General features: G+C 64.3%; 63 protein-coding genes and 3 tRNA genes (1 of these 66 only partly in view). 19 read left to right on the top strand and 47 right to left on the bottom strand.

The window, feature by feature from the left end:
• The 19 genes from secY to rplC form a co-directional block, all read right to left on the bottom strand.
• Positions 1-899, bottom strand: the 5' portion of a protein-coding gene (gene secY, locus AC01FP_RS02270; RefSeq protein WP_474477650.1) for a preprotein translocase subunit SecY. It extends 421 nt beyond the left edge of the window; the window shows 899 of its 1,320 coding nt (coding positions 1-899); the start codon lies at positions 897-899; its stop codon lies off the left edge, out of view.
• A gap of 102 nt (positions 900-1,001) precedes the next feature.
• The gene (rplO, locus tag AC01FP_RS02265; protein WP_322764222.1) at positions 1,002-1,451 is read right to left on the bottom strand and encodes a 50S ribosomal protein L15; all 450 of its coding nucleotides are present in this window, start codon (positions 1,449-1,451) and stop codon (positions 1,002-1,004) included.
• A 9-nt stretch (positions 1,452-1,460) separates the two neighbouring features.
• Complete coding sequence (gene rpsE / locus AC01FP_RS02260) at positions 1,461-2,114, bottom strand: 30S ribosomal protein S5 (protein ID WP_254937632.1); 654 nt, start codon at positions 2,112-2,114, stop codon at positions 1,461-1,463.
• A 14-nt stretch (positions 2,115-2,128) separates the two neighbouring features.
• A complete protein-coding gene (rplR, locus tag AC01FP_RS02255) occupies positions 2,129-2,494 on the bottom strand; it encodes a 50S ribosomal protein L18 (protein WP_254937631.1) in 366 nt (121 codons plus the stop codon).
• A gap of 32 nt (positions 2,495-2,526) precedes the next feature.
• Positions 2,527-3,066, bottom strand: a complete 540-nt coding sequence (rplF, locus tag AC01FP_RS02250; protein WP_254960503.1) for a 50S ribosomal protein L6 — start codon at positions 3,064-3,066, stop codon at positions 2,527-2,529.
• Between the two features lie 17 nt (positions 3,067-3,083).
• Positions 3,084-3,485 (bottom strand): 30S ribosomal protein S8, encoded by a 402-nt coding sequence (gene rpsH, locus AC01FP_RS02245; RefSeq protein WP_474477645.1) that lies wholly within the window; start codon positions 3,483-3,485, stop codon positions 3,084-3,086.
• 19 nt (positions 3,486-3,504) lie between these two features.
• Positions 3,505-4,044, bottom strand: a complete 540-nt coding sequence (gene rplE / locus AC01FP_RS02240; RefSeq protein ID WP_474477642.1) for a 50S ribosomal protein L5 — start codon at positions 4,042-4,044, stop codon at positions 3,505-3,507.
• A gap of 107 nt (positions 4,045-4,151) precedes the next feature.
• Positions 4,152-4,508, bottom strand: coding sequence for a 50S ribosomal protein L24 (rplX, locus tag AC01FP_RS02235; RefSeq protein ID WP_254941847.1), 357 nt, complete (start codon positions 4,506-4,508; stop codon positions 4,152-4,154).
• A gap of 1 nt (position 4,509) precedes the next feature.
• The gene (gene rplN, locus AC01FP_RS02230; RefSeq protein WP_106632388.1) at positions 4,510-4,875 is read right to left on the bottom strand and encodes a 50S ribosomal protein L14; all 366 of its coding nucleotides are present in this window, start codon (positions 4,873-4,875) and stop codon (positions 4,510-4,512) included.
• Between the two features lie 12 nt (positions 4,876-4,887).
• A complete protein-coding gene (rpsQ, locus tag AC01FP_RS02225) occupies positions 4,888-5,139 on the bottom strand; it encodes a 30S ribosomal protein S17 (protein ID WP_094560052.1) in 252 nt (83 codons plus the stop codon).
• 16 nt (positions 5,140-5,155) lie between these two features.
• Complete coding sequence (rpmC, locus tag AC01FP_RS02220) at positions 5,156-5,380, bottom strand: 50S ribosomal protein L29 (RefSeq protein ID WP_474477638.1); 225 nt, start codon at positions 5,378-5,380, stop codon at positions 5,156-5,158.
• Between the two features lie 3 nt (positions 5,381-5,383).
• On the bottom strand, positions 5,384-5,827 hold the full coding sequence (gene rplP, locus AC01FP_RS02215) for a 50S ribosomal protein L16 (protein ID WP_322764219.1): 444 nt from the start codon (positions 5,825-5,827) through the stop codon (positions 5,384-5,386).
• A 16-nt stretch (positions 5,828-5,843) separates the two neighbouring features.
• On the bottom strand, positions 5,844-6,572 hold the full coding sequence (gene rpsC, locus AC01FP_RS02210) for a 30S ribosomal protein S3 (protein WP_106632385.1): 729 nt from the start codon (positions 6,570-6,572) through the stop codon (positions 5,844-5,846).
• Positions 6,573-6,591: 19 nt separating this feature from the next.
• Positions 6,592-6,945, bottom strand: a complete 354-nt coding sequence (gene rplV / locus AC01FP_RS02205; RefSeq protein WP_474477634.1) for a 50S ribosomal protein L22 — start codon at positions 6,943-6,945, stop codon at positions 6,592-6,594.
• Positions 6,946-6,949: 4 nt separating this feature from the next.
• Positions 6,950-7,225: a 30S ribosomal protein S19 gene (gene rpsS / locus AC01FP_RS02200; RefSeq protein ID WP_106632383.1), complete on the bottom strand. Its 276-nt coding sequence runs from the start codon at positions 7,223-7,225 to the stop codon at positions 6,950-6,952.
• A 35-nt stretch (positions 7,226-7,260) separates the two neighbouring features.
• On the bottom strand, positions 7,261-8,124 hold the full coding sequence (gene rplB, locus AC01FP_RS02195) for a 50S ribosomal protein L2 (RefSeq protein ID WP_474477632.1): 864 nt from the start codon (positions 8,122-8,124) through the stop codon (positions 7,261-7,263).
• 15 nt (positions 8,125-8,139) lie between these two features.
• Positions 8,140-8,442: a 50S ribosomal protein L23 gene (locus AC01FP_RS02190; RefSeq protein ID WP_094560045.1), complete on the bottom strand. Its 303-nt coding sequence runs from the start codon at positions 8,440-8,442 to the stop codon at positions 8,140-8,142.
• On the bottom strand, positions 8,435-9,070 hold the full coding sequence (gene rplD, locus AC01FP_RS02185; RefSeq protein ID WP_474477629.1) for a 50S ribosomal protein L4: 636 nt from the start codon (positions 9,068-9,070) through the stop codon (positions 8,435-8,437). Before rplD ends, AC01FP_RS02190 begins: the two co-directional genes overlap by 8 nt.
• 11 nt (positions 9,071-9,081) lie before the next feature.
• Positions 9,082-9,729: a 50S ribosomal protein L3 gene (rplC, locus tag AC01FP_RS02180; RefSeq protein ID WP_106632380.1), complete on the bottom strand. Its 648-nt coding sequence runs from the start codon at positions 9,727-9,729 to the stop codon at positions 9,082-9,084.
• Between the two features lie 454 nt (positions 9,730-10,183).
• Between rplC and AC01FP_RS02175 the strand changes: the two genes are divergently transcribed.
• The 5 genes from AC01FP_RS02175 to AC01FP_RS02155 all read left to right on the top strand — a co-directional run bounded on the left by AC01FP_RS02175 (position 10,184) and on the right by AC01FP_RS02155 (position 14,346).
• The gene (locus tag AC01FP_RS02175; RefSeq protein ID WP_474477627.1) at positions 10,184-10,645 is read left to right on the top strand and encodes an NAD(P)H-quinone oxidoreductase subunit N; all 462 of its coding nucleotides are present in this window, start codon (positions 10,184-10,186) and stop codon (positions 10,643-10,645) included.
• Positions 10,623-11,654, top strand: coding sequence for a Light dependent period protein LdpA domain-containing protein (locus tag AC01FP_RS02170; RefSeq protein ID WP_474477623.1), 1,032 nt, complete (start codon positions 10,623-10,625; stop codon positions 11,652-11,654). Before AC01FP_RS02175 ends, AC01FP_RS02170 begins: the two co-directional genes overlap by 23 nt.
• 32 nt (positions 11,655-11,686) lie before the next feature.
• A complete protein-coding gene (locus AC01FP_RS02165) occupies positions 11,687-13,354 on the top strand; it encodes an AAA family ATPase (RefSeq protein ID WP_474477621.1) in 1,668 nt (555 codons plus the stop codon).
• A gap of 122 nt (positions 13,355-13,476) precedes the next feature.
• A tRNA-Gln gene (locus tag AC01FP_RS02160) sits at positions 13,477-13,548 on the top strand.
• Positions 13,549-13,557: 9 nt separating this feature from the next.
• Entirely contained in the window at positions 13,558-14,346 is a 789-nt protein-coding gene (locus AC01FP_RS02155) for an HAD family hydrolase (protein ID WP_474477619.1), read from the top strand.
• 109 nt (positions 14,347-14,455) lie between these two features.
• On the opposite strand, the gene AC01FP_RS02150 is transcribed toward AC01FP_RS02155, so the two are convergent.
• Complete coding sequence (locus AC01FP_RS02150) at positions 14,456-14,707, bottom strand: hypothetical protein (protein ID WP_474477617.1); 252 nt, start codon at positions 14,705-14,707, stop codon at positions 14,456-14,458.
• A 4-nt stretch (positions 14,708-14,711) separates the two neighbouring features.
• Here AC01FP_RS02150 and recA point away from each other — a divergent pair, with 4 nt between their 5' ends.
• A complete protein-coding gene (gene recA / locus AC01FP_RS02145) occupies positions 14,712-15,788 on the top strand; it encodes a recombinase RecA (protein WP_474477615.1) in 1,077 nt (358 codons plus the stop codon).
• Here recA and AC01FP_RS02140 read toward each other — a convergent pair.
• The 3 genes from AC01FP_RS02140 to AC01FP_RS02130 are packed head-to-tail and all read right to left on the bottom strand — an operon-like array spanning position 15,781 to position 17,914.
• Positions 15,781-16,137: a DUF1815 family protein gene (locus AC01FP_RS02140; protein ID WP_474477613.1), complete on the bottom strand. Its 357-nt coding sequence runs from the start codon at positions 16,135-16,137 to the stop codon at positions 15,781-15,783. The genes recA and AC01FP_RS02140 overlap by 8 nt on opposite strands.
• 53 nt (positions 16,138-16,190) lie before the next feature.
• Positions 16,191-16,439, bottom strand: a complete 249-nt coding sequence (locus tag AC01FP_RS02135) for a DUF2839 domain-containing protein (RefSeq protein ID WP_474477611.1) — start codon at positions 16,437-16,439, stop codon at positions 16,191-16,193.
• 38 nt (positions 16,440-16,477) lie between these two features.
• Entirely contained in the window at positions 16,478-17,914 is a 1,437-nt protein-coding gene (locus AC01FP_RS02130) for an ATP-dependent DNA helicase (protein ID WP_474477608.1), read from the bottom strand.
• Between the two features lie 59 nt (positions 17,915-17,973).
• Here AC01FP_RS02130 and AC01FP_RS02125 point away from each other — a divergent pair, with 59 nt between their 5' ends.
• Positions 17,974-18,885 carry a prephenate/arogenate dehydrogenase gene (locus tag AC01FP_RS02125; protein WP_474477606.1) on the top strand — a complete coding sequence of 304 codons (912 nt, stop codon included), beginning with the start codon at positions 17,974-17,976 and terminating at the stop codon, positions 18,883-18,885.
• Positions 18,886-18,899: 14 nt separating this feature from the next.
• On the opposite strand, the gene crtD is transcribed toward AC01FP_RS02125, so the two are convergent.
• A complete protein-coding gene (gene crtD, locus AC01FP_RS02120) occupies positions 18,900-20,411 on the bottom strand; it encodes a C-3',4' desaturase CrtD (RefSeq protein WP_474477604.1) in 1,512 nt (503 codons plus the stop codon).
• A gap of 20 nt (positions 20,412-20,431) precedes the next feature.
• Here crtD and AC01FP_RS02115 point away from each other — a divergent pair, with 20 nt between their 5' ends.
• The gene (locus AC01FP_RS02115; RefSeq protein ID WP_474477601.1) at positions 20,432-21,331 is read left to right on the top strand and encodes a fructosamine kinase family protein; all 900 of its coding nucleotides are present in this window, start codon (positions 20,432-20,434) and stop codon (positions 21,329-21,331) included.
• Positions 21,332-21,349: 18 nt separating this feature from the next.
• Here AC01FP_RS02115 and AC01FP_RS02110 read toward each other — a convergent pair whose 3' ends face one another.
• Positions 21,350-21,736: a CAAD domain-containing protein gene (locus AC01FP_RS02110; protein ID WP_474477599.1), complete on the bottom strand. Its 387-nt coding sequence runs from the start codon at positions 21,734-21,736 to the stop codon at positions 21,350-21,352.
• Between the two features lie 47 nt (positions 21,737-21,783).
• Between AC01FP_RS02110 and AC01FP_RS02105 the strand changes: the two genes are divergently transcribed.
• The gene (locus AC01FP_RS02105; RefSeq protein ID WP_474477596.1) at positions 21,784-22,230 is read left to right on the top strand and encodes a M67 family metallopeptidase; all 447 of its coding nucleotides are present in this window, start codon (positions 21,784-21,786) and stop codon (positions 22,228-22,230) included.
• An 11-nt stretch (positions 22,231-22,241) separates the two neighbouring features.
• The gene (gene moeB, locus AC01FP_RS02100) at positions 22,242-23,414 is read left to right on the top strand and encodes a molybdopterin-synthase adenylyltransferase MoeB (RefSeq protein WP_474477750.1); all 1,173 of its coding nucleotides are present in this window, start codon (positions 22,242-22,244) and stop codon (positions 23,412-23,414) included.
• A gap of 27 nt (positions 23,415-23,441) precedes the next feature.
• On the opposite strand, the gene AC01FP_RS02095 is transcribed toward moeB, so the two are convergent.
• Positions 23,442-24,590 (bottom strand): cob(I)yrinic acid a,c-diamide adenosyltransferase, encoded by a 1,149-nt coding sequence (locus AC01FP_RS02095; protein ID WP_474477594.1) that lies wholly within the window; start codon positions 24,588-24,590, stop codon positions 23,442-23,444.
• 64 nt (positions 24,591-24,654) lie between these two features.
• Here AC01FP_RS02095 and larE point away from each other — a divergent pair, with 64 nt between their 5' ends.
• On the top strand, positions 24,655-25,509 hold the full coding sequence (larE, locus tag AC01FP_RS02090; protein ID WP_474477591.1) for an ATP-dependent sacrificial sulfur transferase LarE: 855 nt from the start codon (positions 24,655-24,657) through the stop codon (positions 25,507-25,509).
• Positions 25,510-25,530: 21 nt separating this feature from the next.
• Here the strand turns inward: larE and speD are convergent, their stop codons facing one another.
• Complete coding sequence (gene speD, locus AC01FP_RS02085; RefSeq protein WP_474477589.1) at positions 25,531-26,037, bottom strand: adenosylmethionine decarboxylase; 507 nt, start codon at positions 26,035-26,037, stop codon at positions 25,531-25,533.
• Between the two features lie 53 nt (positions 26,038-26,090).
• On the bottom strand, positions 26,091-27,203 hold the full coding sequence (gene recF, locus AC01FP_RS02080; protein ID WP_474477747.1) for a DNA replication/repair protein RecF: 1,113 nt from the start codon (positions 27,201-27,203) through the stop codon (positions 26,091-26,093).
• 64 nt (positions 27,204-27,267) lie between these two features.
• Here recF and AC01FP_RS02075 point away from each other — a divergent pair.
• A tRNA-Arg gene (locus AC01FP_RS02075) sits at positions 27,268-27,341 on the top strand.
• Positions 27,342-27,380: 39 nt separating this feature from the next.
• On the opposite strand, the gene AC01FP_RS02070 is transcribed toward AC01FP_RS02075, so the two are convergent.
• The 8 genes from AC01FP_RS02070 to AC01FP_RS02035 all read right to left on the bottom strand — a co-directional run bounded on the left by AC01FP_RS02070 (position 27,381) and on the right by AC01FP_RS02035 (position 37,938).
• On the bottom strand, positions 27,381-27,842 hold the full coding sequence (locus AC01FP_RS02070; protein WP_474477587.1) for an N-acetyltransferase: 462 nt from the start codon (positions 27,840-27,842) through the stop codon (positions 27,381-27,383).
• Between the two features lie 20 nt (positions 27,843-27,862).
• Complete coding sequence (gene ppc, locus AC01FP_RS02065) at positions 27,863-30,826, bottom strand: phosphoenolpyruvate carboxylase (RefSeq protein ID WP_474477584.1); 2,964 nt, start codon at positions 30,824-30,826, stop codon at positions 27,863-27,865.
• A gap of 32 nt (positions 30,827-30,858) precedes the next feature.
• Entirely contained in the window at positions 30,859-32,037 is a 1,179-nt protein-coding gene (gshA, locus tag AC01FP_RS02060; protein ID WP_474477581.1) for a glutamate--cysteine ligase, read from the bottom strand.
• The gene (locus tag AC01FP_RS02055) at positions 32,034-33,587 is read right to left on the bottom strand and encodes an anthranilate synthase component I family protein (protein WP_474477578.1); all 1,554 of its coding nucleotides are present in this window, start codon (positions 33,585-33,587) and stop codon (positions 32,034-32,036) included. Before AC01FP_RS02055 ends, gshA begins: the two co-directional genes overlap by 4 nt.
• Positions 33,588-33,655: 68 nt before the next feature.
• A complete protein-coding gene (gene psaD, locus AC01FP_RS02050; RefSeq protein ID WP_474477575.1) occupies positions 33,656-34,087 on the bottom strand; it encodes a photosystem I reaction center subunit II in 432 nt (143 codons plus the stop codon).
• A gap of 94 nt (positions 34,088-34,181) precedes the next feature.
• Positions 34,182-35,564, bottom strand: a complete 1,383-nt coding sequence (locus AC01FP_RS02045) for a sensor histidine kinase (protein WP_474477573.1) — start codon at positions 35,562-35,564, stop codon at positions 34,182-34,184.
• The gene (gene rodA / locus AC01FP_RS02040) at positions 35,561-36,838 is read right to left on the bottom strand and encodes a rod shape-determining protein RodA (RefSeq protein WP_474477571.1); all 1,278 of its coding nucleotides are present in this window, start codon (positions 36,836-36,838) and stop codon (positions 35,561-35,563) included. The genes AC01FP_RS02045 and rodA overlap by 4 nt, the downstream gene beginning before the upstream one ends.
• Before the next feature lie 5 nt (positions 36,839-36,843).
• Positions 36,844-37,938, bottom strand: coding sequence for an Mrp/NBP35 family ATP-binding protein (locus tag AC01FP_RS02035; RefSeq protein ID WP_474477568.1), 1,095 nt, complete (start codon positions 37,936-37,938; stop codon positions 36,844-36,846).
• Between the two features lie 111 nt (positions 37,939-38,049).
• Here AC01FP_RS02035 and hemF point away from each other — a divergent pair, with 111 nt between their 5' ends.
• Positions 38,050-39,129 carry an oxygen-dependent coproporphyrinogen oxidase gene (hemF, locus tag AC01FP_RS02030; protein ID WP_474477566.1) on the top strand — a complete coding sequence of 360 codons (1,080 nt, stop codon included), beginning with the start codon at positions 38,050-38,052 and terminating at the stop codon, positions 39,127-39,129.
• Here hemF and AC01FP_RS02025 read toward each other — a convergent pair.
• Both AC01FP_RS02025 and AC01FP_RS02020 read right to left on the bottom strand, forming a co-directional pair.
• On the bottom strand, positions 39,056-39,934 hold the full coding sequence (locus tag AC01FP_RS02025) for a dehydrogenase (protein WP_474477563.1): 879 nt from the start codon (positions 39,932-39,934) through the stop codon (positions 39,056-39,058). The two genes, hemF and AC01FP_RS02025, sit on opposite strands and share 74 nt — an antisense overlap.
• 16 nt (positions 39,935-39,950) lie before the next feature.
• The gene (locus AC01FP_RS02020; RefSeq protein WP_254937671.1) at positions 39,951-40,502 is read right to left on the bottom strand and encodes a cofactor assembly of complex C subunit B; all 552 of its coding nucleotides are present in this window, start codon (positions 40,500-40,502) and stop codon (positions 39,951-39,953) included.
• Between the two features lie 69 nt (positions 40,503-40,571).
• Between AC01FP_RS02020 and AC01FP_RS02015 the strand changes: the two genes are divergently transcribed.
• On the top strand, positions 40,572-41,249 hold the full coding sequence (locus tag AC01FP_RS02015; RefSeq protein ID WP_322764193.1) for a ribonuclease D: 678 nt from the start codon (positions 40,572-40,574) through the stop codon (positions 41,247-41,249).
• 15 nt (positions 41,250-41,264) lie between these two features.
• Here the strand turns inward: AC01FP_RS02015 and AC01FP_RS02010 are convergent, their stop codons facing one another.
• Together AC01FP_RS02010 and AC01FP_RS02005 are read right to left on the bottom strand one after the other, a co-directional pair.
• Positions 41,265-41,522: a hypothetical protein gene (locus AC01FP_RS02010; protein ID WP_106632351.1), complete on the bottom strand. Its 258-nt coding sequence runs from the start codon at positions 41,520-41,522 to the stop codon at positions 41,265-41,267.
• A gap of 28 nt (positions 41,523-41,550) precedes the next feature.
• Entirely contained in the window at positions 41,551-42,801 is a 1,251-nt protein-coding gene (locus AC01FP_RS02005; protein ID WP_474477557.1) for a lipid-A-disaccharide synthase-related protein, read from the bottom strand.
• A 44-nt stretch (positions 42,802-42,845) separates the two neighbouring features.
• Between AC01FP_RS02005 and AC01FP_RS02000 the strand changes: the two genes are divergently transcribed.
• A tRNA-Cys gene (locus AC01FP_RS02000) sits at positions 42,846-42,916 on the top strand.
• Positions 42,917-42,951: 35 nt separating this feature from the next.
• On the opposite strand, the gene AC01FP_RS01995 is transcribed toward AC01FP_RS02000, so the two are convergent.
• On the bottom strand, positions 42,952-43,455 hold the full coding sequence (locus tag AC01FP_RS01995; RefSeq protein ID WP_474477554.1) for a hypothetical protein: 504 nt from the start codon (positions 43,453-43,455) through the stop codon (positions 42,952-42,954).
• An 8-nt stretch (positions 43,456-43,463) separates the two neighbouring features.
• The gene (locus tag AC01FP_RS01990) at positions 43,464-43,637 is read right to left on the bottom strand and encodes a hypothetical protein (RefSeq protein ID WP_474477551.1); all 174 of its coding nucleotides are present in this window, start codon (positions 43,635-43,637) and stop codon (positions 43,464-43,466) included.
• Positions 43,638-43,672: 35 nt separating this feature from the next.
• Here AC01FP_RS01990 and AC01FP_RS01985 point away from each other — a divergent pair, with 35 nt between their 5' ends.
• Positions 43,673-44,644 (top strand): aldo/keto reductase, encoded by a 972-nt coding sequence (locus AC01FP_RS01985; RefSeq protein ID WP_474477548.1) that lies wholly within the window; start codon positions 43,673-43,675, stop codon positions 44,642-44,644.
• Here the strand turns inward: AC01FP_RS01985 and AC01FP_RS01980 are convergent.
• Positions 44,641-45,282, bottom strand: a complete 642-nt coding sequence (locus AC01FP_RS01980; RefSeq protein WP_474477545.1) for a hypothetical protein — start codon at positions 45,280-45,282, stop codon at positions 44,641-44,643. The two genes, AC01FP_RS01985 and AC01FP_RS01980, sit on opposite strands and share 4 nt — an antisense overlap.
• A 214-nt stretch (positions 45,283-45,496) precedes the next feature.
• On the bottom strand, positions 45,497-46,537 hold the full coding sequence (purM, locus tag AC01FP_RS01975; protein ID WP_474477542.1) for a phosphoribosylformylglycinamidine cyclo-ligase: 1,041 nt from the start codon (positions 46,535-46,537) through the stop codon (positions 45,497-45,499).
• A gap of 389 nt (positions 46,538-46,926) precedes the next feature.
• On the opposite strand from purM, the gene AC01FP_RS01970 reads away from it, so the two are divergent.
• The gene (locus AC01FP_RS01970) at positions 46,927-47,478 is read left to right on the top strand and encodes a septal ring lytic transglycosylase RlpA family protein (RefSeq protein ID WP_474477539.1); all 552 of its coding nucleotides are present in this window, start codon (positions 46,927-46,929) and stop codon (positions 47,476-47,478) included.
• Positions 47,479-47,535: 57 nt separating this feature from the next.
• The gene (locus AC01FP_RS01965; RefSeq protein ID WP_474477744.1) at positions 47,536-49,122 is read left to right on the top strand and encodes a bifunctional pantoate--beta-alanine ligase/(d)CMP kinase; all 1,587 of its coding nucleotides are present in this window, start codon (positions 47,536-47,538) and stop codon (positions 49,120-49,122) included.
• Here AC01FP_RS01965 and AC01FP_RS01960 read toward each other — a convergent pair.
• Genes AC01FP_RS01960 through AC01FP_RS01950 form a run of 3 tightly spaced genes read right to left on the bottom strand, consistent with a single transcriptional unit; the run spans position 49,119 to position 51,057 of the window.
• Positions 49,119-49,592 carry a low molecular weight protein-tyrosine-phosphatase gene (locus tag AC01FP_RS01960; protein ID WP_474477536.1) on the bottom strand — a complete coding sequence of 158 codons (474 nt, stop codon included), beginning with the start codon at positions 49,590-49,592 and terminating at the stop codon, positions 49,119-49,121. The genes AC01FP_RS01965 and AC01FP_RS01960 overlap by 4 nt on opposite strands.
• Complete coding sequence (locus AC01FP_RS01955) at positions 49,589-50,233, bottom strand: HEAT repeat domain-containing protein (protein ID WP_474477533.1); 645 nt, start codon at positions 50,231-50,233, stop codon at positions 49,589-49,591. The genes AC01FP_RS01960 and AC01FP_RS01955 overlap by 4 nt, the downstream gene beginning before the upstream one ends.
• Entirely contained in the window at positions 50,230-51,057 is an 828-nt protein-coding gene (locus AC01FP_RS01950; RefSeq protein ID WP_474477531.1) for a HEAT repeat domain-containing protein, read from the bottom strand. Before AC01FP_RS01950 ends, AC01FP_RS01955 begins: the two co-directional genes overlap by 4 nt.
• Positions 51,058-51,250: 193 nt before the next feature.
• Between AC01FP_RS01950 and AC01FP_RS01945 the strand changes: the two genes are divergently transcribed.
• On the top strand, positions 51,251-51,414 hold a 164-nt coding region (locus tag AC01FP_RS01945), incomplete at its 3' end, for a biliverdin-producing heme oxygenase (RefSeq protein ID WP_474477741.1).

The following is a 51,414-nucleotide window of genomic DNA, read 5'->3' as shown; positions in this document are numbered from 1 at the left end:
GGGTTGCGGGTGAGGTTGGCAATGGTGAGCGGCAGAAACACCACGGCCGAGGCAAAAATGATCGGCATCACGCCGCCGGCGTTGAGCTTCAGTGGCAGGTAGCTCTGCCGTGCCGCAAGCACCCCAGCGCCTCCCACTTGGCGCTTGGCGCTCACAATTGGGATACGGCGGTTGCCCTCCTGCACAAAGATGATCCCCACGATCGTCAGCAAGAAAACCAACACCAGCACGACGATGCCGCCAACTGTGCTGCGGTCCCCACTCTGGGCAAGCTCGATCGTTGATCCCAGGGCCTTGGGCAGGGTGGCCACGATGTTGACGAAGATCACCAAGGACGCGCCTTGACCGATGCCCCGCTCGGTGATCACCTCGCTGATCCACATCACCACCATGGAGCCGGTTACCAGGGCAAGGGCCGTCTGGATTACAAACACCGGCTCCGAAAGGCCCTCTGTGGCGTATTGCCGCAGGATCAGGGCAAAGACCAGGCTCTGCAGAATGCCCCAGCCCAGAGCCACGTAGCGGGTGATCTGGGCGATCTTGCGCCGGCCTGCCTCGCCCTCATTCTTCTGGAGGTCTTCCAGTTGGGGCAGGGCTGCGGTTAGCAGCTGAATGATGATCGAGGCGTTGATGAACGGCAGGATGCCCAGAGCAAAAACGCCGAGGGTGGACAGGCCGCCCCCGGTGAAGATGTCCAGGAACCCGATCAGCTGACCGCCCTGGGAGAGGAACTGCTGAAAGGCCACCCGGTCGATGCCTGGCATCGGGATGTAGATGCCCAGCCGGACCAGCAGCAGCAGGCCGAGGGTGGTTAGCACCCGGTCGCGCAGTCCCTTCGACTGGATCAGTTGGCTGAGGATTTCCCCGGCACTTGGGTTGCGACCCCGGCTAACAAGCATGGCGGCGTGTGATGGACATGAAAAAACCGCCAATCAAGACCCGTGGCATGCCCGGGGCTCGACTAGACGGCTCAGACCTTAGGGCGGAGGCCCGCAAGGCGATCAGATGACTTCGCAGCTGCCACCGGCAGCTTCGATCTTGGTGCGGGCGCTGGCAGTAAACGCGGCGGCCTGCACGGTCAGCTTGACGGAGAGTTCACCGTTGCCAAGCACCTTGAGGGGATGCTTGGGGCTGGTCACGAGACCTTCCTTCACCAGGGAATCGAGGCTGATAGTGCTGCCGGCTTTGCAGTCGGCGAGCTTGGCCACGTTGATGATCGTGAACTCCTTCTGGTTGACCAGCTCAAAGTGCTTGAGCTTGGGGATGCGGCGGTAGAGAGGCATTTGGCCACCCTCGAAGCCAGGACGGGTCGGGCGACCCGAGCGGGACTTCTGGCCGCGCATGCCGAAACCGCAGCTGGCACCCTGGCCTGCAGCAATGCCGCGACCCTTGCGGAGCTTGCGGCGCCGGGCGCCAGGGTTGGGTTTGAGGGACTGGAGATTGAACGTCATGGCGAGGCCTTAGGAGTAGATCTGCTCTAGGGAGATGCCCCGCTCCTTGGCGGTCTCCTTGTGGGTGCGAAGGCCGGCCAAAGCCTCCATCGCAGCGCGGGCGTTGTTGAGGGGGGTCTTGGACCCAAGGCGCTTGGCCAGCACATTTTTGATGCCGGCCAGTTCGAGCACCGTGCGGATCGAGCCGCCCGCAATCACCCCGGTTCCGGGCGCTGCCGGCCGGATCAGCACGCTGGCGGCACCGTCGCGGCCGTTGCTGAGGGTAGGGATGGAGCTGTGACGGGTGAGGGGCACCTTGACCAGGTGCTTCTTGCCATCGGCTACGCCCTTGCGGACTGCGCCGATGACATCGCCGGCCTTGCCGACGCCCACACCTACTTGGCCCTTCTCGTTGCCAACGACAACGATGGCTCGGAAGCTCATCTTCTTGCCGCCCTTAACGGTCTTGGAGACGCGGCGGATTTGTACCACCCGCTCCTGCCATTCGGAGTCGCGCTCCTGGCCGCGACGGTTGTCGCGCCCGCGGCCGCCACCGCGACGGCTATCGCCGCCTCGGCCTTCAGCCCGACCACCGCGGCGATCTTGCTGGCCTTCGGCAGCAGCAGGTACATCCGAAGCGGCCGGGATGTCGTTGGACTGAACTTGATCGTTGGTTTCGGTCATGGTGAGAGCAGGGATCAGAACTGAAGGCCCGCTTCCCGGGCGGCGTCAGCCAGGGCCTTGACCCGGCCGTGGTACAGGTTGCCGCCTCGATCGAAGACCACCTGCTGGATGCCCTGGGCGAGCGCCCGTTTGGCTACCAGCTCGCCTACAGCCACAGAAGCATCACAGGTAGAGCTGGCGTCGAGGTTGGTGCGCAGGTCCTTGTCGAGGGTCGAAGCCGCACAGAGGGTGTTCTGGGCGTCGTCGTCGATGACCTGGGCGTAGATGTGGTTGTTGGAGCGGAACACGGCCAACCGGGGACGGGAGGACGTGCCAGTGAGCTGACGACGCAGGCGGCGGTGACGCTTCTGGGTCTGCTGTTTGCGGGAGATGGATGACATTGGGATACAGGGTAACGACGCTCAGGCAGACCTCATTTCTTACCGGTCTTACCGGCCTTGCGCAGGATGCGCTCACCCTCGTACTTGATGCCCTTGCCCTTGTAAGGCTCAGGCGGACGAATGGCACGCACCTTGGCAGCTTCGTTGCCCACCAATTCCTTGTTGGCACCGGAGACAAACACGGTGGTGTTTCCCTCTACGGCGAAGGTGACGCCCTCTGGGGGCACCATCTCCACCTGGTGGCTGTAGCCAGCTGAGACCACAAGCTTTGTGCCTTGGACGGCGGCGCGGTAGCCCACGCCAATGATTTCCAGCTTGCGGGTGTAGCCCTGGCTGACGCCTTCCACCATGTTGGCGACAAGCGTGCGGCAGAGACCGTGGCGCTCGCGGGAGCGACGGTTTTCGCTGCTGGGGCTAACCACCAGGGTGTTGCCGTCCTGGGAGATCTGCACTCCTTCGGGGAGGGTGCGGCTGAGTTCGCCCTTAGGACCCTTCACGGTGACCGCCAAGCCATTGAGGCTGACACTCACCTTGTCGGGGAGGGGAATCGGCGCTTTACCAATACGAGACATGGATCAATCTCCCAGATTCAGTAGACGTAGCAAAGCACTTCGCCACCGACGCCCTGCTTACGGGCATCGCGGTCGCTCATCACCCCTTTCGACGTGGAGATGATGGCCACTCCCAGGCCGCCCAAAACTTTGGGCAGCTGGCGGTTGTTCTTGTAAATGCGCAGGCCCGGCTTGCTGACCCGCTGGACGGAGCGAATCGTTGGCTGGCGATGCTTGCCGCTGTATTTGAGCTCAAGCACCAAGTGCTTCAGGACGCCCTCACCTTCTTCGGTGATTGCGGCGATGAAGCCTTCCTGCTGCAGCACGTTGGCGACATTGCGCACCAGTCGGGAAGCAGGAATCTTGGTGGTCTCGTGACGCTTCTCACTCGCATTGCGAATGCGGGTGAGCATGTCTGAAATTGGGTCGTGATTGGCCATAGTCGGGTCCGAAGAGGGCTCAGTTGCTGCGGAACGGCATTCCCATCTCGCGGAGGAGGGCCCTGCCCTCTTCGTCGTTACGGGCGTTGGTCACAATCGTGACGTCCATCCCCCGGATCGCATCGATTTTGTCGAAGGAGATCTCAGGGAAAATGATTTGTTCGCGAATCCCCAGGGTGTAATTCCCCCGGCCGTCAAAGCTCTTGGGGCTCACGCCGCGGAAGTCGCGGATGCGAGGCAGAGCAAGATTGATCAGGCGCTCCAGGAAGGCGTACATCCGTTCACCACGCAGGGTGACGACAACACCGATTGGCATCCCCTGGCGAATTTTGAAACCGGCGATGGCCTTTTTGGCCCGAGTCACTACCACCTTTTGACCAGTGATTGTGGCCAGTTCGGTGATGGAGGCCTCGAGGGCTTTGGCATTCTGGGCGGCTTCACCGAGGCCCCGGTTGATGGTGACTTTGACCACCTTGGGAACTTCGTGAATATTGGAGAGATTCAGGTCCTTGAGGAGTTTGGGCTGAATCGACTCCCGGTAGCGCTGTTTCAGTGACATGACGGGGAGAGGGGGGTGCGCTTCTGGTCTGGGTCAGAAGGCTGACAGGGACTGGAGTTGAAGTTGGCGGGGCCTATGCGAGCGATCGCGAGGCACGCTGCTGGAGCTCAATCGAGGATTTCTCCTGTCTTCTTGAGGCGACGCTTTTTAGTGCCGTCTTTCTCCACCACGATTTCGACGCGGCTTGCCACCTGTTTTGAGCTGGAGTAGAGCATCACATTCGAGGCATGCACAGAGGCTTCCTCGGTGACGATGCGGCCACTTTCGCCTTCCTGGGTTGGCTTGACGTGGCGGGTGCGCAGGTTGATTCCCTGCACTACGACACGATTTTCATAGGGAAGAGTGCGTAGCACCTCTCCGGTTTTGCCCTTGTCCTTGCCGGAGATCAGCTGGACGGTGTCACCCTTTTTGAGGCGCATCTTGATGCGCTCAGCGGGTTTTGCCTTGGGAGTTGCGGTCGCCATTTCAGATGACCTCCGGAGCGAGGGACACGATCTTGGTGAAGTTGCGCTCGCGCAGTTCACGGGCAACTGGCCCGAAGACTCGGGTCCCCTTGGGGTTGTTGTCGTTACCCAAGATCACGGCTGCGTTGTCGTCAAACCGGATTGAGTTGCCGGTGTCACGGCGCAGGGTGGCTTTGGTGCGCACCACTACGGCCTTGACCACATCAGATTTCTTGACACCCATGTTGGGCATGGCGTCCTTGACGGCTGCCACGATCACGTCGCCCACGTGGGCGTAGCGACGGTTGGTGCCGAGCACCCGGATGCATTGGATGCGCTTGGCGCCGCTGTTGTCAGCGACGTTTAGATAGGTTTCTTGTTGGATCATTTGGAGTTCTCCTCAACCGGCGGTGCTGTTGGTGAGAACTTCGGCCACGGTCCAGCGCTTGGTGCGGCTGAGCGGGCGGGTCTCGGTGATGCGAACCCGGTCGCCCACTTTGCAGCTGTTGGCTTCATCGTGGGCTTTGTATCGGGTGGTGCGGCTGACCGTCTTTTGATAGATGGGATGGGGGAAGCGGTTTTCCACCGCCACCACCACCGTTTTGTCCATCTTGTCGCTGACGACGGTGCCGACCCTTTCCTTGAGTGCCATGGGGATCGAGGGGGTATCAGGAGGCTGAAGCAGCCGTGGCGGCGGAGCGTTGCTGCTCCTTTTGCACCGTCATCAGGTGAGCCAGCTTGATGCGAGCCTCCTTGAAGCGGTGAGTATTTTCCAGCCGGCGGGTGGCTTGCTGGAAGCGCAACTCAAACAGTTCACGCCGGGTGGCGTTGACCTGTTCGTTGATCTGTTCACCGGTGAGCTTGCGCACATCGGCGATGTTTGGTCTTGCCATCGGTCAGGCCTCCACTGGGGCTGCAGTTTCCTGATCCGCCAGGCTCAGGAATTTGGTCTTGAGGGGAAGCTTGAACTGCGCCAAGCGCATTGCTTCTTTGGCGATCTCGGGGGTGATTTCGGCACCACCCATCTCAAACAAAATGCGCCCCGGTTTGATCACGGCCACCCAGAACTCCGGGTTGCCCTTACCAGAACCCATACGGGTTTCGGCGGCGCGCATTGTCACTGGTTTATCAGGGAAAATCCGGATCCAGATCTTGCCGCCGCGTTTGACGTGGCGGGTCATGGCTCGGCGGCTGGCTTCAATCTGGCGGGAGGTGATCCAGCCACATTCCTGGGCCTGCAGTGCAAACTCCCCGAAGGCAATCGTGTTGCCCCGGGTAGCGACACCGCGCATGCGGCCTCGTTGTTGTTTGCGGAATTTGACGCGTCTTGGACTCAGCATGGTTCAGGGCTCCGGATCACTCTTTGTTAGAGCGGTCTTCAAACTGTTGCGGCTGCCGGCTAGTCCGGCGGCGGGGAGCAGCTCCCACGGGCAGCTGCTCTTTCTGGCCAGGCAGCACCTCGCCTTTGAAAATCCACACCTTGATGCCCAGCACTCCGTAGGTGGTGCTTGCCAACTTGGTTGCGTAGTCGATGTCGGCACGCAGGGTGTGAAGGGGCACGCGACCTTCCCGGGTCCATTCGGTCCGGGCGATTTCGGCTCCGTTGAGGCGTCCAGCCACCATGATTTTCAGGCCGAGCACGCCGGCCCTCTGGGCCCGTTGCACGGCCATGCGGATAACGCGGCGGAAGGCAACTCGCTTTTCCAGTTGCTGGGCGATGTATTCAGCCAGCAAGAACGAGTCGGCATCGACCCGCTCGACTTCCACCACGTTGATGCGCACCTGACGGTTTGCATCACCGAGGGTTTTCTGAATGCCGGTGCGCAGCTCCTCAATGCCGCTGCCCTGACGGCCAACAAGCACGCCTGGACGGGCGGTCTTTAGTTCAACTTCCAGTTGATCGGCCTTGCGGGCAATCAGCACATCGCTGATGCCTGCGGCGCCGTACTTCTTGTGGACGAACTTGCGAATGCGGTCGTCCTCCTGAAGCAGGATTGGATAGGTCTTGCTGGGGGCGTACCAACGCGAGCGGTGATCCTGGGTAATCCCCAGGCGCAGGCCGGTTGGATGGATCTTGTGTCCCATCGTTCGGTGTCCTCGGGGGTTAGGTGGAAGGAGCCACAGCAATGCTGATGTGGCAGGTTTGTTTTTTGATCGCGTAGGCACGACCCTGGGCGCGCGGGCGGAAGCGCTTCAGGCAGGGTCCCATGTCGGCGATCGCCGAAGCGATCACCAAAGTGGAGGGATCCAGGCCCAGGTTGTTTTCGGCGTTCGCTACCGCCGAACGCAACACCTTGGTGATGGGGCCGGTGGAGCGGTAAGGCATGAACTCGAGCAGAATCAGGGCTTCGCGGTAGCTGCGGCCACGGATCTGGTCGAGAACTCTGCGCACCTTGGATACGGAACCGCGGATGAAGCGGCCGTGGGCGAGAGCCTGGTTGGAAGATGTGTTTGCCATAGCGTCAGCGGCCTCCTTTCTTATCCTTGATGTGGCCCCGGAAGGTGCGGGTGGGGGCAAATTCCCCGAGTTTGTGGCCCACCATCTGTTCCGTCACGTAGACGGGAACATGGGATTTGCCGTTGTGAACGGCAATGGTGTGGCCGATCATCATCGGCAGGATGGTAGAAGCACGTGACCAGGTTTTGATCACGGACTTGTCATCTGCGCCGTTTTGCTTTTCAACCTTGCGAAGCAGGCTGTCGGCAACAAACGGTCCTTTTTTGAGTGAACGTCCCATGGCGGATTAAGCGAACAGCAAAGCGGTGTTAATCATCAGGAATCGCGTCCGCCACGGCTCCGTTTGGAGGTACGGCGACGTTTCCGGAGCACAAACCGATTGCTGGGTTTGTTCCGCTTACGGGTTTTGTAGCCAAGGGCAGGCTTGCCCCAGGGTGTGACCGGACCGGAGCGGCCGATCGGGGCGCGGCCTTCACCACCACCGTGAGGGTGGTCGCAGGGGTTCATCACCGACCCGCGCACCTCAGGCCGGCGACCAAGCCAGCGCTTGCGACCAGCCTTACCCAGGCTGGTGTTGCGCACTTCGGAGTTGCCAACTTCACCGAGGGTGGCGTAGCACTCGCGGCGCACAAGGCGCACCTCGGTGGAAGGCAGCTTGAGGGCTACGTAGTCGCCTTCTTTTGCAACCACTTGGGCACTGGCACCAGCGGTGCGGACCATCTGGCCGCCCCGCCCGGCATAGAGCTCAACGTTGTGGACGCTGGAGCCGAGGGGAATGGCAGATAGAGGCAGGGCATTGCCCGTTTCAATCGGCGACTCGGGTCCGGAGACCACCTGTTGTCCGATCTCAATGCCAGCCGGAGCAAGGATGTAGCGCTTCTCGCCATCGGCGTAGAAGAGAAGAGCTAGGCGGGCGTTGCGGTGCGGGTCGTAGTGGATGGCCGCCACTTTGGCGACGACTCCGAGCTTGTCGCGGCGGAAGTCGACGATGCGGTATAGGCGCTTGTGACCACCGCCGCGGTGGCGGCAGGTGATCACGCCCCGGTTGTTGCGGCCTTTGCGGCGGTGTTTGGCGACCACCAGGCCTCGCTCCCGTTCGCGGCCAGTTACTTCGGAGAAGTCACTGGCGACACGGGTACGGGTGCCGGGGGTGATGGGTCGGTATTTACGGATAGCCATTACTTTTCAGACCCCTCAGGACTCAGGGAACAGCTGGATGGCATTGCCTTCGGCGAGGCGCACCACTGCTTTCTTCACTTGGGCACGTTTGCCGGCGAAGCGGCCCACCCGCCTGGAGCGGCGAGGGGGATTCATGGTGCTGATGCCGATGACTTTGACGTCGAACAGCTGTTCAACGGCAGCCTTGATGTCGGGTTTTGCAGCCCGATGGTCCACCTCAAAGGTGTACTGGTTCTGCTCGAGGGCCCGGGTGGCCTTCTCGGTGATTAGCGGCCGACGGATCACATCCGCAAGCCGGCTCGAAAAACGTTCAGCCATCGCCGTAGACCTCCTGAATCTTCGCGAGTGCTTCCTCGCTCACTACCAACTTGTTGGCGTGGAGCAAATCAAACACGTTGAGCTGATCCGCAGCGATCAGCTTGACCTTCTCGAGGTTGCGCACCGAGCGGCGCATGGCCTCGGAGGCTCCGTCGAGCACCACCAGCACCTTGGCGCCGGCTTCGATACCAAGCCGGCCTAAGCCTGCGGTGATTTCCTTGGTTTTGGGGGTTTCGAGCCCAACGCCAAAGCCCTTGACCACGGTGATGTCGTCGATGCGATTCATCAGCGCGGTGCGCAGGGCCAGGCGACGCTCCTTGCGGTTCATCGCCACGGTGTAGCTGCGGGGCTTGGGACCAAACACCACACCACCGCCGGGGCGGAGCGGGGTTCGGATTGAGCCTTGGCGGGCCCGACCTGTGCCCTTTTGCTTGTAGGGCTTGCGGCCGCCACCGGCTACTTCAGCGCGGGTAAGCGTGCTGGCTGTGCCCTGACGGGCATTGGCCAGCTGACGCACCACGGCCCGATGCACCAAGTCTTTGGCAGACGATTCTTTGGCGACTTTCAGATCAAGTTCAGCCTTGCCGGCCTCCTTGCCCTGCCAGTCGCGAATTACACAATTAGCCATTGGTTTTCTCCTCAGTTCCCGGCTTTGGCGCCCACCCGGTTCGCCGGGCGGATGTTGAGCAGGGCGCCAGGCTTGCCGGGCACCGAACCCTTCACTACCAGCAGGTTGCGCTCCACATCCACTTTGAGGATGACGAGGCCGCGGGTGGTGATTTGTTTGCCGCCGTAGCGGCCCGCCATGCGCTTGCCGGGGTAGACGCGGCCCGGAGTGGTGCCGGCGCCGATCGAGCCAGGCTCTCGGTGGTTCTTGGAACCGTGGGTCATGGGGCCCCGGCTGAAGCCGTGGCGCTTTTGGAGGCCGGAAAAGCCACGGCCCATGGTGTCGCCGCTCACATCAACCTTTTGACCAGGCTCAAAGGCCGTCACGGAGATGGAGCCACCCAGCTCAAGGCCATCCACGCTGTCGACCCGATATTCCTTCAGGTGGCGCAGGACCTCATCACCAGATTTGGCTAGGTGCCCCTTGGCTGGCTTGTTCACGAGTTTTTCGCGAATGTCGCCAAAACCAAGCTGGACGGCGTTGTAGCCGTCGGTGCTGGTGCTTTTGAGTTGGGTGATGCGGCAAGGACCCGCCTCGATCAAGGTGACCGGGATGGACTTGCCCTCGTCGTTGAAGAACTGGGACATGCCCAATTTCTTCCCAAGAATGCCGATAGACATAGGAGGGGAAACAACGCCAGCTGGACCACCGAGCGCAGTGAGCAGGGAGCTCATGCACGACGGTGAAACTGAAGCGGTCAGGATGTTGCCTGGCTCGGCCGAGGTGCCGCTCTTCGTCGCGGAGGCATGGGCCTCAAGCAACGGGTTGCGATTTCCAAGGGCTAGCGAGGCTGATCTGATTCGGATCAGCGCGGCTGGGACTTATCGGAACCGGGCTGGACTCAACAGACGTGAGAGCAGTGCGTTCTGGCAGTTTCCCGACGGGACCTGCGAGCTTTTAAAGCTGCTGGAACCGTGCTGGCCGAGGACGATCACCACCACTGGTGATCGTGTGCCGTGATCTGGAGGCCCGGCTAGCGGTCGGGCACATATCAATGGCACAGTTGATGAACATACCCCACCACCTAACCCGTCTTGGGCTGTCAAAGTGGTGCTTAGCTAGCAATTACCCGTAATGCCCCTGCTGCTCTCCGGTCGCGGTTTCCGCCAGGACCTTGAGCGCGCTGGTGCTCTGGCCCTATTTGCACCACTTGAGGGTGGCGCAGAGACTCGCTTGATGCGCCGGATGCGGGCTGTTGGTTATCGCGCCCAGCTCACCTCGGCGCGGGGACTTGGTGATCCTGAGGCCTTCCTTTTGCAGCTGCACGGTGTGCGTCCGCCCCACCTGGGTCACCAGAGCGTGGGCAGGGGCGCAGCAGTGGGCGAGGTTCAGCGGGTGATGCCCCAATTGGGGGCTCTGCTCGAGGGCACGCAGCCGATCCTGCTTTGGTTGTTGGAGGGGCAGGTCCTATCTCAGGCTGAATTGGGATCCCTGATTGCTCTCTGCCGGCGTGAACCTCGTCTCAAGCTCGTAGTCGAGATGGGCGGTTCCCGCGAACTGCGCTGGCAGCCCCTTGAGCAGCTGCTTGACGCCTGAGGAGGCTCTCGCCTCTGGTCGCTGGGTCAAGTTGATCTGTGGGGCTAGCAACCAAGATCTGGCCGCGATCGAAGATCTCTGCGGCATTTTTTCCCTGGCCGGGGTGCACTGCATAGATGGCGCGGTTGATGCGGCTGTGGTGGCCGCGGTCCGCCGCGGGATTGATTGGGCCGAAGCCCGTGGAGCCAGCCGCCCCTGGTTGATGTTGAGCCTCAGCGATGGCGACGATCCCCATTTCCGCAAGGCTTGGTTCGACCCCGCTTGCTGCCCGCCGGCCTGCCCTCGCCCCTGCGAGCGGGTTTGTCCGGCCTTGGCCATCGGGCTGGCCGCCACTGGCTCTCCAGGAGTGTTGGCGGAGCGCTGCTACGGCTGTGGCCGCTGCCTGCCTGCCTGCCCCCACGGCCTGATTGAGGAGCGGAGTCAGGTGCTTGCAGGGGCGGATGTGCCCCCCCTGCTTGCCCAGTTGCGCCCAGATGCGGTGGAACTCCACACCCACCCCGGTCGCGGCGCGGCCTTTGCAGAGCGGGTTGGCCAGCTGCGTGCTAGTGGCGTGCAGCTGCGGCGACTGGCAGTTAGTGCGGGCCTGGAGGGCACGGCCCAGTCGCCAGCTGCGCTGGGGGCGGAGCTGTGGCTGCGCTTCACCCTGCTGCGCGCCGCGGGCTTTCGTCCTCTCTGGCAGCTTGATGGCCGGCCCATGAGTGGTGATCTGGGTGCGGGCACGGCCCGTGCCGCCCTCAAGTTGGTTGCGGCCTTGCTTCCCCAGACCCCCCCCGGCCCTGTGCAGTTGGCGGGAGGCACTAACTCCCATACCCTTCCGCAGCTGGCTGGATACCCCCTGAAGCATCACATCGCTGGCGTCGCCTTTGGTGGCGTGGCCCGCCGGCTTTTGCAACCCCTGCTAAAGGAGGCCCAAGGTCGCAGGCGATCCCTGCTAACTGATGCCGAGCTCTGGCCCCGGGCCCTGGGGTTGGCGCGGGAACTGGTTGATCCCTGGCTAGAACGTATTTAGTGCCTTGCGATTCGGTGTCCAGCCCTGCCTCAATGGCCTCCCAGCGGGTCACCGACGACCTTGATCGCCTGCTGGCCCTGCTGCCTGCAGTAGTTCAGGCGGCCCTGGCGACCGCCGAGTCTCGGGAGCAGTTGCTGGAGGTTGTGCTCGACCTGGGCCGGGTGCCCGAGGCTCGCTACCCGGGCCAGGTGCGTGCCCTGGGCAATCAGCCCCTGGAGCGCGCCGACTTGGCTGCAGTGGTGGAGCGAATCGGCTACTTCGGCGGCGATAACCGCGCCGGTATTGAGCGCACCTTGCATCGCATCAGTGCGATCCGCAATCGCAGCGGCACGATCGTGGGACTCACCTGCCGGGTGGGCAGAGCCGTGTTTGGCACGGTGGCCATGGTGCGCGATCTGCTGGATGCCGGCGAGTCGCTGTTGTTGATGGGGCGCCCTGGTGTGGGTAAGACAACCGCCCTGCGCGAGATCGCCCGGGTGCTGGCCGACGACCTGGGCAAGCGGGTGGTGGTGATTGACACCAGCAATGAAATCGCCGGGGATGGCGACATTCCCCATCCCGCCATCGGCGGCGCCCGGCGCATGCAGGTAGCCAGGCCTGAGCTACAGCACCAGGTGATGATCGAGGCGGTGGAAAACCACATGCCGGAGGTCATCGTTATTGATGAAATCGGCACCGAGCTGGAGGCCCAGGCGGCACGCACCATTGCCGAGCGTGGCGTGATGCTCGTGGCCACGGCCCACGGCAACGCCCTCGAAAACCTGATCAAGAATCCCACCCTTTCTGATCTGGTGGGCGGCATTCAGGCGGTGACACTCGGCGATGAGGAGGCCCGCCGCCGCCGCACGCAGAAAACCGTGTTGGAGAGGGCTGCCGAGCCCACTTTCGCCATGGCGGTGGAGATGCACAGCCGCCATCGTTGGCACGTGCATAGGGATGTGGCCCGCACGGTTGACATGCTGTTGCGGGGCCAGGGGGGGCGCCCCGAGATTCGGGAGCTAGGCCCTGATGGGCAGCTGCAGCGGCAACAGGAGCTAGCTCCTGTCCTTGCCCCAAGCCCAGCTCCAGTGCCAGCCTCTCGCGAGGCTGTGCCGCCGCGGTCACAGGTGCGCCCAAGGCTGGCAGCCGCCCCCTTGCCCGTGTTGGAGGAGGACACCGTGGAGTCGGATCGCTCAGCGGCTGAAAGCCCCGCGCCGATGTTGCGGGTGTATGGGGCCGGCCTTAGCCGGGGCCCCCTGGAGCAGTTGGTGAGGGCCCGCCAGTTGCCCGTGGAGGTGGTGGGCAGCGTCGAGCTGGCCGACGCGGTGCTCAGCCTGCGGCAACAGCTCGGCCGTGATCCCCAGGTGCGCCGGCAGGCCCAGGACTTGGGCTTGCCGATTTTGGTCTTGAAGTCGGCTGCCCCGCCCCAGCTGCAGCGTGCCCTGGAGCGGCTGCTGCAGCGCCACCGCCAAGACCACGCGCTACGTGATCCAGCCGCAGTGGCGGCCTCCAGCGCCAAGGCCGATGACGCCCTCGCCGGGCTGGAGGAGTGCCGGCTGGCGGTTGAACAGGTGGTGTTGCCCCACGGCCAGCCCGTAGAGCTGCTGCCCCGCAGCGAGAGGGTGCGGCTAATGCAGGCGGAATTAGCTGATCGCTATCGGCTACGCACCGCCGTATTTGGCCGCGGTGTGGAGCAGCGGCTGCGGCTATTTCCTGCTTGAGCTTGGAGGCGGTGGCTGCTGCGGTTGACGAAGGACCGGGCGCTATGGGTAACTATCTGGGTGCCGGAAATCCCGGTTGAGCCCATCCGTTAGGTTTGGTTCAAGCTCTTTCAGAGCGCCATTGGGTCGTCGCCAAGCGGTAAGGCAGCGGTTTTTGGTACCGCCATTCCTAGGTTCGAATCCTAGCGACCCAGTTTTGATCCATGTCTTTCGTTCCCCCTGCTGCGACTGGCTTTTGGGCTAGATATGGCCCCTTGATCGTCTTTGATTTCGACGGGGTGCTGATGGATGGCATGCCCGAATACTGGTGGTCGTCCCGGGCGGCGGCCCTGCAGCTGGCTCCAGAGCTGGCACTCCCCGAGCAGGCCCCGGCAGGTTTCACCAGCTTGCGGCCCCTGATTCACAAGGGTTGGGAGATGGTGCTGATGGCAGCGGAGCTGGGCCGCCCGGATCTCAATCTGGAGGATTTGCTGGCCGATTACGACGGGGCCTTACCTGCCGCTCTGGCCCGTTGGGGGTGGCAGCCGGAGCGGCTGCAGCGCCAGCTCGAGCTGGTCCGCAATGCCGCCATCGCTGAAGCGCCTGCTGCCTGGCTTGCCCGCCACCGGCTGTACCCCGGGGTGAAGGAGCGACTACAGCGCTTGGGGCAGGAAGGGGCCAACTGGGTGGTGCTCACCACCAAGGGCGCCGCCTTTGCGGCCAGGTTGTTGGCGGCGTCAGCCTTAGAGCCTTCTGCTCTTTACGGCCACGAGCAGGGAAGCAAGCCCGAGGTGCTGCACCAACTGCTGGAACAGGGTCGCCCCGTCTGGTTTGTAGAAGACCGACGCCCAACGCTGGAAACGGTGCGGGCTGATTCCCATTTGGCATCGGTGCGTTGTTTTCTGGCGAGTTGGGGGTATTTGGGTCCCCGGGACGCTGAGGCATTGCCGGATGACATCGGTTGGCTGACGCCGGAGCTGTTTGCGGCCCCCCTGGCGGACTGGCCCCAGTGAGCTAGAGTACGCTCGTACTATAAGTAATTGATACGCCGGCTCACTTTGGTGGCACTTGTTGCTCAGAGGTCGCAGGATGGCCGTCTTCGGGTTTGCCTGGAGGCTGTGCCTACGGGGCATTCCGATTAGCGGCGCGCTCCCCTTCCTGGTTTTCGTCTTTGCGGCCTGTTCCTTCGCATCTGATTGCTGTTATGCCCGCTACCCCTAACTCCCCCTCCAGATCTTCCGTGCCCCCTGCTTCCCGCGCCTCCGCCAGCTCTTCTTCAGCATCCACCACTTCTGCGGCTACCACTTCTGCGGCTACCACTTCTGCGGCTACCACTTCGACTGCAGAGAGTCGAGCTGCCGCCGAGCGCGACAAGGCCTTGGGGCTTGTTTTGAATCAGATCGAGCGCAATTTCGGCAAGGGTTCGATCATGCGCCTGGGGGATGCCTCCCGCATGCGGGTGGAAACCATCGGCACCGGGGCCCTCACCCTGGATCTGGCCCTGGGCGGGGGCTATCCCAAGGGCCGCGTAGTGGAGGTTTATGGGCCGGAGAGTTCCGGTAAGACCACCCTCACGTTGCATGCCATTGCCGAGGTGCAGAAGCGTGGTGGTGTGGCCGCTTTTGTGGATGCGGAGCATGCCCTTGACCCCGTCTATGCAGCGGCCTTAGGCGTTGACATTGAAAATCTGCTGGTCTCCCAACCGGATACCGGTGAGATGGCCCTGGAGATCGTCGACCAGCTGGTGCGTTCAGCCGCCGTGGACATCGTGGTGATCGACTCGGTGGCGGCCTTGACCCCCCGCGCTGAAATTGAAGGCGAAATGGGGGATCTGGCGGTGGGTGCCCAGGCTCGCCTGATGAGCCAGGCCATGCGCAAGATCACCGGCAATATCGGTAAATCCGGCTGCACCGTGATCTTCCTCAACCAGCTGCGCCAAAAGATCGGTGTCACCTACGGCAATCCAGAAACCACCACTGGTGGTAACGCCCTCAAGTTCTATGCATCCGTGCGCTTAGACATTCGCCGGATTCAGACCCTCAAGCGGGGCACCGAGGAGTACGGCATCCGCGCCAAGGTGAAGGTGGCTAAAAACAAAGTCGCCCCGCCCTTCCGGATCGCTGAATTCGACATCTTGTTTGGCCGTGGCATCAGCACCCTGGGCTGTTTGCTCGACCTCGCCGAGGAAACCGGTGTGGTGGTCCGCAAAGGTGCCTGGTACAGCTATGAGGGTGACAACATTGGTCAGGGCCGGGACAACACGATCACCTGGTTGGAGCACAACCCAGCCCAGGCTGAGGTGATTGAACAACTCACTCGGCAAAAGCTCAAGGAGGGCTCTGAGGTAACCGCCAATTCCATGAAGCCATTAGCAGCGGCTGCCAAGGCGGCTGTTGCTGCATCAGGGCTTGCTGAAGCTGGCGATGGTCTCGAAGAGCTTTCAGTGGCTAGCTGAGCGGCGTGGTTAGGGCGCGAGGCTGCGAACCTTTGGCCGCCATGGGGTTTTGGAGCACCTGGGCGACCCGCTGCAGTTCCTGAATTGCTTCAGCGCCCTCCAGCTTCACCAATTCGCGGCCATCGCGGGATTCGACCCAGCTGATGCCAAAATCAGATACCAAAAATCGGACCATGTGATTGGCGTCGAGATTGGCAACGAAGGAGGCCCCATGCCCATCGCGGCCATCACCGCAGACGTAACAAGTAGCCGCGATTCCACGGTCCTGAAGGCTTTTGGCAAGAGCTTGCAGGCTCATCACCAAATCGTGCACTACAGATCGGTACTGCTCGGCTAAGCGTGGAAACACGACGGCACGGCTGATTGGGATAAACTCTAATCTTTTCTTCAGGATTTGGCGGGTTAGCCGTCAGCTAATGACCACCAGCCGGCGGTGGGACCGATAAAGCGCACCGTCAGCCAGAACAACACCAAGGCGGAGATGCCTATCCAGGCACCTTTGGTGGAGAGGGTGACGAAGCGATCGGCCTGGTTACGCGTCAGGGGCAGCCAGGAATAGATGCGTGGTGAGTTGTCAGCTTCTTTGGGCTGTTTCGGCTTGATCAGTTTGGGTGGCAGGCCCTGAATGCTGCGTCGCTTGGCTTCCCCCATGGCCTCTACTGCTCTTGCGTTTCGCTTGGGCTTTCACCTTAGTGAGGCAGTAGGCGGGTGAGATTGACCCACGGTTCTAGGGCGGCCAGCACCTGGCGACCCCAGCTCCGGCCCCGCAGCCGCCCATCCAGTACAGCCAGCCGGCCAGCTCCCTGGCGCCTTAGCCCAGCAACGCCGAGCTGCAAACGGTTGAGGGCATCAGGCAGAAGGCCCTCACGGAACCAATCGCGCCCGTCCTGGCGCAAAGCCATTACCCGAGCCGCTGTGAGTGGATCCTCAAGGCTGGCGATCGGCAGCAGCGCGATAACGATTTGGCTGGGCAGCTGCAGCCTGCTCTGCTGCTCAAGCCACCAGCTCCAGCCGGCACAGATCACCCCGTTTACCTCCGGTGCGGTGCTTTCGTGCACAACTCGACTGCCGAATTCCGCCGCCAATCCACTGGCCAGGCCAAGTCGAAGCGCAACGTCATCGATCAGCACGATTGTGAGCCCTGCCTGGCCGAGTACCAGGCGACGGCTTTGGTCGAGCAGGTGCTGGCCGTACTGGGGGCTGTTTGGCAGCGGTTGGCGCAGCGGTGCATAAAGGGGCAGGGGGTCAGCAAGGGGTGGATCGCCGAGATTCAGGCTCACTGCCGGACGCAGCCCCAATTCACTCCCAGGCAGCAGCTGGCCCAGCAACACCGCACCCCGCTGATCGAACAAGCCGCGCAGCACCGCCAGAGGCTCTAGGGGGTGGCGGTGCAGTTCCCACTGCAGCAGTTGGGGATTGAGTTGGGCCCAGCTTGTCCAGCCCTCGCCTTTGGCGGCCAGCCAGGCAGGCCATGGCACAGGCAGCGGGCTTAACAGCTGCAGTAGATGACGCAGGGGTGCTTCGTCGTCTGGGGCCAGGGCCACCAGCTGGTTGGGACGGCGGGGGGCGCTGAGCACCCGGCGGTTGAGACGTTCGTGCAGGCTCAGCAGGCTGGCCTCTGCGGCGGGCTGGGCCCGCCGCAGTTGGTCCCAATGCAGGGGTGCGACCACCACTTCCAGGGTTTGCCGCAGTAAGGAATCGAGCTGTTCAGCCTCTGGGATAACCAGTTGGCGCTCCCCCAGTAACCCCTGTTGCCAGGCAGCCACCAACTGCTGATGGTTAAGCAGCCAGACGCGGGCGTCTTTTGGTGGAAGGTTGCCCTCGAAACATGGCAGGGCAATGCTCGGCTTGGCCTTTGCCAGTCTTGGTAGTTCTACCCGCAGCAGCCGTTGGCGCTGTGCCTCGCCCACCACCAGGGCCAGGGGGCATTCGCTCAGAGCCAGGGGCACCAGCAGGCTGATCCACCAGCTGGGGTCACTGCCTGGCGCCAACCGCACCAGGGTGTGGTCGCCGCGGCGCAGGCTGCGGGCCACAAGTCGGCTGAGGCTGAGGTGGTGGGGCCAGGGGGCGCTGCCCTCTAGGCGTAGCAGGTCTTTGAGTTGCTGATGGGCGTGGGCTTCGAGCATTGCCAGCCAGCCAACGGAACAAAAGCGTAGGAAGCTGGCCCAATGGCTCCGGCGCCCCGATGATTACCGATTCCCAGCCCAGCACCCAGGCGCTCGCTAGCAGCACTGCCAACCATTGGCGGCAGGGGCCCGTGGGGATTGTGGGATTGGGGTTGATTGGCGGCTCCCTGGGGCTGGATTTGCAGCGCCAAGGTGTGGAGGTGCGCGCCTTGGTGCACCGCGAGGCCACCGCCGAGCGGGCTCGGCAGCGGCGCCTGGCAACCGTTGTTGGCGTAAACCCCGCCGTACTGGCCGGCTGCAGCCTGGTGGTGCTGGCCCTGCCCCTAGACCGGCTGCTTGAGCCGCCGCAGGAGTTGCTGGCGGCGTTGCCACCCCAGGCGGTGATCACCGATGTGGGTTCGGTGAAGGCGCCGGTGCTGGAGCTCTGGCAGGGCCTGCATCCCCGTTTTGTCGCCAGTCATCCGATGGCCGGCACGGCCGAGGCTGGTGTGGAGGCTGGCGTGGCCGGGCTTTTCGCCGGTAGGCCTTGGGTCGTTACTCCCGAGCCACGCACCGATCCAGCTTGTCTGGCAATTGTGCAGTCCCTGGCCGAGGCGGTGGGGGCCCACTGGCTTAGCTGCGGCGCCGCCGAGCACGATCAAGCGGTGGCGCTGATCTCCCATCTGCCGGTGTTGATCGGTGCCGCGCTGTTGCAGACGGCTGATCGGGTTGGCGCTGCGGGCGTCGAGGATCTACCCGTCCTGGTGCGGGCCCTGGCTTCGAGCGGCTTTGCCGACACCAGCCGGGTGGGTGGCGGCAATCCGGAGCTGGGCACCTTGATGGCCCGCTGCAACCGCGCAGCGTTGCTGGCTGCGCTGGCGGCCTACCGGCAGCAGCTGGAAGCCCTCGAGCAGCAGGTGAGCCAGGGGGATTGGCAGGGCTTGCGCCAAGAGCTCGATCGCAGTCAGGAGTTGCGGCCGCAGTTTCTCTGATCCCCCTGACACGGCTAAGTGTTCAGGTCGCTGAGGTTCAGGGTTTGGCCCCGCTCTGCCAGCAGCTGCCGGCAGGCCATCAGGGCTGAGAGGCCCACGGCGGCGGTGCCCTCGCCGGGGTGGATCGAATCGCCGCACAGCCACAGGCCCGGTAGGGGGGTGCGGCTCGCCAGTCCGAAGGGCCCGAAGCGGCTGGGGTGCTGTCCCAGGCCGCCCACAAAGCCAAAGGGCCGTCCAGTCCAGCGCTCAAAGCCCCGGGGTGTGGCTAGCTCAGCGTGGCGCCACTGTTCTGAGCTGATGCCCAGCAGCGACTCCAGCCCCCGCTGCATGGCTGACCTTGCTTCGGCCTTGGCTTGTTCGTAGGCGTTGGCTTCGAGGCCAAACCAGGGCTTCGCTGCTGTGAACACGCTGGCGATCACCGTGGCCTGGCCCGCCGGCGCCCGGCCGTCCCCCTCCTTGCTAACAGATATAAACAAGGTGCCCGGATCGGCCCAATCGAGTTGTAGATGGCTGGGGCAGTTGGCAGGCAGCAGGGCTCGCTCCACTGCGCCGTAGAACACCAATGCCCCAGATGGATCAGGGAGCTGGGCCAGCCGTTGCTGGTAGCCCGCCGGTAGCTGCTCGCCCAGCAGAGCGGGCAGGCTCTGCACCGGCAGCGCCAGCACTACAGCGGCGGCTTGCCGTTCGAAGCGCTCGCCCCGTACCCTCCAGCCCGCCCCGCCTCCAGGCTCGTTGCTGCGCTCTAGGCCGCTCACCCGGTGGCGCAGTCGCAGCTGGCCGCCGCCGGCCGCCAGGGCCTGCTCCAGCTGCTGGCTGAGCACCTGCATGGAGCCCTGCAGGTGCCATAGCCCAAGCGGTGCCTGTCCCATGGCCAGCACGGTGGCGCCATAGAGGGCGGCGGTGCGCTCTGCTGGCTCCTGGGAGTACAGGCGTAGCTGCAGATCCAGAAAGCGGCGCAGGCGTGGATCGCCGCCACAGCCCGTGAGCGTCAGCAGATCAGCCACGCTGGCGGCAGCGAGTAGGCCACTGGCTAGGTTGGCGGGCCTCAGGGCCGGCAGCAGCTGGCCCAGGTCCCAGAGGCTGCGCGGCGGCAGCACAGGATCTCGGCTTGCAAAAGCCCAGTTGGCACCATGCAGGGTGGCGCAGAGCTGCCAGAAGCGGCCGCTGCCGGGAAACTGCTGCTCCCGCTCGGCGTTCCAGCGCGCTGGATCGCGCCAGATCCGCACCGGCGGCCGGCCATCGGCCAGATCCACCACGCAGGCTGGATCCAGGGGGGTGGCCTGCGGTAGGGGCAGGCCGAAGTGGGCCAGCAGGCGCTGGTGGCTGCCGCCCGGTTCAAGGCCTGCCACCTGGGTGGCGCCCACATCAAAGGTGTAGGGGCCGCGGCGGAAGGTGCCGGCGCAGCCGCCGCTCTGCTGGTGGGCTTCCAGCAGTTCCACCGTCAGGCCCTCCCGGGCCAGCAGGGCTGCGGCGGTGAGGCCGGCGATGCCGGCGCCCACCACGACCACATCGAGGCGCTTCTCCATGGGGCCATGCTGGCAACCAAGTGCGCGGGCGCGTGATGCAGGCCTGGGTAGAGCAGCAGCTCGGCTGCGCCGTGGTGGCCCAGGCGCCGCTGGGGGGTGGTTGTATCCATCAGGCCTGGCGGCTGGAGTTGGCTGATGGTCGCAGCGTGTTTGCCAAGACCAATGCGGCCGCTGCCCTGCCCATGTTTGAGGCGGAACTGAACGGCCTGCTGCAGTTGGCCCACCATGCGCCTGCCACTTTGGCGATTCCAGAACCCCTGGCATGGGGAGTGGCCAGCGATCGCGCCGTGCTGCTGCTCAGCTGGCTGCAGTTGGCAGGCTCACCTAGCGCTGCAGCTCAAAGTGCTTGGTTTCAATGCGGCCAGGGCTTGGCCCAGCTGCACCTCAGCAGTGCCGGATCGGCACCAGCCAAGGGCTATGGCGCTGCGGCAGACAACTTCATTGGATCAGCTCCCCAGCCCAACGGCTGGCGCTCCGATTGGGGGGTGTTTTTTGCGGAGTGCCGCTTGGCGCCCCAGCTGGCCTGGGCCGCTAGCCGGGGAGAGCCGCTGCGGGGAGCACAGGAGCTGCTGGAGCTCGTGCCGCGATGGCTGAGCGGCCATCACTGTGAGCCGGCGCTGGTGCACGGGGATCTCTGGTGCGGCAATGCGGGCCTACTGACCAATGGCTGCAGCACAATTTTTGATCCAGCCAGTTTCTGGGGAGATCGGGAAGTGGATCTGGCGATGGCCCAGCTATTCGGCGGTTTCCCGAAAGCTTTTTTTTGCGGCTACAAAGACGTCTGGCCGCTGGAGCCTGGGGCCAAGGGCCGAGTCGACCTTTACAACCTGTACCACCTGTTGAATCACGCCAACCTGTTTGGAGGCAGCTGGGGGCGCCGGGCTCAGGCCAGCATCGATCAGCTACTGGGCCAAGGTTGAGCCAGCCAGTGGGTGGCTCTAGCCCAGGTATTCCTTGCGCAGGTTCTGGACTTTGGCCACTACCGCACCACGCTTTTCGCTTGTGGTCAGATTGTGCCAGCTCCACTGGCCAACTACTACCAGCCCCAACAGCTCAAGCAGGCCCGGGACCACAGGCAGCAAATTAATGGTGTCGAGCACTCCTTTGATCAGGATCTGGGCCACGATCACAGCCACGATGACGCCGGTGGCTTTGCCAATCCGGCCCATTTGGCTCCAATCCACTTTATCCAGGGTGGCATTCACTTTTGAGAGAATGTCGCTGTAACGCTCACTGAAGCTGACCTCGGGCGCACCGGTGGTGGCGTCGGTCTCCACTTCAGTGGCAGTGTCCTGCTCAACTGAGTCGGTGATTGAATCGCTCATGGACCGGTGGGAGGGCGGTTGTTTGGAATGCTTCATAAGGTATCTGCGTGTTCTCCGAAAAGCCAGAGCAAATCAGGGCAGATCTGCACCTGCTCATCGTTTTGCGCCGCATCCTTTCCAGCGCCGAGCCGGAGGAAGGCTGCGCTCTTTTATTAGGCAGGCGCTTTGATGTGTCCTGGCAACTGTGCCTTGTCTGGCCATGCTGCAACGTCTGGCCGCTGCCGCAGCAACGATGTCGCCGCTTCGCGATTGATCCAAGGGAGCAGCTGCAGGCCCAGAAGTGGGGCAGGGGGCAGGGGTTGGAGCTGCTGGGTTCGGCCCACAGCCACCCCACAAATGAGGCCGTTCCTTCTAGCACCGATCGCAGTCTCTGTGGGGTATCCACTTTGATGGTGATCCTCGGGGCCCAAAACCTTGGCGGCGAGTTGGTTGCCTGGTGGTTGCCGGAAGCTCCGGCCGCGCCCCTGCGCCTGCCATGGAGAATGGTGTCCTGATCCAAGAGGCCATGCTTCCTCCCGACACCAGCGGCGTCCAGCTCAACCCCGATGAGGTTGCTCGCTTTGCCCGGCACTTGATCCTGCCAGAGGTGGGTATGGAGGGGCAAAAGCGGCTCAAGGCCGCTGCTGTTCTGTGCGTGGGCACCGGCGGGCTGGGCTCGCCCTTGCTCCTTTATTTGGCGGCCGCTGGCGTAGGCCGGCTCGGCATCGTCGATTTCGATGTGGTCGACCACTCCAACCTGCAGCGCCAGGTGATCCATGGCACCAGCTGGGTTGGCAAGCCCAAAATTGAATCGGCCAAGGCCCGCATCCTGGAGATCAATCCCCACTGCCAGGTGGATCTCTACGAGACCGCCCTTACCAGCGAAAATGCCCTGGAGATCATCTCCGGCTACGACCTGGTCTGCGACGGCACGGACAACTTCCCCACCCGCTACCTGGTGAACGACGCCTGCGTGCTGCTGGGTAAGCCAAATGTCTACGGCTCGATCTTCCGCTTTGAAGGTCAGGCCACGGTGTTCAACCTGGATGCAGCCAGCCCCAACTACCGGGACTTGTTCCCTGAGCCACCACCGCCGGGCATGGTGCCCTCCTGCGCCGAGGGCGGAGTGGTGGGGGTGTTGCCCGGAATCATCGGTGTGATCCAGGCCACCGAGGCGGTGAAGATCATCACCGGCATCGGCACCACCCTCAGCGGCCGGCTGCTGCTGTTCGATGCTCTTGCCATGAAGTTCAGGGAGCTGAAGCTGCGGCCCAACCCCGAACGCCCTGTGATCGAGAAGCTGATCGACTACCAGGAGTTTTGCGGCGTCGGCGGTACGGCTCCGGGGCAGGAAGAATCTGGTGCTGTAGAGAGCATCAGCGTGGGCGAGCTCAAAACGCTGCTCGATGGCGACACCTCCGGGTTGGTGCTGATCGACGTGCGCAACCCGCCTGAGGCGGAGATTGCAGTGATCCCGGGGGCCGAGCTAATTCCTCTCGATCAGATAGAGAACGGCACTGCAGTGGAACGCATTCGGCAGCTGGCAGCAGGCAAGCAGCTCTATGTTCATTGCAAGCTTGGGGGCCGCAGCGCCAAGGCTCTGATCTCCCTGAAACGCCACGACATCGAGGGCATCAACGTCAATGGAGGCATTGACGCCTGGAGTCTGGAAGTTGATCCAACCGTAATGCGTTACTGAGGTCTGGGTTTAGTAAGGAATCCAGTCTCAATAATCCACGCCCCGCTTGAGGTCGACGCCGCGTTCGGCGTAGTGCTTGTGGCACACCATCTCGGAGTGCACTGAGGCCAGGTCGAAATAGGCGGGTCTGTTTTTGCAGCGGCCGGTGAGGATGACTTCCGTTTCGGCGGGCTTGCGCAGCAGGGTTTGCACAATTGGTTCTACCGGCAACAACTCAAGATCAACCGTGGGGTTGATTTCATCAAGAATCACTGTTTTGTAGAGGCCGCTGGAGATGGCAGCGCGGGCAATCTCCCAGGCCCGCTCGGCTTCCACGTAGTCGATCGGTAGCTGCTGGCCGCGCCACACGATTGCATCGCGCCCGGAGCGTAGGTGATCCACCAGGTGGGGATAACTCTCGCGCAGTGCGGCGATGGCGGCGTCTTCGGTATAGCCAGCGCCACCTTTGAGCCACTGCAGGATCAGCACCCGGTGACTTTTGTCCTGGCTGATGCCACGGCCGATTGCCTGCAGCCCCTTGCCCAGGGCGCTGGTGGATTTCCCCTTGCCTTCGCCGGTGTAAATCTCGACGCCTTCCAGGCCGCCAGGGCCCTGGTGGGCGCGCATTTCCGAGTGCAGGTCGGCCAGTTGCACCAGCTGGCGGGGCGCTCCGCGGCCTGTGCAGATCACCTCCATGCCGTCGGGTTTGGCCGCCAGGGTGCGGGCGACATCTTCGACGTCCAGCAGGCCCAGATCGAGCACCGGGTTGAGCTCGTCGAGCACCACGACGGAATAGAGGTCGCTGGCTATGGCCCCTTTGGCGATGTCCCAGCCCCGCTGGGCCTCCTGCCGATCGAAACGGGTAGCTTCCTCGGCACTGAAGAAGTCGCCCCTGCCCGTGCGCACCTGGTCGATCAGGTGGGGGAAGCCCTGTTGCAGGGCTTCGATGGCGGCGTCTTCGTCGTAGGCCCGGCCGGGCCCCTTGAGAAAGCGCAGCAGCAGCACCCGGGTGCGTTTTTGCTCGCAGATACCCAGGCCGATTGTGCGCAGCACTACCCCTAGGGCCGCCTGGCTTTTGCCCTTGCCATCGCCGTCATAGACGTGCAGCTGGCCGTGGGCGCGCTCATCGCTGCCGGCCGCCGTACGGATGCCGATGCCCCGGCCCGTTCCCCGTTGCGGCGTCTGGGTGCTGCTCATATGGCGATGTTACCGGCGTCATTGGGGTGGGGGTTGCCAAGATCTGGGCAGGAGTTTGGTGACGATGTTGTTTTCCCTGTTGGAGCCTTTGCCGCCGCCGCTGGCGCTGGCGCTGGCTTCGTTGCGTCAGCAGTTGGTGTGCCTTGATCGGTTGGTGTTGGCCTATTCCGGTGGGGTAGATAGCGCCCTGGTGGCTGCCCTCGCCGTGGAGCAACGCGGCGAGGCAGCTTTGGCGATTACGGGTGTGTCGCCGGCCCTAGCCCCCCACCTGCGGGCGGAAGCGGCGAAGCAGGCTCGTTGGCTGCGGATCCCCCACCGGGAGATCGCTACGGCGGAGCTGGCAGATCCGGCCTACGCCAGTAACCCTGAGCAGCGCTGCTACGCCTGCAAGTGGGAGCTGCACCGGCTGCTGGCGCCGATCGCGGCCGCGGCGGCAGGGGCGACCGTGCTCGATGGCGTCAATGCTGAGGACCTAGGCGATCATCGGCCCGGCATTCGGGCCGCAAAGGAATTCGGAGTGCGTTCGCCCCTGGCCGAGGTGGGCCTCGACAAGGCCGGCGTACGCCAGCTTTCTCGGGCCCTGGGATTGCCCTGGTGGGACAAGCCGGCCCAGCCATGTTTGGCTTCCCGCTTCCCCTACGGCGAACCGATCACGGCGGAGCGGCTGCAGCGGGTGGCTGCAGCGGAAGCCTGGTTGCTGGCACGGGGCTGGACCCAGGTGCGCGTGCGCTCCCAGGGCCAGACGGCTCGGATTGAATTGCCCGCCTCCCAATTGGAGCAGGCCCTGGGCCTTTGGGCCCAGCCAGAACCCAGAGAGGCGCTGGTGGCGGCCTTTCTGGATTTGGGCTTTAGCGCCGTGGGGCTTGATCTCGAGGGGCTGGTGAGCGGCAAGCTCAACCGCGATCTAGGCGCCAAGTAACCGGTGATTAGACCGCCGAGCTCAGAGGGTCACCGCGGCAGTGAATCCCTGCCCGTGCAACGGATCCCTTGGGCTCTCAGCAATCGACGGCGGCGTTTCGCGGCGGAAGCTGGTGAGCTTGTGGTCGTTGGCTGAAAGCTCGGCGGCGAGCACCGCACAGGCTTTTTCCGGCATCGTGTGATCACCGCAGGTGAACACATCAACCGCCGCGTAGCCCGATTCAGGCCAGGTGTGGATCGAGATATGAGATTCGGCCAGTAGGGCCAATCCCGTAACCCCTTGGGGTTCGAACCGGTGGGTGATCAGGTTTAGGAGGGTGGCACCGGCACGCTTCGCTGCTGCGGTGATGGTGTCCCTCAGGAAAGCTTCGTCGTCGAGCTTGGCGCTATCGCAACCGTATAGCTCAAGAATGCAGTGTTTCCCGACCGTTTCGGAAATCTGGTGAGGCAGGGGAGAGGCTGCGGTGATTGCAGCAGGGGCCTCGGTCCATCCCGGGTTCGGGTGGAGGCAGGGCAGGGTCTGGGTCATCGAATCCGATCAAACAAGCTTCCAACCATACGCGGTCAACTTGGTGGCTAGGCCTAGCCGACCAAGTCAGTTGGCAACTTCGGATCGAGCTGGCCGGCGCGCATCCGCACAACTTGGCTTTCGGCCTGCCAGCCCCCACTGAAGGCTCCCAGGTGGGTGGCACTCACCAGGCACTGGTGACCCTCGCCCACCGCCTCGAGCAGCAACTGCTGACGCTCCGGATCGAGCTCGGCGAGCACGTCGTCGAGGAGCAGCAGGGGTGGCTCCCCCAGGACGGAGCCCACAAGCTCGAGCTCAGCCAGCTTGAGAGCCAGTACCAATGTGCGCTGCTGGCCAGCCGAGCCATAGCGGCGGGCCGGTTGGCCGGCCAGGGCCAGCTCTAGTTCGTCCCGGTGGGGCCCCACCGTGCATTGGCCCAGCCGCAGTTCTTCCAGGCGCTGTAGCTGCAGCTGCTCGAGCAGGGCTTGACGCCAGGGCTCCTCAGCTTCCTCGCCCGCCAATATGGTGCCGCTTTGGTAATTCAGTTGCAGCTGTTCACGGCCGCCGCTCAGCCGCTCCTGCCAGGCTGCGGCCAGGGGCTCGAGGCGCCGAATCGCCCGGAAGCGGCGCCGGTGCAAGCGGGTGCCGATCACGGCCATCTGCATGTCAAAGGTGTCGAGCAGGGCCACCAGGCTGGCTCCCCCCAGGCCGCGCCGCAGCAACTGGCTGCGCTGGCGCAGCAGCCGGCCGTAGCGACTAAGCAGGTCGCCGTAGAGAGGCTCGAGCTGCAGCACCACCCGGTCGAGCCATTGACGCCGGCCGGCTGGCTCGCCCCGCACCAGCTCGAGGTCGAGGGCGCTAAAGCCCACGCAGCGCAGCGAGCCCAGCAGGTCGAGCTGACGCTCCAGCTGCTTGCCGTTGCGCTTGGCCTGCCTGCCGCCACTAAGGCGAAACTCCAGCTGCAGCTGGTCTCCGCCGCTGGTGAGGGCGCGCACCTGGCTGCTGGCCTCGCCGTGCTGGATCAAATCACGATCGCTACTGGTGCGGTGGGAGCGCAGGCAGCCAAGTAATTCCACCGCTTCCAGCAGGTTGGATTTGCCCTCGCCATTGGCCCCGACCACCAGCAGCCGGGGAGCCTCCAGGCTCAGCTCCAGCCGACTGATATTGCGGAAACGCAGCAGCTCCAGGCGATGCAGCCGGATAGGTCTGATGCGGTGAGCGGTTAAGGTAGGCCAGGTGGGGTGCCGTTATGGGCATGTAGCTCAGTTGGATAGAGCATCAGATTCCGGTTCTGAGGGTCGGGGGTTCGAGTCCCTCCATGCTCGTCACCCCACCGCTCCCAATAGCCCGAGGCATCTTGCAAATCAGCTATCCAGCTTTAGCCCCATAGCGCGGATGCCCCCTGGATCTACCGCAAATCCATAACGCTCCAGAGCGGCAAGGGCCTGGGGCGGTGCTGAGAGAGAAATACTGCACCCCGCTAACTCCCGGCGCAACCGGTCCAGGGCGCTATGAACCAACACCGCCAGGATTTCTCCTTCGGCCGGATCGGTGGGATCGGCGCAAAGGTCCCAGAGGTTGGCATTAAGGGCTAGGTCGCTTGTGGCCCTGACAAAACCCACCAGCTGGCCGTTGGGACCCACCACGCCTAGGTGCCAGATGCTCAGCTCTAACACCCGTTGCCAGCGCTCGGGCTGACGGGGCTGATCCCCCGCTGCCAGCAGCAGCTGGTTGAGGGTTTCGGCATTGGGCTGCAGACCATCGGCCAGTAGGTGATAACCCTCCCTCAGGCGCGGGGCTTGGGGCTGGCGGCGGAACGGGATCAAGAGGGAGTCCAGAGTTGGGATTAGCCGGTGTTGCGCATGCCCGCCGCAATGCCGTTGATGGTGAGCAGGGCGCCCCGCAGCAACTCGCTGCGGCTGTAGGTGCGCCCGTCGTCGTAGCTGGGGGCGCTCGCTTCGCTCATCGGTGGTTGGCGATTTTGGTCGCGCAGACGCCTCAGCAGGGCCACCTGCAGAAAACCGAGGGGAATAATCGTGCGATTGCGCAGATCCACCGAAAGCTGTAGGGCTGGATCGCCATCCAGCAGTCGGCTGTGGCCAGTGATCGTCAGCACTAGATCGCGGGTGAGGCCGAACTCGGCAGCGATCTCTTGGAAGATCGCCTCAAATGCCTCGCGGTTTTCGCTGCGGCCCAGGGCCTGGACGTAGTGGTGGGCCAAGTCGAGATCCACCTTGGAGAGGGTCATCTCCACCTTGGAAATCAGCATGCGGAAAAAGGGCCATCGCTGGTAGAGCAGGCGCAGCAGTTCCAGCTGACCGGGATCCTGGTCGAGCTCCTCCTGCAGGGCTGCTCCCACCCCAAACCAGCTGGGCAGCAGGAAGCGGCTCTGGGTCCAGCCGAACACCCAGGGGATGGCCCGCAGGCTTGAGAGGTCCTTGGCGCCACTTTTACGGCGGGCCGGGCGACTGGAGATCTGCAGCTTGCTGATCTCTTCAATTGGGGTCACCTGCTGGAAGAAGGCCACCAGGTCCGGGTTGTCATGCACCAGGGCCCGGTAGTGGTCGCGGGAGCGGGCAGCCAGCCGGCCCATCAGCTCGTTCCAGCTGGGGGTTGCATCAACGGGTGTGCTCACCAGACTGTTCTGCAGCACGGCGGTTGTGACAGTTTCCAGGTTGTAGAGCGCCAGTTCTGGTAAGGAGTATTTGGAGGCCAGCACCTCCCCTTGTTCGGTGATCTTGATGCGGCCGCTGAGGGTGCCGCTGGGCTGGGCCAGGATCGCCTGGTATGCGGGACCACCGCCGCGGCCCACCGAGCCGCCGCGCCCGTGGAAGATGCGCAGAGCCACACCGTGCTCGATGGCTAGACGCTGCAGGGCGATTTGGGCCTTGTGGATTTCCCAGTTGCTGGACAGGAATCCCGAATCCTTATTGCTGTCGGAGTAGCCCAGCATTACCTCCTGAAGCGGTTGGCCACCGTCGCTGCCCAGCAGGGCCCGGTAGAAGGGATGCCGGAACAGGGTGCCCATCACCGCTGGAGCTCCCTGAAGATCCTCCACTGTTTCGAACAAAGGCACTATTAGTAGGCCCGCGCGCTGGGCTAGTGGGTCTACCAGGCCAGCCTCCTTAGCCAGCAGCAGCACCTCCAGTAAATCGGACACCGTGTGATTCATCGAGATCACGTAGGTACGGCAGATGCGCGATCCGAATTCTTGTTGCAGCCGCTGCAGCATCCGGAACACGGCAAATGTTTCCGCCGTGGCTGCGCTCCACTGGGCCGTGGGCGGCAGCAGGGGGCGGCGGGTCTGAATTTCGGTGAGCAGCCACTCCACCCGTTGGGCCTCTGCCATTTCGCCGTAGGGCACGGCAAGCTGCAAGTAGCGGCTGAGCTCGTCAAGAGCATCGCTGTGGCGGGTGCTCTCCTGGCGGATGTCAAGGCTGGCCAGGCAGAAGGCGAAGATTTGGGCCTGACTAATTAGATGCTGCAGCGATTCGCAGCTGAGGCTGGTGCGCTCGAGGCTGTCTTGGATCAACTCCAGGTCGTAACGGAATTCATCGACCGTGCTGTAGTGCAGCTCCTGGGTGGGAGCGGGCGCCATGCTGCCCCCCATCGGCGGCGGCGGGGCACTGCCATCGCAGGGAGACTCCCAGCCGGCATCGGCCAGTTGCTGGTTGCGTTGCTGGGTTAGCCGCAACCGCTCCAGGGTGTAGCTCAGCTTGAGCCGGTAGGGCTCGAGGCGATAGCGGGCTGCCCGCGCTTCATAGATCTCGGGGAAGCGCAGCCGGTCCATTTCCAGCGACTCCAACAGGGCCGGGCTCACCTGGCTCCACTGCATCGAAATGCTGAGCTGGTCGCGCAGTTCCGTCACCGCCTTCAAGTAGCGCTCCAGCATTAGCTGGCGTTGATAACAAGCGGTGCGCCAGGTGATGTCAGGGGTCACAGAGGGGTTGCCGTCCCGGTCTGAGCCCACCCAGGAGCCAAAGGTGCAAAACGAATCCCGTGGCGGCTCTACGTCTGGATAGCTCAGCTTCAGGGCGGCGCGGATGCGATCGCGCAGCTGGGGCATGGCATCGAAGAGCACCTGCTGGAAGTAGTGCAGGGCGTAGTCGACCTCGTCGAGCACCGTCGGTTTGAACTGGTGCAGTTCGTCGGTGCGCCACCAGAGCCGGATCTCCTCCTCCAGCTGGAGTCGCAGGCCTTGACGCTCTAGGCCATTGAGGCCGCTCCCCTGTTCCAGCTTCTGGATCAGGCTGGCCACGCGCCGCTGCTTGTGGCGCACCGTGTGGCGCACGATCTCGGTGGGGTGGGCGGTAAACACCAACCGCAGGTCGAGATTGCGCAGCAGCTTCTCCAGCTGGGCCGGAGGCACATTCAGGCTGCGCAGGCGGGCGAATAGTTGGCGGAAGGTGGCCGGGTCGCTCTGGTTGGCCAGGGCCGGCAGGAAGGGATCGCTAGGACCATTCTCCTGGTTTTTGAGGCTGTCGAGGTAGCTGTCCTCCTCGATATGTTGCTCGAGGATGTTGACCAGCTGGAAGTACAACGAAAAGGCCCGGGCCGCGGCGATTGCCTCGGCTAGATCCATTTCGCGGATCAGCTGCACGATCGTCCCGGAGACATCAGCCTCGTTGGGGTCACTGAGCTGCTTCAGGCGCAGTAGCCGTTCGGCCTGCCCGGGGGGGCACTCGCTGCGAAGCACCGTTTCCCAGAGCTCTTCGACCAATTCGAGCCGCTCGCCCAGCAGCCGCGTGACCCGCTGAGATGCCGGTAAGACCTCGGTGGCAGTAGCGGGGGTGGGCGTGGGCTGCCGCATGGGAGCTGGATTAGCAGCGGAATGTTTTTCGATCATCCCAAAGGGTCTGGCATCCCGTCTGTGGCGATTGCCTCAAGCAGCTCCGCTTCCTGGTTTGCCATCGCCTCGACGGTCTGACTGAGCAGGGTCGGGATCGGTAGCCCAGCCCGGTGCCCGGCCAACCAGGTCATTGCCTGGTTGCCGTGGTTGAGGACGCCCTGGAGGGGGGCTAGCACCTTGGAAAGCCCCAGCTCTTCGGCAAGCGGAGCTAGATCGGCCAGCTCCTGAGCCAGCCAAGTTCGGGCCTGGATTGGAGCCCCATTGCGCCAGTGCATCACGGTGGCGTCAAGGCTGGAGAGGGCTGCGGCCCGATCGTTGGCATCGGCGAGGGCCGCTAGTTGGGATGGGCCCAGGCTGCTGGCGTGGAGGGGGTCGTAGCGCTCCGGTGCTCGCATCAACTGCTGCAGGCGCAGTTCGGCGTAGGCCGTTATTGCCAGCAGCACGAGCGGATCGGTGACCAGATCGCAAATGCGAATCTCCAGACGGTTGAGGTCGTGGGGCCGGTTGTCGCCGTTGGGCCGCACCGATGTCCATAGATGGCGCACGTTTTGCATGGTGCCCAAGGCCAGTTGCTCGCCCATCCAGCTGATGTAGTGCTGGTGGTCCAGGAAGAGGGGCACCTCTACTGGGGTTAGGGGAAACTGCAGCCAGCGCTGGGAATGGGCAGTGGTTACCGCCCCGTCGAGAAAGGGCGAGCTGGCGCTGAGGGCCAGTAGTAGGGACGCTTCGCAGCGCATCAGGCGCAGGCCAGCAAACAGGCTGGTCATTGGCTCGAGGCCGTGGCCGGCGGTGAGCCCCAGATTTATGTGCACGCTGGCAGTTACCACCTTGGTGCCGTAGGTGGCTTCGATGTAGCCGTGATATGGATTGGCCGGATCTGAGCGCTCAAAACGCTGGCTGTCCCCCAGGCTCAGGGTGCTGCCGGGCAGCAGGGTGAGATTGCGGCTGGCGAGCCAGCGGCGCAGCCTTTGGCGGGGCTCGAGCAGCAGCTGCAGCTGCCGGGCGTAGTCAGCATCTGGGGGAGTGATGTATTCGAGGTTGCGGCAATCGGGCTCGGTTACGAACCCCTCGAGGGCGGCCGCAGCCTCGGCGCTGCATCCCACCACCGTGCCATCGGCACGGCCGGTGTAGAGCTCCACCTCAAAACCTTTAAGCAACAGAGGGGCGCTCATGGCTGGGCCGGCAGCAGACAGGCCAGGGCTTTGAGCATGCCGCGGGCTTTATTCAAGGTCTCCTGGTATTCGAGCTCGGGCTTAGAGTCGGCCACTACTCCAGCGCCGGCTTGCACCTGCACGCGCCAGCCCCCTTCCGGATGGGGCAGCACCACCATCGTGCGGATAGTGATAGCGGTGTTGAGTGCTCCGGCCAGGTCGACCCCGCCGTACACCCCGGAGTATGGGCCTCGGGCGTCGGGCTCCAGGGCATGAATAAGTTGCATAGCCCGAATCTTGGGAGCGCCACTGACCGTACCGGCGGGGAAAGAGGCCATTAGCAGGTCCCACACCGTTTGGCCCTTGGCCAGCAGACCCTCCACCTGGCTGACGATGTGCATCACGTGGGAGTAGCGCTCAATCACCATCAGCTCGCTCACCTTGACGGTGCCTGGCTGGCAGACGCGGCCCAGGTCGTTGCGGCCCAGATCCACCAACATCACGTGCTCCGCCCGCTCCTTGGGATCAGCCAGCAGCTCCGCCTCCAGGGCCAAGTCTTCGGCTTCATCGGCGCCCCGGGGGCGCGTGCCTGCGATTGGCCGCAAGGAAGCCTTCACTCCCCCTGAGGCAGAGGGTTCTGCCTTCACCATCACCTCCGGACTGGAGCCGATCAGATACCAGCCGCCGAAGTTGAAAAAAGCCATGTAGGGCGAAGGATTCACCATCCGAAGGCTGCGGTACAGATCAAAGGGATCGCAATCGATGCGGGTTTCCAGCCGCTGGCTAAGCACCAGCTGGAACACGTCGCCAGCTTCGATGTGCCCTTCTCCGCGGCTCACTGCGGCCTCGAAGGCCTCCTTGCTGACGTTGCTGGTGGTCCGCAAATTGGCAGCGATGTCACCGGCAGTGGCGTCGTGCCAGCTAAGGGGTGTGCCGGCACCGGGCAGGGGGCCGTGCATGCGCTCCTCCAGGGCCTGGATGCGGGCTGCGGCCGCGGCGTAGGCAGCCTGTGGATCCTGACCGCCATTGAGATCGGCGTAGGCCACTGCGGTGATCTGGCGCTTCACCTGGTCGAACACCAGCAGGTTGTCGGCCAGCATCCAGCAGCCATCAGGTGGTGCCCCTTCGGCGGCCGGATGTACCGGCACGCTGGGTTCGATCCAACGGATCAGCTCGTAGCCCCAGAAGCCGAATAGCTGGCCCACTGGTGGCAGGCCGGGGATGGGCGGGCTGGATAGGGGCTCTAGGCATTGGCGCAGCAGGTCGAAGGGGTTGCCCTGCAGCCGCTCCTGGGGGCCATCGCGCCACTGGCGCACACTTTGGTCGCCCCGGCTGGTGAGGGTCCAGAGCGGATCGGCCACCACAAAGCTCCAGCGGCCGATGCGCTCACCCCCCTCCACCGACTCCAGCAGCACGCCATGACTGCTGCCCGCTCCGGCCTTCAGCCAGGCGGTGAGTGGGGTTTCCAGATCAGCAGGCCAGCGCTTCCAGAGGGGGATGAAGTTGTGGTCAGCCGCGACTGCCTCGAGAAAAGCCTCTTGGGCTAAGCCATCGCGATCGGGGCTGGGCATTGGACAAGTGGGCAGGCAAAAAAAACGGGGCGACTAGCCCCGCCTTTATAGGGGTTGGTCAAAGCAGCTCAAGCTTCGAAGGTGTTCTTGCCGGTGAACTTGAGATTGGCGGGGTTCGGATTGGCGCCGATGCGGCGGGGGTTGTGACCAACCATGGGGCGACCCTCGTTGACCTTCTCAGGGAAGACGCCATCTTTGGGATGCAGGAACTCGGTGTCACCACCAGGGAAGATCCGGTAGATCTTGTAGTCCTCGATCCGGGGCTTGAACTTGGTGCGTAGCTGGGTGCCGAGGGCTAGGCACTGCTCCTTGCGGGCGAAGTACATCAGATTTTCCCCCTCATTCATGTGGGCAGCGCCACCGGTGGGCAGCTCGAAGACTTGCTCCTTCGGGCTGCTCCAGGTGATGGCGTATTTCTCCTCAGTTTCAGCAGAGTTCAGCAGGCCGCCGGTGCTGCCGATGTACTTCGGGAGTTGACCGCTGAGCACCGTCGCTGCCATGGCTTTGGAACGTTTCAGCCGGAAACTAGCACCGTGTTTTTGACAGGATCGGGGCTTCTGCCGCACTCTTCACACCCGTCAACAAACCGGCCCTTCAGCAAACCGGGAAAAACACGGTCAAGCCGCTGCCGTTGCGCTCGGTGAGGCGACCTCCCAGGCTGTGGAACAGCCGCTGGGTGGCCTGGCGGCTCAGCTGCAGGCTGCCGGTGGTGGGGTTCCAGCTCAGCACCGGTCCCACCAGCTCTCGCTGCTCGCCGTTCCCTACTCCGTCGTTTTCGGGGGGATCGTGGCCCTCGCTGCTGAGCTGAAGCTTCAGGCGGGTTCCGGCTGGCAGCAGGCTCACGGTTACGCGGCTGCCGCTGGGTAGGCCTCGGCTGAAGCGGTCGATCAAGCCGCCGAGCATGGTTTCGAGCCGGGCCGGGTCGCTCAGCACCGGCGACAGACCGCCGGCGACAGCAAGGTCCAGCTCCAGACCGCGGCGCGCCAGTTGCCGCTGCCACAACTCCTTTTGCTGGTTCAGCACTGCGCTGAGGTCGGTGCGGGCCAGGGCGTGGCTTTTAAGGGGCTGTTCGCTGCCCGGTTGTCGCTGCAGCTCAGCCGCCAGGAAGATCAGGCCGAAGCGATCGATTTGCTCACTGCATTCGCTGTCGATCTGCTCGAGGCGCTGGCGCACCACCGGCGGCAGGTCGCCGCGCCGCAGCAAGGAGCGGATCAGGGTGCGGATCGTGGCGAGCGGCGTGCGCACTTCATGGGTGAGGGCCTCAAGCAGGGCTAGTTCGCTGCTCACCGCTCTCGGGGTGTCGCTTGCCTGGCGCACCCGCGACTGAGATGGGCGATCGCTGCCGCCATGCACCAGGGGCTGCAGGGTGAGGCTGGGGGCCATGGCGGCCAGCCGTTCCCCCAGCCGGGGCCAGAAGCGCAGGCCCAGCTGGTCGTCGCTGCGTAGGGGGCCCAGCTGCTCCAGGGTGCTGCGCAGGGCTGCCGAGGCTGCGGGATCCTGGCTCAGCAGGCGTCCATGAATCAGCCTTAGGGCCTCGGACAGAGCTTCTGGGTCGAAGCGCACGATTAGGCGCCGGCCTTCAGCCGGGCCATCCAGGCAAAGGGCCACCTGAAGTTGGGGGGTGATCACCAGCAGGAGGGGATCGGTGCCGTCCTCCTTCGCCAGGGCCAGACGCTGAAAGCCGCCGCATGGAGCTGGGCTGCCGGCTCCTGGTAGCAGGGGCGCCTGGCTGGGTAGCAGGCCATCTAGATCGCTTGGGGCCCACACCCAGCCCTGCAGTTCCTGCAACAGGGCTGGTTCATAGAGGGCTGGCAGCGGGGCGGCCAGCCATAGCCCCTGCAGAGGTTGCCGGGGCAGCAGGAAATCTTCCTGCAGGGTTGCCAGGGCTGCCCACCATTGCCGCCGGGCGCAGTCCTCGTTGCCGACTCCGGCTGGCACCCCTTCAGCCAAACAACGTCGCAGGTCAGCCAGGCTCACCAGCGGCCCTGGGCAGCGCGGCCCCGGCGGGCTGCGGAGGCACACAGACCCAGGGAGATGAAGTTAACCAACATGGCGGATCTTCCATAACTGAGCCAGGGCAAGGGGATACCGGTGATGGGGCCGAGTCCGATGGTCATATTGATGTTCACCACCACCTGGAACATCAGCATCGCTCCGATTCCCACCACCACCAGGGCTTCGTAGTCGCTGCTGGCCCGTCCCGCGATCTGCAGCAGGCGCCCCATCAGCAGGGCGAAGCCGGCCACCACCAGCACTGAGCCGAGAAAACCGGTTTCCTCGCCAAGGGCGCTGAAGATGAAATCGGTGTGTTGCTCGGGGATAAATCGCAGCTTCGTAAGGGAGCCTTGCATCAAGCCTGTTCCCCAGACCTGTCCGGAGCCGATACCCACTGTGCTCTGCAGCAGGTGGTAGCCGCCGCCGAGGGGATCCTGGGCGGGATCAAGAAACAGGGTGAGCCTGTCGCGCTGGTGGGGGCGCAGGCCGTGCTCCCAGAGCCAGGGGGTAGCTACTGCGAAGATCCCCTGCACGGCAAGGCTGATCGCCAGGGCCACCCGCTTCCAGGGCAGGCTCTTCCAGGCCAGCCAGCCCATCAGGGGCACCCAGCCGAGCAGCAGCCAGGGCTGGGTGCCTGCCACGATCGCCGCCACAAGGGGGGAAAGCAGGAGCACCACCCAGGCCCCAGGCATGCCAGCCCAAAACAGCATCACCAGCAGTACGGCGCCAAACACAAGCGAGCTGCCTAGGTCGGGTTGCACAAAAACCAGCAGCCAGGGCAGGGCTATCAGGCCCACTGGACGGATCAGGTCAACAGGACGATCAACCGGGTGTCTGGCTAAAACCCCGGCGAGCAGCAAGATGGCGCCCACCTTGGCGAATTCCGAGGGCTGCACATAAAAGCCGCCAATGTTGATCCAGCTCTGGGCCCCAAGGGCGCTGGTGCCGACAACTCGTACGGCCACCAGGCTGGCGACCATGGCGATGTAGATCGGCCACTTAAATGGGATCAGCCGATCCAATGGCATTCGAGCCAACAGTAGGGCCACCACCATGCCCACCGCCGCCGTAACCCAGTGCTGGTACCAGTCGGCGTAATTCGCTTGGCGCTGGGTGCTGGCAATCAGGATCCCGGCGACCGCCACCATTGCCAGCGGTACCCCCCAGAGGATCAGGTCCACGTCGGCCAGGGGGCTGCGCCGGCTGCTACGGCCACTAAAAAATCGCGGGTTTCGCCGCCCCAACTGGCTCAGCATGGGCTTCAGACTGGTACTAGGTGGGCCGCGCTGAGCTGGTGAGCTAATGCCAAAAAGCCCCGGGCGCTGATCGATTCGGGGTGGCTGAGTACTACCGGGCGTCCGGCATCCCCCCCCTCTCGCACGGGCATCTCCAGGGGAAGTTCGGCCAGTAAGGGCACTCCGGCCTCTTCAGCCAGGCGGGAGCCGCCGCCGCTGCCGAATAGGGCATAACGCTTGTCTGGAGCGTCAGGGGGAATGAAGACGCTCATGTTTTCCACCACGCCCAGCACGTCCACCCCCATCTGCAGAAACATCGCCAGGCCCCGGCGGGCATCAGCCAGAGACACCAGCTGGGGAGTGGTGACGATGATCGCCCCGGCCATCGGCACCGCCTGGGCGATGGTGAGCTGGGCATCACCGGTGCCAGGAGGCAGGTCGACGATCAGTACATCCCTTTCGCCCCAGGCGACTTGGTAAAGAAACTGGCGAATGATGCCGTTGAGCATCGGCCCCCTCCAGATCACGGGCTGGTTTTCCTGGATCAGCAGGCCCATCGACACCATGGCGATGCCACAGGTTTCGATCGGTTTCATCACTTGTTGGGCGCCTTCGCCGCTCACTTCAGGCGTGCGATCAGCCACTCCCAGCATGGTGGGGGCATTTGGCCCGTAGATGTCCGCATCGAGCAAGCCCACCTTCAGACCTGAAGCCGCCAGGGCGCAGGCCAGGTTCACGGCAACTGTGCTCTTGCCCACTCCGCCCTTGCCACTGCTGACGGCGATGACCTGGCGCACCCCAGGGATGGCCTGGCGCTCTGGCAGTTGACCCCGTTCCGGCCCTTGGCCATGACCTGCGGCACCGATTGGAGCGCCGCCGCTGGGCTGGTCCAACTCAATTTGAACGTCGTTGATGCCTTCAAGGGCGAGCAGGGCCGCCTTGGCTTCGGCGGCGATGCGATCCCGCTGGCTCTGGGCAAAGCCAGGTAGGGCAAGGCGAAATAAGGCCCGATCGTCCACCAGTCGCGTCTGCTGGATCCAGCCCAGCTCGATCAGGCTGCGCCCGCTGCCGGCATCCTGAACGGCGTTGAGGGCGGCCTGAGCCTGCTCCACAGATGCCATCGGAAATCCAATCAGAGACTGCGATCTTAGGTGCCCTGCAGCTGCCTTTGACCGTCAGCATGGCCGTGACAGACCCTCTCGATTACTTGTCTGGGGGGAGGCTGGGCTGAAATGGTTAGACCTTTCCAGCGTCCATGTGGCGCAGCGTCGATGCCTAAGGCCCTGCTGGAAGCTCCACCGGCCGACTCCCGCTCCAGGGCTAAGGCCCTGCTGATGGGCTTGCAGGACTCCATTTGCGCCAGTTTAGAAGAATTTGATGCCGAAGGTTGCTTCGCCGAGGAGAGCTGGGAGCGTCCGGAGGGAGGCGGTGGTCGCTCCCGGGTGATGAAGGGCGGCCGCATCTTCGAGCAGGGCGGCGTCAACTTCTCAGAGGTAGAGGGCTCGGAGCTGCCTCCCTCGATCCTCAGCCAGCGGCCGGAAGCCAAGGGACACCGCTGGTTTGCCACCGGCACCTCGATGGTGCTGCACCCCCGCAACCCCTACATCCCCACCGTTCACCTCAACTACCGCTACTTCGAAGCGGGCCCGGTGTGGTGGTTTGGCGGCGGCGCCGATCTCACTCCCTACTACCCGTTCCTGCAAGACGCCCAGCATTTCCACCGCACGCTCAAAGGAGCCTGCGACAGCGTTAATCCCGCTTTTTATAAGGTGTTCAAGCCCTGGTGCGATGAATACTTCTTTCTCAAGCACCGGGACGAGACCCGCGGCGTGGGCGGCATCTTTTACGACTACCAGGATCCCCGTGGTGTGCTTTACAAGGGCCAGGACCCCGATGGGCCTGCGGCGGCTGTGAGCAACCGACTAGCCCCGGTGCCGCAGAGTTGGGAGCAGCTGTTTGCCCTGGCCAGCGCCTGCGGCAACGCCTTCCTGCCCAGCTACTTGCCGATCGCTGAGAAGCGACAGCACACCCCCTATGGGGAGCGGGAGCGCCAGTTTCAGCTCTACAGGCGGGGCCGCTATGTGGAGTTCAATTTGGTGTTTGACCGGGGCACCATTTTCGGCTTGCAGACCAACGGACGCACCGAGTCGATTCTGATGTCTCTGCCGCCCTTGGTGCGCTGGGAATACGGCTATCAACCGGAGGCTGGCAGCCGCGAGGCCCTGCTCACAGACCTGTTTACTCGTCCTCAGGATTGGCTTGCGGACGGCTCTCTTGCGGACCGCTGCGCCCCCCATCAAGCGGTGAATTAGGTGATGGGTTGCTGGTTGCTGGCTCGGTAGCGGCCAGGCCAGGAATTAGTGGGGCTGGTTGCAAGCCCTGCTCCAGACCCCGTTGCAAAGCTGAAACCACACGCTCAGCGATCGCTTTGATAGCACCATTGCGGCTGCGGGGATCCCGCAGCGATGCCTCTAGCTGGCCCTCGAGTTTGCCGATCTCAAGAATGGCGATGCCCCGCTTGGGGGCGCCCAGGCCGTCGCGGAAGAGCAGGGGATAGGGGCCAAAGGCCAGCGCCAGGCTTTCGTCTAGGCGGGTTGGGGGGCGATGTAGGGGTGGAATCAGGCCCGAACCAACACCATCTGGTCCATAGGCGTCGTAGTGGATTTCCAGGGCATATCCACCGGCTTGGGCATGGGCTTTGCCCACGCTCCAGTTGGTGCGGGGATCGTCGCCGTCGGCGATGGTGCGCAGCGGCGGGTCGTAGAAGCGGATGGCCAGACCCCGCTGCTGGCCAAGGGCCACCACCGCCTGGGCGGTGAGCAGGTTCCAATAGAGCTCGTCGCGCATGCCCGGCTGCATCGGCGCGGCTCCGCCGAGATCGACTGCCGCTCCCCCCGTGCCGGCCCCGCCAATCCCCTGGGAATCGGCATGACCCGCTAGCAGCAGGATTTCGGTGCTGCTGGGCAGCTCAGCCAGGCCTCGCCAGTTTTTGCTCAGCCGGCTGCGCGGCCCTGTGAGCGGATCAAAGTTGGCTAGCGGCGGCGCTTGGGCTGCAGCGCCCCCAGCTATGGCAAGCACTCCGGTCAAGACGAAAGCCAGGGGGCGGAATCGTTTCATGACTGCCAGGCAAGGGTCAGATGGGGGAGCTGAGCAGCTTGCCGTCGCTGAATAGGCCTAGCTTGGGACCCATCTCCAATTCGAGCGCAATTAGCTCATCGCGGTGGGCCCGCAGCCTCAAGGCGCTGCCCGTGGCGCTGTCATGGCTGATCAGGCGCAGCTCCAGGGTTTCGGCCCGCATCGCCCGATTGCGATAAATCAGCCCAGCCGCCGGTCCCAGTAAGGCCAGCAGCAGGGGCCACCAGCCCAGTTGGGGCAGCAGCTGGCGCAGCACCAGCCCCAGGCAGGCGGCCCCCACCGCTCCCAGCACCGAGAGCAGCACCGCCAACCAGGGACTGGCCGCCACCTCGGCGCGGAAGCAGAGGTGGCGGCGCTCGGGGTCAGTCGATTCGGCGCGCCAACCGCGTTGCAGCAGCCATTCGCTCAACTGGCTCAACACCTCCAGAGGCGGGCGCGACGAGCGCACCTCGACTGTGGTGGTGCGGTCCTTGCTGGCGGCGCGCAAGAAGAACACCAGGCCTACGGCTAGTAGCAGGGTGAGCAGCAGGGTGGAGCTGAGGTTGGCCATTCATCTCATTGTGCCGCCGTCCCTACGGGGCGTGGCTTGTCAGCATGGCAAGGCATTCGCCTTTTCCGTGTGACCGCTTCGCCTGCCCCCAGCAATCTGCCGGCTCCCGCCCGCTTCGCCGTGTTTGACGGTGACCTTGATGCCGAGTGGGCGGCTCTCTACGCCGGGGCTAGGGCGCTGGCGGTTGATACGGAGGCGATGGGTCTGATTCATGGCCGCGACCGGCTCTGCCTGGTGCAGATCTGCGACGACCACGACAACGTTTGCTGCATCCGTCTTCACCGCGGCCAGAGCTCGGCACCGCGGCTCCAGGTCTTGATGGAAAACCCGGCGATTGAAAAAGTTTTCCACTTCGCCCGCTTTGACGTGGCGGCCCTGGCTGAAAACCTGGCAATTGCCGTCGATCCGATCTTTTGCACCAAGGTGGCCAGCCGGCTGGGCCGCACCTACAGCCCCCGCCACGGCCTCAAGGAAGTGGTGCAGGAGCTGGTGGGCATTGAGCTCGACAAGCAGGCCCAGAGTTCGGATTGGGGCCGGGTGGAAGATCTCTCTGAGGTCCAGCTGGCCTACGCCGCCGGCGATGTGCGCTATCTGCTTCCCGCTCGCGATCGGTTGGAAACCATGCTGAAGCGAGAGGAGCGTTGGCAGCTGGCTGAGCGTTGCTTTGGCTGCATCCCGGTGCTGGCCGATCTGGATCGCCAGCGCTTTCACCTGCTCTTTGAGCACTCCACCGGCGGCAACCGCTGAAGGGCCCTGGCCAGCTCAGTCCTCCACCATGAAGTTCTCGTCGTTGCCGACGGCCTCCAGCTGGGAGCTGAGCAACTCATGGTGATTTTCGCCGCTGGCCTGGGCTTCCGCAAGCATCTGCTGGGCCAAGGCGAGCTTGGCTGCGGTTTCTTTCAGTCCCTCCTGGGAGCTGCGCACGTCGACCTTGCGGCGGGCGGCGGCCAGGCTGATGCTCAATTGGCTGGCCAACATGCCGCAGGCGGCGTTGTAGGCCCGATCGGGGATGCCGGCCATGGGCGACGGAGCTGCGGTGGTGGCCGCATCATCCCAGCAGCTGTTGCTCCACCAGCTCGGCTAGCTGGGCGCTGCCACCGGCGGGCCCCATCCGCCCCCGGCCCAGGGCACCACGCCGGGCGCATTCGGCTGGGTCGTCGAGCAGTTGGTGCAGTTTTAGGGCTAGCTCCTGTTGGGAATGGCAGGGGACGATGGCGCCCCCCAGCAGGCGGCTCTGGCGGCGGGCAAAGCCAGCCTTGAATTGGGGCCCCGGGCCCGGCAGCGACAGGCAGGGCACCCCTAGCCCCGCTAGTTGCTCCGTGGCAGTGCCCGCAGTGGCCAGGCCCAGCTCGGCCCAGCCGGCCCAGGTGGCGAAGCGGTTTTGGCCAACCAGCAGGGTCCAGCGGCCCAGCTGCCAGCTGCTAATTGCTCCGCTGGCGGCGCTTGCTGCTGCAGGCGCTAGGGGCGTAAAGCCCGCTTGCTCCAGCAGCTCGGCCCAGGCGGCGGCCGTGGGCGCCGATCCAGATGCCACCAGCACGCTGCTTGGCTGCCGCGGCTGCTGGAGGCTGAGGCAGCCCAGCAGCCGGCGGGCATTGCCGAGGGCTTCGGGCAGGCGGCTGCCGGCCAGCAGGATTAGGCGCCGCTGGCTTGCCAGCCCGGCCGGCAGAGGGGTGTGGCGGAAGCCATCCATCATTGGGTTGCCAGGAGCCAGGGCTGCCACCTTGTGGCGCCGCAGCCCTTGGGCGGTGAGCTGGTCGCGCACGGCCACGAGCCGGCAGCGCCGGCTGCCCATCAACGCCCATTCCCACGGATCCCATTCGCTGCCCTTGCAGCGGTGGTAAGCATCAGCGAGCGGTGTGGCCGCCCAGCCCGCTGGTGCTGGCGAGGCCCAGGTGTGGTCGCTTTTGGGGGTGCCGATGAAGCCGAAGCTGCCGCCGCCGCTCCAGGCCAGCAGTAGGGGCAGCAGGTCGCCAATTGCCAGCACCGGGTTGCCTTGACGGGCCCAGTGGCGCACCAGTTGTAGTTGGCGCCAGCTCAGCAGGGGCAGGCCGGCCCCGAGGTCGCGGGCCAGGCCTCGCAAGCTCTGGTTGCTGAAGCCCCCACTGGGAAGCTGCAGCTGGGGGCCGATCCGCTGCAGGTGACCGGCAGCAACGCCGGCGCTAAATGCCTCTCCGAGCCCCACCAGGGGCAGCACCTGGATTTCCAGGTCGGGCCGCCGCGCCCGCAGGGCCAGCAGAACCCGTTGGGCGATCAGATCCTCACCGTGGCCGTTGCTCAGAACCAGCAGACGGGAGGACATGCCGTGGCTGATACGATCCGCTGCAGGGAGTTTGCTCCCTGGCCGGCGGCATGGCCAAGTGGTAAGGCAGAGGATTGCAAATCCTTTACCCCCAGTTCGAATCTGGGTGCCGCCTTAAATAACTGCTTCGACTTGAAGCTCTGCCTCATTTTAGAAGCCGGCCTGAGCTTCCCAAAGCTGGCCGCTGGAATCACGGGCCTCGCACGTCAGGCGATGGCGTTCCAGCAGGCATTTCCCCTTGGCTAGCAGGGCCCGGGGCAAGGTGGGCGCTGGAGATCCGTCTAATTCCACGTTGGTGGCCACGGTGGACACATCCAGCCGAATAGGCCATTGCGGTTTGCATTCGCCATCGGCGCCGCAGCGCATTGGCTTTTGCCCGGCGGCGAGCACACCGGCGAAGACCAGGCTTCTGCTGCCGAATAGTTGGTTGGCGGAGGGCGTGATCAGGCGCACACTCAGCAGCCCCTCCATGTTTTGTTCAAGCCGCAACCGGACGCAGTCCTGCTCCAGTTCGCCGCGTAGCTGGGGTTGCTCCATCTGGCCCTGGTTCAGCGAGCAGCCCTTAAGCCCGATCTCCCAGCGGCCGAAACCCCCTGCTTGGGTGGCGCTGGCCCAGGCCAGCAGCATCAGGCCCAGGCTGAACATTCGCGCCATGGGAGCACTCAGTAGCCCGACTCGGCCACGCAGCTGCCCTGGCAGCTGATGCCATTGCTGGCAGTGCGTCCGCAGTGTTGGCAAAGAACCGGCTCGAGGGGGGGCTGCGGCTCGCTGGTGTTCTTAGCCAAGCTGGCTGCCTTAGGCAAGCTGGCGCAGCCGGGTGGCGGGGAATCGGGCATTTTGGGAGCTATCCGCTTTGGCACCTAACTCCACGATGGCGCATCTAGTGGGGCAGCCCGGCATCGGCGTTGGCACTTGGGCCTGGGGAAATCAATTTCTTTGGGGCTACGACCCGAGCCAGGATCCGCTGCTTGAAGCCACCTTCCAGCGGGCTGTGGCCTGCGGCCTGCACACCTTTGATACCGCGGACTCCTACGGCACTGGCCGGTTTAACGGCCGCAGTGAGGCCCTTTTGGGCCGCTTTGCGGCGGCCCTAGCGGCGGCCCAGCGCGACCAGCTGCTGGTGGCTACCAAGCTCGCTCCCTTCCCCTGGCGACTGGGGCGCCGCGGCTATGAACGGGCTTTTGCGGCTTCGAAACGGCGCCTTGCCGGTCGAATCGATTTGGTGCAGTTGCACTGGAGCACGGCTCGTTACGCCCCCTGGCAGGAGGGGCCCCTGCTTGAGGGTCTGGCTGATCTGGTGCAGCAGGGGGAGGTGGCGGCCCTTGGCGTTTCAAATATGGGTCCCCGTCGCCTGCGGTCGGTGCACCGGCGCTTGGCCGAGCGGGGAGTGCAGCTCAGCAGCCTCCAGGTGCAGCTATCGCTACTGGCGCCCGATCCGATCCAGCCGGGCGGTGTGGCGGAGGTCTGCCGTGAGCTGGGTGTCCGTTTGATCGCCTACAGCCCCCTGGCCCTGGGGCTGCTGGCCAGATCAATGGCGGCTGGGCCTTTACCTAGGGGGCCAAGGGGAGCTCTATTCCGCCGGCTAGCTCCCGCCTTGGTTGAGCTCCAGGCTGAGATGGCCCGAATCGCCGCCAATCGCGACGCCAGCCTGGCGGCGGTGGCTCTCAACTGGTGCCGGGCCCATGGCGCTTTGCCGATTCCCGGTCTGCGCCGGCCAGAGCAGGTGGAGCAGGCCGCGGCGGCCCTGGCCTGGAACCTGTCTGAGCAGGAGCGCCGCCAGTTAGATGATCTGGCGCTGGGATTGCAGGTGGGCATGCCTGCGAATCCCTTCCTGAGCGACTAGCCGGCCTGGGGGGCTGGATCGAGGGTGAGCACCACCGGCATGGCCTGGGGGCGTACCAGGGGCACCACAGGGCTGGGACCGTGGTCGCCGTGGCTTTCAGCTTCGGCGGCCGCTTCGGGGCCGCAGGCTGCCAGGGCTTCCTGTAGCAGGGAATCGAAGGTGGCTCCAGGCAGCCGGTGGCGTGCCAGCTCCAGGAAGGCTCGAGCCAGAGACTCACCAGCCGCTGCCCTCAGGGCGGGGTTGTTATGGCGCAGCTGAAGCTCGTCATCGATTGAGCGCAGGAAGCGCTCCGTGACATCCCGCTTGGTGGAAGCCCGGATCCTGGTGTCCTGTTCGGCCTGGGAGAGGAAAGGCTGAGCCTCAAGCTCCTCAAGCCGGCGGCCCAGGCTTTCAAGCACCTCCCGGGCTTCCTTGGTCACGTGGGCCAGTTGGCCGTCCGAGAGTCGGGGCAGGTCGGCTACATAGACCTTGCCGTGATCTCTCAGGGTGAGGAAGGTGGGCCTCAGCCCCCCCCGCTGGGGCGCTGCCTGAAGCTCTCGGGGGCGCTGCGGCCGGGTTGGGGCTACGGGGCCGGCCGAGCTGCGGCGGCGGGTGATGCGTTGACCGGTGCCTAGGGGGGGTGCAGCGGAGGTGCCCAAGGGGCTTGGGGCCGCTATTCGCTGTGGTGAACCTATTGATTGCGTCATGACGCCACTCCTAATACAACTACGTATGGCTCGAACATCGCCCTGGTTCTGGAACCGGGGCGATAGGTGTTGATCAACTTCGAGGTCAGCACCCTAGGCAGGAGAGCGGCTTCCGACTGGGCCAGCAGCCCACTCTGATGCAATTGGCCATTGGCAGCCGGGCTGATCAAGCGCTGAAAGGAAGTCCTGCCAGCGGTTGCTCGTCAGCACTGCCGTTGGCCACCACGCCCAGCTCCCAGGCCTCGTAGCCAGTGCCTTGGCAGATTTCGAGAGCTTGATCCGCTGCAGCTGCCGGCACCACCAGGCAGTAACCCACCCCCAAATTGAAGGTGTTCCAGAGATCGGCCTCCGGCACCTCGCCTGCTTGCTGCAGCCAGTGGAACAGAGCTGGACGCTGCCAGCTAGTTGGGTCGATCACGCCGTGCACTCCAGAGGGCAGGCAGCGGGGCAGGTTTTCAGGCAGGCCGCCGCCGGTGATGTGGGCCATGCCGTTTATGGGCACCTTGCTGGCAAGCAAGGCTTTAACCAAGGTTCCGTACAGACGGGTGGGGGCGAGCAGGGCATTTATCAGGTTTTGCTTGCTGTTGGGCAGGGTCGTGAGTTCATCGACCGCCTGGCTCTCAAGAATGCGGCGCACCAGGCTGAAGCCATTGCTATGGACCCCACTGCTGGCCACCGCCAGGATGCGATCCCCTGAGCTAACGGCCCGTCCATCGATCAGGGCGCTTGCCTCGACCACGGCCACGCAGAAACCGGCCAGGTCGTAGCGGCCCGGGGCATAGAAGCCAGGCATTTCGGCCGTTTCGCCGCCAAGCAGGGCGCAGCCGCTTTGGCGGCAGCCGTCGGCGATGCCCTCCACCACCTCAGCCATGGCCTCCGGGCTGAGCTTGCCTGTGGCGATGTAATCAAGGAAGAAGAGCGGCTCGGCCCCGCTGGTGATTACGTCGTTGACGCACATCGCCACCAAGTCGATGCCCACATCGTGGTGGCGGCCGTAGGCCTGAGCCAGTTCAAGCTTGGTGCCAACCCCGTCGGTGCCCGAGACCAGCAGGGGATCCCTCAGCCCGGCCGGCAGCCGGCACAGGCCCCCAAAACCTCCGAGCCCGCCCACCACCTCAGGGCGCCGGGTGGCTTCAACGCTGGAGCGGATCCGCTCCACGAATGCCCGGCCTGCGACCACATCCACCCCGGCTGTGCGGTAGTCCATCCGTGCGAACCCTTCTGCTGCTCCGATCCTCCGATGCCATCCGCCCTAGATAGGGGCCAATTGCCAGATTGGCACGCAAACCGATTAGCCGCGCTGATTGCCCTGATTTGGGTCGCTGATGCTCGCGAGCCTTGTCGACCCCCGCTCAGCCCTGTTAGGGCCTGCCCTGGTCGATTGGATGACAATTGCTGATCAATCTTGTAGGTGTCGTTTTTGACCAAATCCCTCTGCTGTAACAGTTAACTTTGCACCGTCGTCAATTCCCGATAGGAACCCCGAACGCGAATTCGTATCTCAACTCCATTTAGTTTGAGAGCGAATCCAACGCTGACGAATCACTAATTGCCTCTGGCTGGTGATTGCCGCGATAGCGGCGAGTTTCGTTTGTTATGCGCAGCACCTTCTCCCTTGGGGCTCTCGCCCTGCTTTTATCCGGCAGTGCTTTGGTTCCCGCCATCGCCGAGTCCAGCCTCGCCTCAACCAGCGTCGATGCTGTAGCGATGGCTGTTTCCAGCCCTGAGCCCCAAGACTCCACGCCTGCGGTCGCTATCCGCGAAGTTGATGTGAAGCTGTCACCAAGTGACCCCCAGATCAAGCAGGCTCCCCCGACCCGTATTGCTCCTGCCCCCAAGCCAGCGCCCCGTGTGGTGCACAGCTCCAAGGGTGAGGCCAGTTGGTACGGCCCCGGCTTTTTTGGAAATCGCACGGCCAACGGCGAAGTCTTTCGTCCTGGCACCCTCACGGCGGCCCATCGCACCCTGCCTTTCGGCACCAAGGTGCGTGTGACCAACCTCTGGAATGGCCGCACCGCCGTGGTGCGCATCAACGACCGGGGCCCTTTCCACGGCAACCGCGTAATTGACATTGCCCATGGAGCTGCCCAATCCCTAGGCCTCACCGCCAGTGGCATTGCTCAAGTGCGTCTCGAAGTGCTCCAGTGAGCTGAGCCCAGCCGGCTCCCTTGATCATCCCATCCGCCAATCTGGCGGGTGGGTTTTTTGTTGGCCGCCGCCGCTCTTTCCTTGGACCTGCTCGATACTTGCCAAGACCTAGCCGCCTGGAGGCAGCAGCAGCAGGGCCCCCTGCATTTCGTGCCCACGATGGGGGCCCTGCACGAGGGTCATCAGCAGCTGATTCGCCGGGCAGCGGCACTGAGGCAAGGGTCAGGCCAGCCCCCATCCGTGTTGTTGAGTGTGTTTGTCAATCCCCTCCAGTTCGGCCCTGGGGAAGATCTCGAGTCCTATCCCCGGGACCTCCGCTCCGACATTGATCTAGCCGCCGCCGCCGGTGCCACGGCCCTGTTTGCTCCCAGCGTGGCGGAGATCTACCCCCGGGGCGAGGCCGGCTTGACCCGGGTGGCGCCGCCTTTGCTTTTGCGCCAGGGGCTCTGTGGCCGCCACCGGCCCAAGCACTTTGAGGGGGTGGCCACCGTGGTGATTCGCTTGTTAACCCTGGTGCGCCCTGATCTCCTGCTGCTTGGCGAAAAGGATTGGCAGCAGCTGGTGATCCTGAGGCGGGTGGTGGCGGATCTGGGCTTGCCGCTGCGCATTAAGGGCTGTCCCACAGTGCGAGAGGCCGATGGGCTCGCCTGCAGCTCCCGCAACCGTCGCCTTTCCCCCTCCCAGCGCCAGCAGGCCGCGGCGCTGCCCGCTGCTCTGGCGGCTGCGGCTGCCCAAGTGCGTGGCGGCCTCTTCCAGGCCCCAGCGCTGACCTCCCAGCTGGCCCAGCAGCTGGAAGCGGCGGGGCTGGGGGTGGATTATGTGGAGCTTGTGGCTCCCCATAGCCTGGAGCCATTGCAGCAAGTGCAAGGCCTGGCCCTGCTCGCCGCTGCGGTGCACTGCGGTTCAAGCCGCCTGATCGACCATTGTTTTCTGATGTCTCGTCTGCCGATCGTTGCCATTGATGGACCAGCGGGAGCGGGCAAGAGCACCGTCACCCGGGCCTTTGCCCGCCAGATGGGCCTGGTTTACCTAGACACCGGCGCTATGTACCGGGCCCTGACCTGGTGGGTGCTGCGCCAGGAAGCTGACCCTGCCGATGCGGCGGCTGTGGAACCCCTTCTGCTGGGCCTGGATCTGCAGCTCAGTGCCGGCGGTGCTGGTGAGCAGTTGGTGAGCATCAATGGCTTCGACGTGACCGAGGCGATTCGCAGCCCGGAGGTAACGGCCCAGGTCTCCCTGGTGGCTGCCCACGGCTGTGTGCGCCAGGCCCTCACGGCCCAGCAGCAGGCCATGGGGCTTAAGGGGGGGCTGGTGGCCGAGGGCCGCGACATCGGCACCGCCGTTTTCCCAGACGCTGAGCTCAAGGTTTTTCTCACGGCCACTGCGGCGGAGCGGGCCCGCCGCCGCGCCCAAGACCTCGAGAGCCGGGGCTTTGCGGTGCCTCCGCTGGCTGAGCTGGAGGCCCAGATAACTGCCCGTGATCAGCAGGACTCCAGCCGGGAGGTGGCGCCGCTGTGCCAGGCAGAGGATGCGGTGGAGCTGGTTACGGACGGTATGGCCATTGAGGCTGTGATCCAGGCTCTGGTGGACTTGTTCCGCCAGAGGGTTCCGGAGGAGGCCTGGCCGGGCGCTGGTGAGAACTAATCGTCTAGGGCCTGCAGCAGGCCTCTGCAGGCGTCTTCCAGCAGGTCGAGCACGTGCTCAAACCCCTCATCTCCCCCGTAGTAGGGATCGGGCACTTCGCTGAGATCAAACCGGCTGCGGTAGTTGAGCAGGGGCTCGATGCGGGCGACGCTGCTGCCGCCAGCCTCCTGGGCTAGGGCCTGCACCTGGCTCAGGTTGCTGGCGTCCATGGTGAGGATGTGGTCGAAGCGGTTGAGATCGGCCAGCTCCAACTGGCGCGCCTTGCTCGCTAGGTGGATGCCGCGGCGGCTGGCGGCTGCGCGCATGCGGGCAGCGGCAGCCTTGCCCACATGCCAGCCCCCGGTGCCAGCCGAATCCACCACAAAGCGGTCACCAGCCTGAGATTGCTCCAGCAGGTGCAAAAACACCCCTTCAGCGGCTGGGGAGCGGCAGATGTTGCCCAGGCAGACAAACAGCACCCGTTTCTTCATTGCAGCCCCAGCCGTGAAAGGGCCAACTTGGCGCGCCTCTGCACCACCGGAGGAGTGCCATCAGCCGCTTCCTGGAGTGTGACCAGGCCCTGTTGGGCCAGCTGCCTCTCCGGTCCTGCCGCGGGCAGGCCAGCTGCCAGCAACTCCAGCCCCACTGCCACCGCGTAGCGCACCACCCACTCGCCGTCGCTGGTGGCGGCCAGTAGGGCTCCTAGGCACTGGCGCTGGACGTCCTGCTGTTGGTCAGGGGGGAGCTCGGCCAGCTGCAGCTGGCCGAGTCCCTTGGCGGCAGCCCGGCGCACGCTGGCAGCTACGTCGCTGCCGAGGGCATCCAGCAGCAGCTCTAGCCCGCGCACATCGCCGATGCCGGCGAGGGCACGCACGGCCCAGGCCCGGGCCCCGTAGTTTTCGGGGTCGAGCTGTAACAGGGCATCCACGGCCGCTGTCCCCAGGCTGATCAGCCCCTCCACGGCGGCTACCGCCGCACCGGGGTTGTTGAAGCCCAACACCTCCACCAGCACCGGAGCGGCGCTGGCATCGGCGCAGCTGGCCAGTTCCTGGGTGGCTTGCAGTAGGGCCAGGGCACTGCCGGCCTGTTGCAGGGCTGCGATCCGGGCTGTCACCGGTGAATCCATGCTCATAGCAAGGCGTCCATGCAGGCCAGCAGGGCCTCGTCGCCGGGGTCGCCGCTGCCCTGTTCCACCAGCCCCCGCAGGGCCATCAATTTCAGACTGTTCTCGGCCAGGGTGGCGGCAATGGCTTTAAATCCGGGGCGCCAGCCGGCGGCACCTAGATCCATCAGGGCTGCACGACGCACCTGCAGCTGGGGATGGTCAAGTAGGTCCACAAGCAGTTCCCCCCAGCGCGCCTCACCGCTCAATTGCAGCAGGGTGCGCGCCGCAGCGCTGCGGATCAGGGGGCGCTCGTGGGCGAGGAAGGGTTTCACCACGGCCAGCACCCGCGGCTCGTTGACGCCGATGTCGCCTAGGGCTTCCAGCAGGGCTTCGCAGGGTTCCACCAGGCGGGGGCTGTTGGCCTGCTGGGCGCCGGCCACGGCGGGGCCGCTGGCTAGCCTTTCGCAAAGAGCTTCAATGGCTTCGCTGGCCGCGAGTTGGCCCAGGGCCCGAGCTGCCGCTTCCCGTAGTCCGTCGTCGGAGTCCTGCAGGGTGTCGAGCAGGTCGGGGATGGCAGCCCTCGCGGTCGGAGATAGCTTGCCCAGGGCGCGGGCGGCATTGCGAGCTACCGCGTTCTCCTCTACGCCGGCCCCGTTATCCCTGGGCCGGCGTTGGCGCAGCGCTTGTTGCAACAGAGGCACTGCCTCCGGGTGCTGGCTGCGCATCCGGCCCAGCCACCAGGCTCCGTAGTACTGCTGGGAGGAGTCTTCGCTCTGGCGGAGCCGGTGCAGGGCTTCCTGCTCACTGATGGGTTCGCCTGCCTGGGGAGGGCTGGCGTCGTCGTCGGCCATGGGTGTTGTCGCGTGACGCGGGCTCCAAGTGATGTTGCCAGTGCCCGGCTCCTAATCAGTGAGAGCCGGCCGCAGTACTAACGCTCATTGCTGGCCCCTTACCACTGACGTGAACTCTTCGCAAAGGGGCAAACCAATCCAGGGTGCCCCCCCTAAGTTGCTGCCGACATACATGTTCCTCAGACCGGCACCTATGGCTGTTGCGCTTGCTTCCCAACTGCGTGAAGGCACCAAAAAGGCCCACACGATGGCGGAGAACACCGGCTTCGTGAGCTGCTTTCTCAAGGGGGTGGTGGATAAGGCCAGCTACCGCACCCTGGTGGCCGACCTTTATTTCGTGTACTCCGCCATGGAGGA

The organism is Cyanobium sp. NIVA-CYA 375, from assembly GCF_056108345.1.
The sequence above is the reverse complement of the archived record's forward strand: the minus strand, read 5'-3'. Positions and strand labels throughout refer to the sequence as shown.

Bases quoted from the DNA above. Each gene is read 5' to 3' on its own strand.
- rplO (WP_322764222.1), bottom strand. From the start codon at position 1,451: ATGACGTTCAATCTCCAGTCCCTCAAACCCAACCCTGGCGCCCGGCGC.
- rpsE (WP_254937632.1), bottom strand. From the start codon at position 2,114: ATGACCGAAACCAACGATCAAGTTCAGTCCAACGACATCCCGGCCGCT.
- rplR (WP_254937631.1), bottom strand. From the start codon at position 2,494: ATGTCATCCATCTCCCGCAAACAGCAGACCCAGAAGCGTCACCGCCGC.
- rplF (WP_254960503.1), bottom strand. From the start codon at position 3,066: ATGTCTCGTATTGGTAAAGCGCCGATTCCCCTCCCCGACAAGGTGAGT.
- rpsH (WP_474477645.1), bottom strand. From the start codon at position 3,485: ATGGCCAATCACGACCCAATTTCAGACATGCTCACCCGCATTCGCAAT.
- rplE (WP_474477642.1), bottom strand. From the start codon at position 4,044: ATGTCACTGAAACAGCGCTACCGGGAGTCGATTCAGCCCAAACTCCTC.
- rplX (WP_254941847.1), bottom strand. From the start codon at position 4,508: ATGGCGACCGCAACTCCCAAGGCAAAACCCGCTGAGCGCATCAAGATG.
- rplN (WP_106632388.1), bottom strand. From the start codon at position 4,875: ATGATCCAACAAGAAACCTATCTAAACGTCGCTGACAACAGCGGCGCC.
- rpsQ (WP_094560052.1), bottom strand. From the start codon at position 5,139: ATGGCACTCAAGGAAAGGGTCGGCACCGTCGTCAGCGACAAGATGGAC.
- rpmC (WP_474477638.1), bottom strand. From the start codon at position 5,380: ATGGCAAGACCAAACATCGCCGATGTGCGCAAGCTCACCGGTGAACAG.
- rplP (WP_322764219.1), bottom strand. From the start codon at position 5,827: ATGCTGAGTCCAAGACGCGTCAAATTCCGCAAACAACAACGAGGCCGC.
- rpsC (WP_106632385.1), bottom strand. From the start codon at position 6,572: ATGGGACACAAGATCCATCCAACCGGCCTGCGCCTGGGGATTACCCAG.
- rplV (WP_474477634.1), bottom strand. From the start codon at position 6,945: ATGGCAAACACATCTTCCAACCAGGCTCTCGCCCACGGCCGCTTCATC.
- rpsS (WP_106632383.1), bottom strand. From the start codon at position 7,225: ATGGGACGTTCACTCAAAAAAGGACCGTTTGTTGCCGACAGCCTGCTT.
- rplB (WP_474477632.1), bottom strand. From the start codon at position 8,124: ATGGCTATCCGTAAATACCGACCCATCACCCCCGGCACCCGTACCCGT.
- AC01FP_RS02190 (WP_094560045.1), bottom strand. From the start codon at position 8,442: ATGGCTGAACGTTTTTCGAGCCGGCTTGCGGATGTGATCCGTCGGCCG.
- rplD (WP_474477629.1), bottom strand. From the start codon at position 9,070: ATGGCTAATTGTGTAATTCGCGACTGGCAGGGCAAGGAGGCCGGCAAG.
- rplC (WP_106632380.1), bottom strand. From the start codon at position 9,729: ATGTCTATCGGCATTCTTGGGAAGAAATTGGGCATGTCCCAGTTCTTC.
- AC01FP_RS02175 (WP_474477627.1), top strand. From the start codon at position 10,184: ATGCCCCTGCTGCTCTCCGGTCGCGGTTTCCGCCAGGACCTTGAGCGC.
- AC01FP_RS02165 (WP_474477621.1), top strand. From the start codon at position 11,687: ATGGCCTCCCAGCGGGTCACCGACGACCTTGATCGCCTGCTGGCCCTG.
- AC01FP_RS02155 (WP_474477619.1), top strand. From the start codon at position 13,558: ATGTCTTTCGTTCCCCCTGCTGCGACTGGCTTTTGGGCTAGATATGGC.
- AC01FP_RS02135 (WP_474477611.1), bottom strand. From the start codon at position 16,439: ATGGGGGAAGCCAAGCGACGCAGCATTCAGGGCCTGCCACCCAAACTG.
- AC01FP_RS02130 (WP_474477608.1), bottom strand. From the start codon at position 17,914: ATGCTCGAAGCCCACGCCCATCAGCAACTCAAAGACCTGCTACGCCTA.
- AC01FP_RS02125 (WP_474477606.1), top strand. From the start codon at position 17,974: ATGATTACCGATTCCCAGCCCAGCACCCAGGCGCTCGCTAGCAGCACT.
- crtD (WP_474477604.1), bottom strand. From the start codon at position 20,411: ATGGAGAAGCGCCTCGATGTGGTCGTGGTGGGCGCCGGCATCGCCGGC.
- AC01FP_RS02110 (WP_474477599.1), bottom strand. From the start codon at position 21,736: ATGAGCGATTCAATCACCGACTCAGTTGAGCAGGACACTGCCACTGAA.
- moeB (WP_474477750.1), top strand. From the start codon at position 22,242: ATGCTTCCTCCCGACACCAGCGGCGTCCAGCTCAACCCCGATGAGGTT.
- AC01FP_RS02095 (WP_474477594.1), bottom strand. From the start codon at position 24,590: ATGAGCAGCACCCAGACGCCGCAACGGGGAACGGGCCGGGGCATCGGC.
- larE (WP_474477591.1), top strand. From the start codon at position 24,655: ATGTTGTTTTCCCTGTTGGAGCCTTTGCCGCCGCCGCTGGCGCTGGCG.
- speD (WP_474477589.1), bottom strand. From the start codon at position 26,037: ATGACCCAGACCCTGCCCTGCCTCCACCCGAACCCGGGATGGACCGAG.
- ppc (WP_474477584.1), bottom strand. From the start codon at position 30,826: ATGCGGCAGCCCACGCCCACCCCCGCTACTGCCACCGAGGTCTTACCG.
- gshA (WP_474477581.1), bottom strand. From the start codon at position 32,037: ATGAGCGCCCCTCTGTTGCTTAAAGGTTTTGAGGTGGAGCTCTACACC.
- AC01FP_RS02055 (WP_474477578.1), bottom strand. From the start codon at position 33,587: ATGCCCAGCCCCGATCGCGATGGCTTAGCCCAAGAGGCTTTTCTCGAG.
- psaD (WP_474477575.1), bottom strand. From the start codon at position 34,087: ATGGCAGCGACGGTGCTCAGCGGTCAACTCCCGAAGTACATCGGCAGC.
- rodA (WP_474477571.1), bottom strand. From the start codon at position 36,838: ATGCTGAGCCAGTTGGGGCGGCGAAACCCGCGATTTTTTAGTGGCCGT.
- AC01FP_RS02035 (WP_474477568.1), bottom strand. From the start codon at position 37,938: ATGGCATCTGTGGAGCAGGCTCAGGCCGCCCTCAACGCCGTTCAGGAT.
- hemF (WP_474477566.1), top strand. From the start codon at position 38,050: ATGGTTAGACCTTTCCAGCGTCCATGTGGCGCAGCGTCGATGCCTAAG.
- AC01FP_RS02025 (WP_474477563.1), bottom strand. From the start codon at position 39,934: ATGAAACGATTCCGCCCCCTGGCTTTCGTCTTGACCGGAGTGCTTGCC.
- AC01FP_RS02020 (WP_254937671.1), bottom strand. From the start codon at position 40,502: ATGGCCAACCTCAGCTCCACCCTGCTGCTCACCCTGCTACTAGCCGTA.
- AC01FP_RS02010 (WP_106632351.1), bottom strand. From the start codon at position 41,522: ATGGCCGGCATCCCCGATCGGGCCTACAACGCCGCCTGCGGCATGTTG.
- AC01FP_RS02005 (WP_474477557.1), bottom strand. From the start codon at position 42,801: ATGTCCTCCCGTCTGCTGGTTCTGAGCAACGGCCACGGTGAGGATCTG.
- AC01FP_RS01995 (WP_474477554.1), bottom strand. From the start codon at position 43,455: ATGGCGCGAATGTTCAGCCTGGGCCTGATGCTGCTGGCCTGGGCCAGC.
- AC01FP_RS01990 (WP_474477551.1), bottom strand. From the start codon at position 43,637: ATGCCCGATTCCCCGCCACCCGGCTGCGCCAGCTTGCCTAAGGCAGCC.
- AC01FP_RS01985 (WP_474477548.1), top strand. From the start codon at position 43,673: ATGGCGCATCTAGTGGGGCAGCCCGGCATCGGCGTTGGCACTTGGGCC.
- purM (WP_474477542.1), bottom strand. From the start codon at position 46,537: ATGGACTACCGCACAGCCGGGGTGGATGTGGTCGCAGGCCGGGCATTC.
- AC01FP_RS01970 (WP_474477539.1), top strand. From the start codon at position 46,927: ATGCGCAGCACCTTCTCCCTTGGGGCTCTCGCCCTGCTTTTATCCGGC.
- AC01FP_RS01960 (WP_474477536.1), bottom strand. From the start codon at position 49,592: ATGAAGAAACGGGTGCTGTTTGTCTGCCTGGGCAACATCTGCCGCTCC.
- AC01FP_RS01955 (WP_474477533.1), bottom strand. From the start codon at position 50,233: ATGAGCATGGATTCACCGGTGACAGCCCGGATCGCAGCCCTGCAACAG.
- AC01FP_RS01950 (WP_474477531.1), bottom strand. From the start codon at position 51,057: ATGGCCGACGACGACGCCAGCCCTCCCCAGGCAGGCGAACCCATCAGT.